The following is a 57,671-nucleotide window of genomic DNA, read 5'->3' as shown; positions in this document are numbered from 1 at the left end:
TGTGGATGTGAAGGGCGAAATTTTAGAGTTGAAAAATACCATCAATACTATGGTGGATCAACTCAGTTCCTTTGCATCGGAAGTAACCAGGGTAGCGCGGGAGGTGGGAACGGAAGGGAAGTTAGGCGTACAAGCGGAAGTACGCGGTGTAGCGGGAACCTGGAAAGATTTAACAGGTGCGGTGAACATGATGGCGGGTAACCTCACCGACCAAGTAAGGAATATAGCAGAAGTTGCGACGGCGATCGCAAATGGTGACTTATCGAAGAAAATTACTGTCCAAGTTAAAGGCGAAATTTTGGAGTTGAAGAACACCATCAATATCATGGTGGATCAATTAAATTCCTTCGCCTCTGAGGTAACTAGGGTAGCGCGAGAGGTGGGAAGCGAAGGTAAATTGGGTGTACAAGCTGATGTACGCGGTGTTGCGGGAACCTGGAAAGACTTAACCGACAGCGTGAATTTTATGGCGGGTAGTTTAACAGCCCAAGTGCGGAACATCGCCGCAGTTACCACAGCTGTAGCTAATGGCGACTTATCGAAGAAGATTTCTGTGGATGTCAAAGGGGAAATTTTGGAGTTGAAAAACACCGTTAATACAATGGTGGATCAATTAAACTCCTTCGCCTCTGAGGTAACCAGGGTAGCGCGAGAGGTGGGAACGGAAGGAAAATTAGGTGTACAAGCAGAGGTGAAAGGAGTTGCGGGAACCTGGAAAGACCTCACCGACAGCGTGAATTTCATGGCGGGAAGCTTGACAGCCCAAGTGCGGAACATTGCAGAAGTTACTACAGCAGTGGCGAATGGTGATTTATCCAAGAAAATCACTGTGGATGTGAAGGGCGAAATTTTGGAGTTGAAAAACACCATCAATACAATGGTGGATCAATTAAATTCCTTCGCCTCTGAGGTAACCAGGGTAGCGCGAGAGGTGGGAACGGAAGGAAAACTCGGCGTACAAGCTTACGTTAGAGGTGTGGCGGGGACGTGGAAAGACCTCACCGACAATGTGAACTCGATGGCGGGGAACTTAACAGCCCAGGTGCGGAACATTGCAGAAGTTACCAAAGCGGTGGCGAATGGCGACTTATCCAAGAAAATTACTGTAGATGTGCGCGGGGAAATTTTGGAGTTGAAAGACACCATCAATACAATGGTGGATCAACTGAGTTCCTTTGCTTCGGAAGTAACGCGGGTAGCAAGGGAGGTGGGAACGGAAGGAAAATTAGGCGGACAGGCCCAAGTTAAAGGTGTGGCGGGAACTTGGAAGGATTTAACAGATAATGTCAACTCGATGGCGGGTAATTTAACAGCCCAGGTGCGGGGTATCGCCAGAGTTGTCACAGCGGTGGCGAATGGGGACTTGAAACGTAAATTAATGCTGGATGCGAAGGGAGAAATTGAAACCCTCGCGGAAACAATCAACGAAATGATTGATACCCTAGCAACTTTTGCCAATCAGGTAACCACAGTAGCGCGGGAAGTAGGAATTGAAGGAAAATTAGGCGGACAAGCCAGAGTACCTGGTGCGGCGGGTACTTGGAAAGATTTGACAGATAATGTGAACGAACTAGCTGCAACTTTAACTACACAACTAAGGGCGATCGCAGAAGTAGCAACAGCGGTTACTAAGGGCGATTTAACTCGGTCGATTGCGGTGGAAGCTTTAGGGGAAGTGGCTATCCTCAAAGACAACATCAACCAAATGATCGCTAACCTGCGAGAGACTACCCAGAAAAATACTGAGCAAGATTGGTTGAAAACAAACCTCGCTAAGTTTACGCGCATGTTGCAAGGTCAGCGTGATTTGGAAACAGTTTCTAAACTCATCCTCTCGGAACTAGCACCATTAGTAGGCGCGCAACATGGCGTATTCTACATGATGGAAGCCACCGATCATCAGGCTTTCCTCAAATTACTCAGTAGCTATGCTTATCGCGAACGGAGACATTTAGCGAACCGTTTCTACCTGGGTGAAGGTTTGGTAGGACAATGTGCTTTGGAAAAAGAAAGAATTCTGTTAACAGATGTGCCGAGTGATTATGTGAAAATTAGCTCAGGTTTAGGCGAAGCTTCACCCCTGAATGCGGTTGTATTACCTGTGTTGTTTGAAGGACAAGTCACAGCCGTTATAGAATTAGCTTCCTTCCGTCGCTTCAGCGAAATACATTTAACCTTCTTTGACCAGCTTACCGAAAGTATTGCGATCGTCTTAAATACCATCGCAGCTTCCATGCGCACCGAAGAATTACTCAAACAATCCCAATCTTTAGCGGAAGAACTGCAAACCCAGCAAAACGAACTGAGGGAAACCAACAAGCGGCTAGAACAGCAAGCCCAATCACTCAAAGCTTCCGAAGATTTACTCAAAGGACAGCAAGAAGAACTCCAACAAACCAACGCTGAATTAGAAGAAAAAGCCGAATTGTTGGCGTTGCAAAAGAAGGAAGTTGAGCGGAAGAATTTAGAGATAGAACAAGCTAGGCGTTCTTTGGAAGAGAAAGCCGAACAACTCGCCCTTTCATCTAAATATAAATCCGAATTCCTGGCGAATATGTCCCACGAATTGCGGACACCACTAAATAGCTTGTTGATTTTGGCGCGACTGTTAGCCGATAACACCGAAGGTAACCTGACAGGTAAGCAAATTGAATATAGTCAAACAATTTACTCTGCGGGTACTGACTTATTGACTTTAATTAATGACATTTTGGATCTGGCGAAAATCGAATCTGGAACCATGTCAATTGATATGCACCAGATGCTATTTTCGGAGTTAGGCGATCAATTAGAACGCACCTTTGGGCAAATTGCTCAGAACAAAGGACTGGGCTTTACAATTGAACTTGCGCCGGACTTACCCAAAACCCTATACACAGATAGCAAACGCTTACAACAAGTCCTGAAAAATTTACTTTCCAACGCTTTTAAATTCACCGAACGTGGCGAAGTCTGCTTGCGGGTGGAGGTAGTTAAAGAAGGTTGGAGTCTTACCCAAGAAGCCTTAAATCGCGCCCACAATGTTATTGCTTTCTCTGTTAGGGATACAGGTATAGGAATTGCGCCAGATAAACAGAAAGTAATTTTTGAAGCCTTCCAACAAGCTGATGGTAGTACTAGTAGGAAATACGGTGGTACAGGATTAGGTTTATCAATTAGCCGCGAAATCGCCCGCTTATTTGGTGGAGAAATTAAACTTGTCAGCGAACCGAATCAAGGTAGTACCTTTACTTTCTACCTCCCCCAAACCAGCCCGGATTTGCGTGGGTTAACTGTTGCTGAACCTTTAACACCCAGACCAATTATCGGCCCCCAATTGCTCGCCCCTAGCAACAATTCTTCAGTGCTGAACGACGATCGCGCTATCCTGGCAGAAGACGATCGCGTTTTATTAATCGTAGAAGATGACATTAACTTTGCCCGTATCCTTTTAGATATGGCGCGCCAGCAGGGATTTAAGGTGATTACCGCCCAAAATGGCAATATTGGACTCTCCCTAGCCCAGCAATATCATCCTTCCGCCATTTTATTAGATATTCGCTTACCAGAAATGGACGGTTGGACGGTGCTAGACAGGTTAAAACATAACCCCAAAACCCGCCACATCCCCGTTCATATCATCACTGTGGAAGAAGGAAGACAACGGGGTTTACAACTCGGCGCGATCGCATATTTACAAAAACCCTTAACCAGCGAAGTGATTTCCGAAGCCTTAAATAAAATTAAAGGCTTTATCGAACGGCGAGTGAAAAACTTGCTAGTAGTAGAAGACGACGAAACCCAACGCCACAGCATTGTCGAACTAATTGGTAATAGCGACGTAACCACCACAGCCGTAGGTACAGGAAAAGCCGCCCTCGAAGCCATTCAAAATCAGTACTATGATTGTCTAGTGCTGGATTTAGGCTTACCAGACATGACAGGTTTTGAGTTAATCGAGCAGATTAAACTCTTACCCAATGGGAAAACATTACCAATCATTGTTTATACAGGTCAAGAACTCAATCGCACCCAGGAAACAGAACTGCGACGCTTAGCAGATACAATCATTGTCAAAGATGTGCGATCGCCAGAACGCCTCTTAGATGAAACCGCATTATTTTTACACCGAGTCCAAGCAAACTTACCAGCCCCCAAACGAGAAATATTAGAACAGCTACATGCTAGAGACTATTTGCTCACCCACAAAAAAGTATTAATTGTCGATGACGATGTGCGTAACATCTTCGCCTTAACAAGTATGCTAGAGCGATATCAAATGCACGTAGTCTATGCGGAGAATGGTAGAGAAGGAATTGCCCTGTTAGACAATACACCAGACATTGATATTGTCTTAATGGACGTAATGATGCCAGAAATGGACGGTTACGAAACAACCAAGCTCATCCGTCAAAACCCCAAATTACGCAGTTTACCAATTATTGCCCTCACCGCCAAAGCCATGCAAGGCGATCGCGAAAAATGCATCGCCGCCGGCGCATCAGATTACATTACTAAGCCTGTAGATACCGAACAGTTGCTTTCTTTATTGCGCGTTTGGCTGTATAGGTAGGGGCATGGGGCATTGGGCATGGGGCTAGAGGTTTTGAGGTTGGAAGTTAGAGTTTTGATTGCGGAGGTTGGGGCTTTTATCTTGGAAATTGTAGTTTTAAGCATGAATGTTGCGGCTTTGATGCTGGAAGTTGCACCTTTAAACCTCAACATTGCGGCTTTTATCTCGGAAGTTGCACCTTTAAACTTCAACGTTGCGGCTTTTATCTCGGAAGTTGCATCTTTAAACCTCAACATTGCGGCTTTTATCTCGGAAGTTGCACCTTTAAACCTCAACATTGCGGCTTTGATGCTGGAAGTTGCACCTTTAAACCTCAACATTGCGGCTTTGATGCTGGAAGTTGCACCTTTAAGTCTAACTTTTGATTAATAATACCCAATGCCCAATGCCCAATGCCCAATGCCCAATGCCCAATGCCCAATATCCCATGTCCACTTTAGAAGAAATCGAAATTCACCTTTTACTAGAGGGCATATACCGTTACTATGGTTTAGATTTTCGCAATTATGCCCTAGCTTCTCTTAAACGTCGGATTTGGAATACCATTCATGCAGAAAATTTAACTACCATCTCCGCTTTACAAGAAAAAGTCCTGCACGATCGCGAATGCATGGAACGATTTTTATTAAATCTTTCCGTTCATGTAACTTCAATGTTTCGTGATGCTAGTTTTTATTTGGCTTTTAGAACAAAAGTTATACCGCTATTAAAAACTTATCCTTTTATTCGCATTTGGCACGCAGGTTGCTCTACTGGCGAAGAAGTTTATTCTATGGCAATCTTGCTGCAAGAAGAAGGGCTTTATCAACGTTCCCGTCTTTATGCCACAGATATGAATGAAACAGTATTACGCAAAGCAAAAGATGGGATTTTTCCTATAGAATTAATGCAGCAGTATACCCATAATTATTTGCAAGCAGGTGGTAAAACTTATTTTTCCGAATATTACACAGCCGCCTACGACAGCGCTATTTTTCGCTCATCTCTAAAGGAAAATATTGTCTTTTCACCGCATAATTTAGTTACAGATGGTTCTTTTAATGAATTTAATGTCATATTGTGTCGCAATGTCTTAATCTACTTTGATAAAACCCTACAAAATCGGGTACATCATCTACTTTACGACAGCTTAATTAGGTTTGGAATTTTAGGTTTAGGACGACAAGAATCACTGAAATTTACACCTTATGAAACCCAGTATGAAGCCTTAGATGCCCGCGAGAAGCTTTACAGGAGAATTAGTTAGAATTAAAGATAAAAAACTCACTCCATGCCTGCAAAAGATATTTACCATGATGCGCCAGCAAACCTGAATATAATTTATATCTAGCAATTGACGACATTGTTTATTTCAACTTTTTTCAACGTCCATCAATTCAGCTCATTATCCGCCAAAATAACCTGCAATTAATTATTGTCGATACTCAACAAGAGGAAATTGTGCAATGGATACCTTAATCCAATATCGCAATATTGTGCAAAAAAATATTAAAAAATACGATGAATTGAGCAATTCGCAATCGGCTAACACCACAGAAGCCACAATTAGCGATCGCCTGATTTTAGACGAACAACGCGATCAATACCTGTGGTTGCGTTGTGGTTGGGATGGCAAAAGACGAGTTCAACACATTATTTTATACTTGCAGATTCAAAACGGTAAAATCTGGGTGGAAGAAGACAGCACCAACTTGGCGATTGTGGATGATCTGTTAGCAGCAGGTATTCCCAAAACGGATATTATTTTAGGCTTCCATCATCCCAGTAAACGAGCCATGACTGAATTTGCGATCGCCTAGAGTGAGTCAACAGTCAACAGTCAGTAGGGGCGGGTTTATGGGAGATGTTCATGAATCAGTGAGGATATCTGTGAACCCGCCCGTACAACCATCAACCGTCAACCAAGCCTTTGACAGCCAACTACGATCTTTCTACAATTAGGCTTTGGAAACGAAAATCAAGTCTTTGAGCAAAAATCTAGTATATCTTTATTCCTTTTCCTCAAAGCTGTAACCTGAGATAGTTGTAAAACTCCTTCAGAAAGTCGAAAGTCTATAAAAAAGCATAGAAACTAATTTTTTAGTCTAGCTAGGAGTCTATACCCATAATGCCGTCCGAACTACCAGTAAATATTCTCCTGGTTGATGACCACGCAGAAAACTTGTTGGCTTTAGAAGCCATATTACACAGCTTGGGTCAGAATCTGGTAAGGGCGACATCGGGGGCCCAAGCTTTGAGATGTTTGCTCAATCAAGATTTTGCGGTGATATTGCTGGATGTGCAAATGCCAGAGATGGATGGATTTGATACAGCAACTCTGATTCGCCAAAGAGAGCGATCGCGTCATACCCCGATTATTTTCTTAACGGCATTTAGTACCAACGAATCAATGGTATTTAAAGGCTATTCTCTAGGCGCAGTAGACTATCTATTTAAGCCAATTGAGCCGGAAATTTTGAAATCAAAGGTAGCAGCGTTTGTTGATTTATTTCAAAAAACCGCAGAGGTAGAACGCCAAGCCGCCCAATTAGCAGCCTTAAATGCCAGTTTGCAAAAGAGTGAAGAACAATTTCGTTCTTTATGTGTTAACTCACCAATAGGCATTTTTCTGACGGATGCTAGCGGTAATTGTACTTACACAAATCCCCGCTACCAAACAATTTTAGGGATTTCTGGTGAAGAATGTTTAAACAAAGGTTGGTTGCGATCGCTAGCACCCCAAGATAGAGAAAATATCTTTGCAGACTGGGCAAGTTGCGCCCAACAAGGCAAAGAATACTATAACGAGTTTACTATTCTCACACCAGAGGGGGATGTGAGATGGTTAACTTTGCGCTCCTCACCCATGCTTGCCGATCGCAAAGAAGTCATCGGTTATGTAGGTACAGTAGAAGATATTAGCGATCGCAAACGAGCCGAAGAAGAACGCGCCAAATTAATCCGCGAACAAGCCGCACTCAAAGAAGCGGAAGCCGCCAACCGGATGAAAGATGAGTTTTTAGCCACCTTATCTCACGAACTGCGTACCCCTTTAAATTCAATTCTCGGTTGGTCGAAACTCCTCCGCAATCGCAAACTCGATGAAAAAGCTACGGCGCGAGCTTTGGAAACCATTGAACGCAACGCCCTGTTACAAGAACAACTCATCGAAGATATTTTGGATGTTTCACGGATCATTCGTGGCAAACTATTTTTAAATATCTGCCCCGTGAATTTAGTCACAGTGATTGACGCCGCCGTAGATACAGTACGTCTCCAAGCCGAAGCCAAAAATCTTGCCTTTGAGTTTGTGATTGCACCCAATGAAGCGGGTAGCATCGATGAAGTGAGGAAAAAAGCCAAAAAGACCAGGGAGAATAACGGCTACGTTTCTGTAGCTAGCCATCTAGCTTCACCCTTTATGGTTTCTGGCGATCCTGATAGATTACAACAAGTTGTCTGGAACCTGCTCAGCAATGCAATCAAGTTCACACCCCAAAACGGGCGAGTGGAAATTAGATTATCAACGATTAAAGGTAAAGAAATCAAAGACAGCTACGCGCAAATTCAGGTAAGTGATACAGGTATAGGTATCCAATCCGACTTTTTACAATATGTATTCGATCGCTTTCGTCAAGCTGACGGCAGTACAACTCGCAGTCATACTGGCTTAGGATTAGGATTAGCGATCGCTCGTCACTTGGTAGAACTACATGGTGGAACTATCCATGCTGAAAGTCCAGGGGAGGGAAAAGGCGCAACGTTTACAGTAAAATTACCATTTTTAGAAGCTAAAACCCAGGAAAGTGCCGAAACCGCAGAAGAAACCGCGGCTGTCACCATCCCAAAATTACCCCTACAAGATTTGCGGCTGCTAGTAGTTGATGATGACACTGATACCCGCCATTTTCTCACCGTCGCCTTACAGCAAGCTGGTGCGGAAGTCACATCTGTAAATTCCGTAAAAGAAGCCCTGGCTGCAATTCAACAATATCCCCTAGATATTTTAATTAGCGACATTGGAATGCCGGAAGAAGACGGCTATACATTAATCCGCAAAGTCAGACTGCTACCACCAGAACAAGGTGGAAGAATTCCCGCGATCGCTCTGACAGCCTATGCTAGAGAAGAAGACGCCAAAGAGGCTCTAGAAGCTGGTTTTCACATGTATGCTTCTAAACCAGTTGAACCAATTAAATTGATTGATGCGATCGTCAAATTAGCCGAACTCAATTACCCAAATTAAAATATTTCGTAATTATATCAACTTAAAAAAATGTGACACATTCTAGAGATAAGGCACTGCTTTGCCCTCTAGAATATATTGATGTGTCGCCAACATTATTTAAATTGGTATTAAATTAGTTGGGGTGTAGCACCTCACAAATAAATACAAGCAATTTAACAATTTGCTGCGGTGCTTCCCCAAAATTACGAATTAGTAATTATTTAGTAATTATTTTGTCGCCTTGCAGACAACCAATTAGTTAAATCAGTCACCGAAGTAAAATCAAGTAAATCTTCAGCTAATGCTTCCAATTCGTTAATATTTAAAGAGCGCACCTGCTCAAGTAATGACTCATCAACAGTACCTAGACGACGATTAAGTAACCGTGTCACTAATGATAATGCTTCTTCCAGCTTGGCAATACGTTCAAAAGAAGTTACATATTTCATCCGTCGTCTAGCCTCCAGTTGTTGTATTTCTAGTTTAAACTCTGCTTCTAAATTAGGTGGCAAAGTTAACATCCAATCCACAAACGCAATTAAATTAATTACATCCTGCTCTTCAAACCCTTTTTCATATAAACTTTGTACCAAAGCCAATTTTTGCTGTTTACGGTTGTTACGGTCATTACGGGTATTCAGCGCCGCTAAGTGTGCCATTACTACTGTTGCGAATGGGTTATTGTCGTTGTCTAATTCCGATAATCGTGGTTGATAATCTATCAACTTAATAATCGGAAATTGAAAATTTAACCGACACCCAAATAGACTATAACCAAATTGTTCCGGTCGCCAATTTGCTCTGTCATCTCCGAGAATTGCTAAAGAAGCTACAGATTTTTTGTATCTATCGTAAATGCGATAATTATAGGTATACATCCTCGCGGCAAAATCTGCTTCTTCTTGAGACTGCACCTCAACATGAATTAACACCCAAGTTTCTTGACCATTTTGCAGATAAACTTTGACCAATTTGTCCGCAAAACGGCGACCAATTTCTGCATCGACAACTACTTCTTGCAGTTCTTTATCTAAAAACTCTGGCTGTTGTCTCCAATCAATTTCGTTATATGCATTGGGAAAAAAGAACTGCATAAATTCGGAAAAATATGTTTGTAAAATATCTTTCCAAGGTGAATCATATTCGGTTGCTGGAATTTGATTTTTGTTGTCATTATTATCAGTCATTACCGTCAATTATGTATTGCTTCAAAGGAATATATTCTGCTGTGGGCGATCGCTTTACTTTTTTATTGAGCCTGTATATCACCAAAAAACTGCAATAAGCTGTGAAAAAGCTTGATTTACACCAAAAAACCGATTAACAGAAGTTATAGCAAGAAATTATACCTGCTATCTGACTCAGAATATGTAAAAATGAGCGCTTGAATCGGCTGCTGGAAGTACAAATATTTACACGCTCTCCTATTAACAAAATTCTTAATATTGCCAGAATTTGTTAACGAGATGGACTAAGGAATTTTAAAAAATCAATTCTCAATCGAGATTGTGGGATATTGTTAAATAGGTTAGAGATTAAGCGAATAAATAATTAAGAATGAAGCTGGCAGCAAGAGTAAGTCAGGTAACACCCTCTTTAACCTTAGCGATCGCAGCTAAAGCTAAGGCAATGAAGGCAGAGGGTATAGATGTTTGTAGTTTTAGCGCTGGAGAACCAGATTTTGATACCCCAGCCCATATCAAAGCAGCAGCCGAAAAAGCTTTGGATGAAGGGAAAACCAAATATGGCCCAGCAGCCGGAGAACCAAAGTTAAGGGAAGCGATCGCCCACAAGCTAAAAACAGATAACGGACTCGATTACAAAGCCGAAAATGTCATCGTCACCAATGGCGGGAAACATTCTCTCTACAACTTGATCGTCGCCCTCATCGATCCAGGTGATGAAGTTATTATCCCCGCTCCCTATTGGCTCAGTTATCCGGAGATGGTTACCTTAGTCGGCGGAGTATCCGTAATTGTACATACAGATGCTTCCACAGGCTATAAAATTACTCCCGAACAACTGCGCCAAGCAATTACCCCAAAAACCAAGCTATTTATCCTCAATTCACCATCTAACCCCACGGGAATGGTGTACACCCCAGAGGAAATTAAAGCCTTGGCAGAGGTAGTAGTTGATGCAGATATCTTTGTTGTCTCTGACGAAATTTACGAGAAAATTCTCTACGATGGTGCAGAGCATATCAGCATTGGTTCCTTGGGAAAAGAAATTTTCGCCCGCACTTTAATTAGTAATGGTTTTGCGAAAGCTTATTCCATGACAGGTTGGCGACTTGGCTATTTAGCCGGGCCAGTAGAAATTATTAAAGCTACCAGTACCATCCAAGGGCATAGTACATCTAACGTCTGTACCTTTGCTCAATATGGCGCGATCGCGGCTTTAGAAAGTTCTCAAGACTGCGTGGAAGAAATGCGCCAAGCCTTTGCCAAACGCCGACAGGTAATGTTAGACAGACTCAACGCCATCCCCGGCTTGAGTTGTCCCAAACCTGATGGTGCTTTTTATCTGTTCCCCGACATCAGCAAAACAGGCTTAAAATCCTTAGAATTCTGCGATGCGCTGATCGAAGAACATCAAGTAGCCGTAATTCCCGGTATTGCTTTTGGTGCCGATAAAAACATCCGCCTTTCCTACGCCACAGACATGGCAACTATTGAAAAAGGAATGGATAGATTAGAGAAATTTGTGCGATCGCGAATTTAGTCAATAGTCAGTTGTCAGTTGTTAACAGTCAACAGTCAACAGTCAACCGTCAACCGTTAACCGTTAACCGTCTTCTCACAACAACCCCATCTCCTGCAAACCCTGACGCAGCCTTTGGGCTTCTTCGGGGTTTTGTTCTTGGTGGAGAGCGATCGCATTTTTAAAGGCAATTAAACTAGCTTGATGATTGCCTACTTTTAGCTGGACTACTCCTAAATTTTGATAAGCTTCTGCATATCTGGGGTTTAACTTGATGGCTTTTTGATAACAGGCGATCGCATCAGTAAATAAACCTAAAGCCTTAAATGTCATCCCTAAATTGTAATGTCCAGCGGCAAAATTCGGGTCAATTTTCAAAGTTGCTTCATAAGCTTTTTTAGCAATTTTCAAGTCTCCCGCTGCTTTGAGTAAGTTACCGAGATTGTTATATGCTCCCAATTTTAAAATTGGGTAAATAGGTAACTTAATAGCTGCTTGATAATGAACGCTAGCTTGTTTCGGATTTTGTAACCGACTGTAAGCAATCCCTAAATGATAATGCAGTTCATATAAAATCTCGTAGTTTTCCTCACTTGTTCTCACGCCTCTTTTAAGGAGTTCTATACCTGCTTCTATTTTGCCAGTGGTGATATACAAAGCTCCTAACTTACTGCAAACATAAGGATCAAAAGGATGTGTCGCTAAAAATTGTTCCATTGCGGCTTGCGCTTTAGCGTATTTATTACCTTGAGCGATCGCATTTTTTTGATATCCTTTGTGCAAAATTGCTACCCCTTGTAAATAGCCAATTTGCCACTTAGGTTCCTTCGCTAAAATTGCCGCCACACTATCATCAACCAAAGCATGATAAGGGCGAGAAAATTGAATTTCTGGGTGGCGGCGAAATAGTCGAGAAACCAAAGAATAAGGAGATTGTTCTGCACCTATTTCCTGACGCAGCAGGTTAATTAACAGATATTCTTCACTTTGAATTACAGAGTGAATCTCTGACACAATTTCTGGTTTTAGCGTCTCATCTGCATCTAACACTAAAATCCAATCACCAGTGACATATTTCAGAGCTTCATTGCGAGCCGTACTAAAGTTATTGTTCCATTTGAAATGATGTACTTTTGCACCGTAAGATTGAGCGATTTCTGGAGTGCGATCGCTAGAACCTGTATCTAAAATCACCATTTCATCTACAACATTTTTCACACTGTTGAGACATTTAGGTAGTGTAGCTGCTTCATTTTTTACGATCGTGCACAAGCTGAGTTTCATATTGTAATGATGTGTAGTAATGCAATTTTTTATTGAATCAATCTCATACCGTTTCTGGATGAAGATGCGCTTAATTAGCACACCTCCGTGGGCTTTGTTTGTGTAGCCCCAGCCTTCTAGGGTGAGGACGAATATAGCGCAACTTCACATAGAATTGGTATCAGTAAATTTAGGCAATGCACAGCAAAACCCTGAGATAGTGGGTAATATCCACCATATATATTTCAAAAATTAAGTATGAATCCTATATTAATTCAAAAATCAAATCAATTGTATTTAATAAATAATGTGCCAAAATAGACAGATTAAACCCAGTGATTAATTTTTAAATATCAGGTAAGTTGCATGTTGGGTAAAAAAATAGGTGGACGTTACCAAATTACCGCATTCCTAGGACAAGGAAGTTTTGGTACTACTTTTTTAGCTAAGGATACCCATCTACCGGGGACTCCTAACTGTGTTGTTAAGCAGTTTACACCACAAAATCCCGATCCAGATACTGTAAAATCGGCAGAACGTTTGTTCTATCAGGAAGCTAAAATTCTGCAACAATTAGGAAACAAGCACGACCAAATTCCCCAACTGTTTGCTTACATAGAAGAAAACCAAGAATTTTATTTAATTCAAGAATATATAGAAGGACACGATTTAAGTGAAGAATTAATCTTAAATCAGCACATGAGCGAAACAGAGGTGATGCAAATTTTAGTGGGAATATTAGAAATTTTAGCCTTTGTCCATCAACATAATGTGATTCACCGAGATATTAAACCATCGAATATCCGCCGCAGAAAATCAGATGGAAAAATTGTACTTATTGATTTTGGTGCAGTCAAACAAATCAGTACTCAGATTGCTAATTCACAAATCAAAAATCAGGGTACTCTCATTGTAGGAACTCCTGGTTATATGCCATTTGAACAACAAAGAGGTTATCCCAAACATAGCAGTGATGTCTATGCAGTGGGTATGATTGCTATTCAAGCTCTCACAGGTTTATATCCCCATCAATTAGAAGATCCTTATACAGGAAAAATTATTTGGCAGCAACAAGTAAAAATCAATCCTAAACTAGCCAATATTTTAGACAAAATGGTATTACATGAATTTCACCAACGATACCAAACAGCAGGTTTAGCATTGCAAGCGCTACAAGAGCTATCATTATCTAGTGCAGCCACAATGACAGCTAAAACTCTTCAAGTTAGCCCTGGTAATGTCCCAACCAAATTAGTAACTACAATACCTAGCAAATTTATATTTAAGCTGACGACATTAGTAATGTTTGCTATCAGCGGTTTAATTATCGGTAAACTTATCTTACAAAAAGCAGATTTATCAATTTATGCAAATTCTCAATATAGAATTAAAATCCAATATCCTCAAAATTGGGAAAGACAAGAAATAGATAATCAAATTACTGCGGAAATTGTTACTTTTTTATCAAATAAACAAAGTGAAAAGGACAATTTTATTGAAAAAGTAACTATCAGCGTTGAAAATTTTTCTGGAACATTAGAAGAGTCTAGCAAATTATTCCGTAATGATATCAAATCTAATTTATCAGCTAGTCAAATTATTGAAGAAAGTTCTACAACTCTCCTCAATAAGCCTGCTATGAAACTAGTTTATACAGGAAAAGATGGTAACAAGGTATTGAAAAATTTGCAAATTTGGACTTTAAAAAATGAACAAGCATATATAATTACTTATACAGCCAAAATAGATGATTATGATAAATTTAAGCCAATAGTAGACAGAATGATTAAATCTTTTGAAATTAATTCTAGTGTTAAGTAAAAAAAGCAGAATTTAATTCTAAATATTAAAAATAATTTAACTATAGCAATCCACTTTTGGATTTGTGAAATATTACAAACAGGGTTGTTGACTGTTAACCGTTGACAGTCAACAGTCAAAACCAATATTTTTCACAACTAAAATGGGATTGCTATAGAATTGGTATCAATCCAAAATCTAAAATTCGCTAATAATCAATCTTCAACTGTGGCATTATTTAAGTAAGCATCAAAATCAATATTCATAGAGTCATCAGCACTTTCACTCAGCACATTTCCAGCAGCTAAACCCCGGCGATCGAAAAGTTTGCGTACAGTCAGACTAGAATTAGCTCCGCGTTTGAGAGTGAATAACAAAGTGCTATCTGTACAAGCAGAGTTTTGGCTCTTAGCAGCACAGATTACAAGTTCTCCTCTGAGAGTTCCAGTCTTGATATTTCTCAATGTACCGTTGTCATAATTCTTTTGAAATCTTCGAGATACTTCCTGACAACGCCGTTGAGCAGTCCAAGGTGGGGGAAAATAATTGTTAGAACTCCAACGCACCATGGGGACTTTTCTACCATCTTGGGTGCGAGCAAATGTTACAGGTACACCTTTACTTTTACCGCAGTAAAATGTCGTCTCTCCTGCATAGGTTGGTTGTTTGAGGGATAGGGCTATAGTGACACAAAATACTAGTAAACTCAGCAATAATGCTTGAATAAAGAACCTGAATTTCATGGGTTAGTAGGATGTCCCTAGGACGAGATATATTAATCAACTAATCAGCAAACAAACAAGAAAATTAGATCTTTTTGTCTTGTTGAGGCTAATTAGCTTAATTAAATTATTCCCAAGGATTTCATCAAACTAACTGCTAGAGGCTGTATAGACGACCAAAACCTGTAAAAACCAGGCTAGAGAGGCATTGAAGCCATAAATACCTGAAAATATCTACCTTAACTTGTGTAATTGTTTGTATTGTTGATAGTGGAGAGTGCGATCGCTAAAAGTTTAAATTACCCCTATCGAAAATTATTGATGGATCAAGCCATCAGGCATAATTGTGCCAGTCATGAATGTTTCACTCATATCTGTAGCGTTGAGATTTGCTCCTGTCAAGTTAGCCTCACTCAAATTGGCTTCGCTTAAGTCAGCGCCACTTAAATCAGCCCACTGCAAATCCGCTTTCCACATCCTAACTCCGCCCATTTTCGCCCCACTCAAATTAGCACCCTGTAAATTGGCGGCGCTGAGAGAAGCCATATGCAAATCAGCATCACACAAATCTGCATCATGCAGACAGGCTCCACTGAGATCTGATTCATTTAAATTCGCAGTTGTTAGCGCCGCTTGGCGTAAGTCAGCCCCACTCAAAATTACTTCCGATAAATTTGCTCTATGTAATTTCGCACCTCTGAGATTTGCTTGACTTAAATTAGCCCCACTTAAAGACGCACCAGTAAGGTTAGCACCTTGGAGGTTGACTCTACCAAAATCTACACCACCTAAGTTAGCCCCCCGCAGGTCTGCTTCTGGCAATTCTATGCCGTTAAAGCTTCTTTCTCCTGCTGCATACCTAGTTAGAAGTTCTTTCACATCCATGATTGTTTAGTTCGCAGTAACCTAGTGTTAATACTGGCTTTATTTGTGACTAAAATTTTAGTCTCAGCAACATAGCAAAGCTAAAAAATGCATCAAAATAAACTTGACTATCAATGTTGAAACTAATTACAAAATTTTTGCACAGGAAAATATCGGGGCTGATTTAGATAGTTAATTCAGCTAAATCAATTAGACGTGATAATACTTACAATTGAAGTTTGTTGCTACGAAGCAAGCTTAACATTGATTAATTGTATTGACTTATACTAAGGTTCTGAGATTCCCCAGCACAGAAACTTGAGTAACTAGTAAGCAAATTCCCCGGAACCAATACTTTTCAGTTTTGGTCAAGATTGAGCTAATTACAGGGGATATGTTGTTAATGAATAATAGCATTCTGTAGCTATCATACAATAAATATATAAAATATAATAACTAAGAAGAGCAACTCTGTGATTTAATGCAATATTCTGTAAAAAACAGTAATTTTAATCAAAAATATTATATATATAGCAATCCGATTTGATTTCTGAGAAAATCTCCGTATTTGTCGAACCGACATTGCCCACCCTACACTCAGATTTTAATTGTACGGAATTTTTTAATAATCAAACAGGATTACCATACATGATATTCCTAGGAAAATTAGGAATTTAATATTATAGCCAAAAGGCTGTAGGTAATTAGTTATTACATAATTATTTAGCAGTTGATCGTGACAGGAATCCATGAATTCTGGTCATAAAAATGCCACCAAAATCACACATTATATTCATACTCTAGAAATACAAATTTAAGAATCATGAAATATTGCGGCATGTATACTATTAATATCCTTATCCTAATTCTTTATGAGGCTGCATAGAATTCGCTCCCCCCTAACCCCTCTTTAAAAAAGGGGGAGAACCAGAAAAAATTTAGCAAATTCCACGCCACTTGCTACCCTGCGGGAAGCCACTCCGCGTCTACAAGTCGGCAAAGCCACCCAAGGCAGTGGTTCCCCTTTTGAAGGGAGATTTAAGGGTATCAAGATATATGCAAATTTACATTAAATTGCTATTACTAGGTAAATTGAACTTAGAAGATATAGTAATAAATGCGAAGTGGAGTATATATCATAACTCCAATGATTTAACAATAAATATAAGCTACGATAAATTAAATATATGAATTTAACAAATACACCATGAAAGATTCATTTTTTCAGAAAATTCAAGACCGAATTAGCAAAGTAAAGCAATGGTTTACCAATACACCAGAAAGGGCAATATTAGAAGCTTATAAGGCAGCACAGGTAATTAGAAATATCGAGATTGAACATTTTGGGAATCAAAGGATTTCTGCTGCTAATGGAAATTATACCGAAAATGTCATGTCTTATTGGCAAGGTTACCTGAATAAAAATTTAATTTTTATTAAAGTTAAACTTGCTGAATTTCGCTTGAGTCGCTCAATATTAAATATATCTGATAATAGTATTTTAGAACAGCTACAGTTTATTGATGATGTCATATCTCAATATGATACCAACTATGAACGAATTAATAACATTCAAAATATCTCTGATGTCACACCTATACCAATTAATAATAATTCAATTAATAAAAAACTAAATACCTCTGATAAAAATATCGCTAATGTTCCTCCTGTAACTCAAAAAACTGGATTTTTGCCTCGTTCATTAGGGAGAACAATTAATAGAATTCAATCAGATTTATCTCCCCAAGCTGAAGCAGATTTCATTAAAAATTATCAAACTACCCAAAGGCGGACGAGAGTAGCATTGAGATTTTTTTTAATTTTAATTCTCGTACCCCTATTAACTCAGCATCTTTCTAAACAAATCTTGTTTACGCCTCTAGTCACCAAAGTTAGAGCAGAAACAAATGGGCAAATTTTTCTCAATGTCAATATGGAAACCAAAGCTTTGCAAGAATTAAAGAATTTTGAACATAAGCTGAAGTTTCAAAGTCTATTATATAAATCACCAGTCCTGACTACAGAGGAAGTTCAAGAAAAAATTCGTGATAAAGCTATTGAGATAGCTGAAGAAGTTAGTCAGGAAAGTAATAGTGCTATCAGTAATATATTAGCTGATTTACTATCCCTAGGTGCTTTTGGCATTGTAATTGCCATGAGTAAAAAAGAAATTGTTATTGTCAAGTCTTTTATCGATCATATTGTCTATGGACTGAGCGATAGCGCTAAAGCTTTTTTAATTATTTTATTCACAGATGTATTTGTGGGATTTCATTCACCGCATGGATGGGAAGTATTACTAGAAGGCTTAGCAGAACATTTAGGGTTACCAGCCAGTAGAAATGCGATATTTCTCTTTATTGCTACATTTCCTGTAATTTTGGATACTATATTTAAATATTGGATATTCCGCTATCTTAGTCGGTTATCTCCTTCAGCGTTAGCTACCTTGAAAGAGATGGATGAGTAATTAGGGACTTCCAACTAAAAAAATATACTATCACTGTGTAGGCAGAGGGGTAGGGAGCAGGGGGAAAAATAAAAATATCTTCTCTCGAAAATTGGATAATTTATTTTCTAGAAGTCCCTTAACAATATAAGAAAATAATACAGGGTGTATATCAATGCAGTTTCTCGATAAAGTTGTTTGGATTACTGGAGCATCTTCTGGTATAGGTGAAGCCTTAGCTTACCTATTTGCAAATCAAGGAGCAAAGTTAATTATTTCCGCCAGAAGAGAAGAAGAGTTGCAGAGAGTAAAACAAAATATCCGCAGCGAATGTTTAATTATTACACTGGATATTACAGACTCTAATTCACTAGAATTAGCAGTAAAAACCGCGATAAATCATTACAATAAAATTGATATTTTAATCAATAATGCAGGTACTAGCCAACGTTCTTTAGTTGTTGAGACTCAAGAGATAGTTGACAGAAAAATTATGGAAATTAATTATTTTGGGACTATCAATATAACTAAAAGAATTCTACCTTATATGATTGCTAGTGGTGGCGGACAAATTGCAGTTGTTTCCAGTATTGTTGGCAAAATGGGCTTTCCATTACGTTCTGCTTATGCAGCATCAAAACATGCTTTACATGGTTTTTTTGAAACTTTGCAGTTAGAATTAAAGCCGGAAAATAAGATTTTTATTACCATTGTATGTCCTGGTAGGATTAAAACCAACATTTCCTATAATGCTTTAAATTATGATGGCAGTGCATATGGAAAAATGGATGAAGGGCAAGAAAAAGGCATGAAAGCTGATATTTGCGCTCAAAAAATTCTCAACGCTATTTATCACAAACGACGAGAAGTATATATTGGTGGTCTTGATACTTTATTAGTTTACTTTAAAAGATATGTACCCAGCTTATTTTATTGGATAGCTCGCCGAGTTAAACCAACATGATTTATAATTCGTAATTCGTAATTCGTAATTAAACTCTATGATGAGAAGCTAAAGCACAGGTTTGGCTGGAATCGCCAACTTCTATTTGTAAGGTAGAATGTTCGATACCAAAATTATCGTGCAGTTCTTTACAAGTCTGGACAAGAAAATCATCACCAGGATGACCAGAAGGAAGTACTAAATGTGCAGTTAGGGCGGTTTCAGTTGTACTCATGGCCCAAATGTGTAAATCGTGAACTTGGGTAACACCAGGGCGTTCGGATAAATAAGTTTGCACTGCTAGTGGTTCAATACTTTCTGGTACAGCATCTAATGCTAAGTTGACTGAATCTTTTAATAATTGCCAAGTTCCCACTACTACAACTGCCACAATTATCAAGCTAACGACTGGATCAAACCACAGCCAGCCAGTCAAAATAATCGTAATTCCAGCTAGTACTACTCCTAAAGAAACTCCAGCATCAGCAGCCATGTGTAAGAATGCACCGCGAATGTTTAAGTCGTGTTTGCGTCCCGATACAAACATTAAAGCAGTGATAGTGTTGATGATAATTCCGACTATCGCCACAATGATAACTGTACTTCCCCCTACGGATGCAGGTTGACTAAAGCGTTGAAGTGCTTCCCAGCCAATCCCGCCCATGACTAATAAAAGAGCGATCGCATTAATTAAAGCTGCTAAAATCGAAGAACGTCGCAGTCCATAAGTATAGCGTTGACTGGGGGGGCGGCTACCCAAAAAACTCGCTCCCCAAGCCAGTAATAGTCCTAAAACATCACTCATATTGTGCCCTGCATCAGCCAGCAAAGCCAAAGAGTTAGCTAAGTATCCATAAGTTGCTTCAATAATGACAAATCCAACATTGAGAATAGTACCAACCATGAAAGCGCGGCTGTAGTTATTAGTACCATGTTCATGCTCATGACTATGATGATGATGACTATGATGACCATGATGATGATTATGTCCCATCTTTGATACCTAAATAACAGCCAACTTCTGAATACTAGTTTGCAGAAATTTTGTGCTAATTGCCACTAATTTAACTTAATATTAATCTTCTGATTGAAATAGAAAGAAATAAAAAATTTGCCATCCGTATAGCAGAAGTTAAAGCAATTCATCGCCATTATTTTCTTAGATAAGAGTATTGATTATGGCAACCGCAAATGCTCTTCAACCAAGAAATATGATGAAATGATGAGGATAAATCATGAGTAACTTGGGATATGCCACCCTGTTTATCGTTATGTTGGCAGCATTGCTAGCAGCCCTGGCGCAAATGGGTATGGCATTAGATGAAGCAGACATTGGACGCTTTTCTATTTGGACAGGTATTGCTTCTGTAATTGCAGGTTTACCAATGATGTTGTGGTGAATAGCTGTCAACAGTCAACAGTCTGTAGGGGCGGGTTTATGGGAGATCTTCATGAATCAGTAAGGATATCTGTGAACCCGCCCGTACAACAGTCAACAGATAATGGACTATTAACTATTAACTCTTGATGTAAAAATTTAACTGATTCCTCGAAGTTTGCGAGTATTATCCACTAAACTTTGAGCAAATTGGTCAAAGCGTTGGGAGAGTTTTTCATCGGTGAGTTTACCTTCAGGACTGAAAGCACCCCAAGCTTGTCCAATGGCAATTTGTTCAGGAATTACCCAACCATGTACCCAACGAACAATTAACCGCAGTTCATTGAGAGCGTTACTATTTGACTGTCCCCCTAAGACGCTAATTAGTCCAGTTACCTTACCAGACAATTCTTCAAAGCTCAATAAATCTAGTGCATTTTTCAGTACTCCACTGACGCCCCCATGATACTCTGGGGTGGCTAAAATTATCCCATCAGCATTTGTAACTACATCCTGCAATCGCTTAACGTCTGGAAAATCTGGATATTCTTTACCACCATTGCAAAATGGTAGTTGCATCTGCCGCAAATCAAGAATTTCTACCTCTGCACCCAATGCTTCTACCCTTTGTGCTGCGAGTTGTAAAGCAATTTGGGTATAGGAGTTGGATCTTAAGCTACCACCAATACCAACAATTTTCACCATAATTTCACCCACCAACTCAATAACAACATTTACTAAATCACTAAAATATCTGCTAGCACTCAGATTTTTGAAAAGCGGAATCATTACGACTATGGTTATTTTAGCAATTTTGTTGCAAAATATGTCAAGAGTCCGGAATCAATAGTCAAAAGTCAACACTTTGACAAGCTCAGTGACCGCAGTTAATAGTCATTCAACACGAGCAATGCCCAATGCCCAATGCCCAATGCCCAATGCCCAATGCCCAATACCCATTGCCGATAATTTTGTCACAATAGATACTATGTATGTAGCCTCATGAGATATGTAGCCACAGAACAATTAACAAGGCTCAAAGTCAGTTTTTATTTTTATTCCCCTGAGTCCAGGGAGTCTATTTCTAAAAGCTGATGGGGAACATTGGGAAATGGTTTTGTGTGGAAGCTAAACTAGATGAGAAAACATTTATTTCCCGTTATTTCAATTTTGGCTAGAAGAATAGGCATAAAAACAGCGCTCAGCTTTTGCCAGCAGGAGAAGGGTAATTATTATGACAGTTTTAGGTAAAAAAGCATTGAATAAACAGCCATCGGCAAAGCGTGTTCCTTGGGCTGGTGCATTAGCAGCCAGCTTGATGTTATTGCCAGGGATTGTAGCTGGCAATCCAGCCTTAGCGCAAAAAGCAGAGCGCAATTCCTTAACTTATGGTGAGTTGATTAAGAGAACAGAAAAAGGGGAAGTGGCAAAAGTCGAGCTGGATGAAGCCGAAAATATTGCCAAAGTATATTTGGTGGGGCAAAAAGATACACCAATCCAAGTAAAACTTTTAGATCAAAACACAGAGTTAATTAATAAACTCAAACAGAAAAATGTGGAATTTGGTGAGGTTTCTTCCGCTAACAGTAGAGCTGCTGTGGGGTTATTGATTAACTTGATGTGGATTTTACCACTTGTGGCTTTAATGCTCTTGTTCTTGAGACGCTCTACGAATGCTTCTAGCCAAGCGATGAATTTTGGCAAATCGCGAGCGCGCTTTCAAATGGAAGCGAAAACCGGAGTAAAATTTGAAGATGTCGCCGGGGTAGAAGAAGCCAAAGAAGAACTGCAAGAAGTCGTCACATTTTTGAAACAGCCAGAAAGATTTACGGCTGTCGGTGCAAAAATCCCCAAAGGCGTGCTGTTAATTGGCCCTCCGGGTACTGGTAAAACTTTACTCGCAAAAGCGATCGCAGGGGAAGCTGGCGTTCCCTTCTTTAGCATTTCTGGCTCAGAATTCGTAGAAATGTTTGTTGGTGTGGGTGCATCCCGCGTCCGCGATTTATTTAAAAAAGCTAAAGAAAATGCTCCCTGTTTGATATTTATCGATGAAATTGACGCTGTCGGTAGACAACGGGGTGCAGGTATCGGTGGCGGTAACGATGAAAGAGAGCAAACCCTAAATCAATTGCTCACGGAGATGGATGGTTTTGAAGGGAACACTGGCATCATTATAATTGCTGCCACTAACCGTCCTGATGTCCTTGATGCCGCCTTATTACGTCCCGGACGCTTTGATAGACAGGTGATTGTTGATGCACCGGATTTAAAAGGGCGTTTGGACATTTTGAAAGTTCATGCCCGAAATAAGAAAATCGATCCTAGTGTATCCTTAGATGCGATCGCTCGCCGCACCCCAGGATTTACAGGCGCAGATTTAGCTAACTTACTCAACGAAGCCGCAATTCTCACCGCTAGACGCAGAAAAGAAGCCATTACCATCCTGGAAATTGATGATGCTGTGGATAGGGTAGTTGCAGGGATGGAAAGAACTGCCTTAGTAGATAGTAAGGCTAAACGGTTAATTGCTTACCACGAAGTAGGACACGCCTTAGTCGGAACCTTAATTAAAGACCACGACCCTGTACAAAAAGTTACCCTGATTCCTCGTGGACAAGCACTAGGTTTAACTTGGTTTACACCCAACGAAGAACAGGGTTTAATTTCCCGTTCCCAACTCAAAGCCAGAATTACCTCAATTTTAGGCGGTCGCGCAGCCGAGGAAGTTGTGTTTGGTAAGCCAGAAGTAACGACCGGTGCAGGTGATGACTTGCAGAAAGTCACAAATTTAGCCCGTCAAATGGTTACCCGATTTGGGATGTCTACCTTAGGCCCCTTATCTTTAGAAAATCAAAGCGGTGAAGTCTTCCTAGGGCGTGATTGGATGAATAAATCCGATTACTCGGAAGAAATTGCGGCTAAAATTGATGCCCAAGTCAGGGAAATTATCAGTAGTTCCTACCAAACTGCAAAATCCATCTTGGAAGAAAATCGTGTAGCCTTAGAACGCTTGGTAGATTTGTTATCAGATCAAGAGACAATTGAAGGCGAACTCTTCCGCCAGATTGTTGGTGAATATACACAGGTAGCTGATGAAAAAGTAGCTGTGTCTCATCAGTAATTTAGCGACATACAGCAGATTGCAAGTTGCTGAGGTAGAGATAATTGTAAGGGCGGGGTTTCCCCGCCCTTGACTATACACATTTTTTAACTGATGATGCGCCCTACCCTGCGGGAACGACTTCGCTCAGGGCGCATATTTAATAAGCAGTTATTGCTTAACCACTAAGTTGGGATTCAGCAATTCCTACGGGACAGGAAACATTTGTTCCGCCTAAACCGCAATAGCCATTTGGATTTTTAGCTAGATACTGTTGATGGTAGCTTTCAGCGTAGTAAAACTCAGGTGCAGTTAAGATTTCTGTGGTAATTTTTCCATAGCCTGCATCTGTGAGGGCTTGTTGATAAGCTGCTTTTGATGCTTCTGCTTGCTGAAGTTGGGTTTCAGAATAGACGTAAATTCCAGAACGGTATTGAGTACCGACATCATTACCTTGACGCATTCCTTGGGTGGGGTTGTGGCTTTCCCAAAAAACCTTCAACAATTGGGAATAACTAACCACTGCGGGATCAAACACGACTAATACCACCTCATTATGACCGGTTAATCCAGTACATACCTCTTCATAGGTGGGATTGGGTGTGTAGCCAGCTGCATAACCAACTGCGGTAGTGTAGACACCTTTAAGTTGCCAAAATTTGCGTTCTGCACCCCAAAAACAGCCTAAACCAAATATAGCTGTTTCTAATCCATCGGGAAAAGGTGGTTTGAGCGGATTACTGTTGACATAGTGCGCCGCAGGTACGCGCATTTGTTCTGTTCTTCCTGGTAATGCTTGTTCAGGAGTGGGTATTAGTGTTTTCTTGCCAAATCCAAATAATGCCATTGATTTTTCATAAATATCTTTACATTAATTAATATTTTAACGATTCTAGTGAGCGATCGCTCTCCATAGCCGCAGAATTTGGGTGATTGATGTCACCCGCAATTCTGCGAGCATGTAGCTCAAATTTCGAGAATTTGGCAAAATTTTCCTTCAAGACTAGTTTTTTGGTTTGATATAAGCGATCGCGTGCTTCCAAATTGTAGTTTGCTGGCTATTTTCATCTAAAATACATACACAATTGGGGTCTTGCCAGATGATCCTGCCTGTGACGAGATCACCCGTAATGAGTTTCAAATCTACAGTTGCTGTATTTTTAATCAGAGTTTGGATTTGGCGAATACTAGGTAGAGAAGTATCGAAATCCGTAGGCATTTTGGCTGGTGATGGATGCATAAGAAAAAATGTTGTAATAGGTTAGGGGTTAGGCTTCGGCTACGCTCAGCCTAAAGGGCTAGGGACTAGGAGAGATGAGACAATAAATTACAACTGACAACTGACAATCAACAGTAACTAATCTTTGATAATTCATCCTTGGATAAATGGCAATCGAATTTACTAAGTATCACGGTTTGGGGAATGACTTTATTCTCATTGACAATCGCTCTTCGTCAGTTCCTGTAATCACTCCAGAGCAAGCCATTAAGTTGTGCGATCGCCACTTTGGTATCGGTGCTGATGGTGTAATTTTTGCTTTGCCAGGAGAAAACGGTACTGACTATACCATGCGGATTTTTAATTCTGATGGTTCGGAACCGGAAATGTGCGGTAATGGTATTCGCTGTTTAGGTGTATTTTTAGCCGATTTGGAAGGGGAATCGAGAACTAAAGATTTATATCGCATTCATACTTTAGCTGGTGTGATGTCACCCCAACTGATGGCTGATGGCCAAGTTAAGGTGGATATGGGTTTACCTAAATTACTAGCTTCAGAAATTCCTACAACTTTGGGTGCTGCGGATATCAAGGTAATTAATCAACCGCTAGAGGTAGGCGGAAAAACTTGGGAAGTTACCTGTGTCAGTATGGGTAATCCTCACTGTATTACCTTTGTGGAAGATGTCGCCGCTATTCCTTTAGAAAGTATCGGGCCGCAGTTTGAGCATCACCCAGTTTTCCCCCAACGAACAAATACAGAATTTATTCAAGTTGTTAGTCGGGATTATTTGAAAATGCGAGTTTGGGAACGGGGTGCAGGTATTACCTTAGCTTGTGGTACTGGTGCTTGTGCTTCCTTAGTTGCTGGGGTTTTGACAGGAAAATGCGATCGCACTGCAACTGTAGAACTCCCTGGTGGCCCTTTGCAAATTGAATGGTCAGAAATTGACCAACGGGTTTACATGACTGGCCCAGCAGAGCGCGTATTTACAGGTAGGTTATGAGTGTTGACGGTTGACTGTTGACTGTTGACTGTTGACTGTTGGGGACTTACAAAAAATAAATTACCCAATAAATTTGTAGTGCGAGCATCTTGCTCGCACTACAAATTTATTGGGTATTTAAAAAATTGGATGTCCCTTGACGGTTGACGATTTGCTGTAAACGAGAACCCGTTGGTTATGAATGAGAACTCCTTGGTTATGAATGAGAACTCCTTGGTTATGAACGAGAACTCCTTGGTTATGAACGAGAACTCCTTGGTTATGAACGAGAACCCGTTGGTTATGAACGAGAACCCGTTGGTTATAAACAAGAACCCGTTGGTTATGAATGGGAACCCGTTGGTTATAAACCAGAACCCATTTGCTGTAAAGTCGTAGGGGCAGGGCAGCAGTAAAATTATTGTATGTACCAAAACATTGTCGGTGCCCGTGCCCCTACAGCGTGGTCTATTACCCAATGCCCAATACTTCTCTGCGAGACGCTACGCGAACGACTTCGCTCAGTACAAGTGCCCAATACCCAATGCCCCATGCCCAATGCCCATTAAATAGGTAACGTAAACCAAAATGTCGCCCCGGCTGACAATGCACTAGTGACACCAATTTCACCACCATGCGCTTGGATGATTTGCTTACACAGATATAATCCTAATCCCAGACTGACAGAATTGCGGGCGTTTGTACCGCGATAGTAAAGGTCAAACAGCTTTTCGCTTTGTTGTTGACTGATTCCTATACCGTTATCGCTGACAGTGCAATAAATCTTGTTGCTTTCGACAGTAGCATTAACGGTCAACTGTAATCCAGGGGGATTATGTTTAATTGCATTGGCAATCAGGTTAGAAAAGACTCGCCATAGTTGGGTGGGATCGGCGTTAATTAAGGGTAAGTCTGCGCTGACTAAATTGGTGAGGGCGGCTTGATTTTCTTCCAGCATCGGTTCTAAATCTGCGATCGCTGCTTCAACCACTGTATGTAATTGTACGGTTTTTAATTGTAATATTACTCCTTGAACTGCACTGATATGCGCTTCAAGTAAGGAGTTAATTAAATTCAATTGGCGATCGCTACTTTTCACCATCCGTTCTAAAATTGACCGGGAAATGATGATTTTACTATCTGGATTTGCTAGGAGATTCTTCAACACCATTAAAGTTCCCAATACTGGGTTACGTAAGTCGTGGGAAACTGCATGAAAAAATACTCGTAGTGCTTCCTCAGCTTGTTTGCGCTTGGTAATGTCTTCTGTCAATCCTTCGTAGTAAAGTAGCTTTCCTTGTTTGTCACGCACTGCGTAGGCTTTTTCCGAAATCCAAACAATACTTCCGTCTTGACGGTAAATTTGGGATTCAAATTCAGAAATACTGCCATACTCTTCAATTAAGCGGACAAACTCGTCTCGCCGTTTGGGGTCAACATATAATTGATGTGCAATATCTATAAAGTTGGCTGTTACTTCTTCCGCAGATGCGTAACCGTAGATTTTGGCTAAAGCTGGATTAGCTGTAATGTACTTACCATCGAGACTACTTTGAAAAATTCCTTCGACAGCGTTTTCAAAGATATTACGATATTTAGCTTCTGCAACCTGAAGTTTTTGATAAGCTAATTCTAGTTCCTGATGGGTATAAAAATCGGAGTGTTGTAGGCGATCGTAAAGGTAAACGCCTATGTCACAGATAGCACATAACCAAAACACATATAAGATAAACGTTACATTATAAATTTCTGGATTTCCAGCTATGGTTGTTTTCAGTCCTAAGGCTGTATTCACGCCAAAATAGTAAGTTAACAAACCCACCTGAGAAATTAAATGCAAACGCCAACAAACAGGAATAAATGTAGCTTGACTGACAAATAGCAACGACCAAGCTATTGTATCCGGTAAAGCAACACCCTTGATGGTAGCGAATAACTGCGTGCCTAAACTAATTGACCAAGAAGATCCTAAAAATAACAATCCTGGATAACGTTTACCAAACTGAGTTTTGTGCACAATAAAACAAACTAGTAGCATCAGCAGCATGGCTATATTAATGAATAGCGCATGTGTTCTGAGGAAATCTGGTATTTTGTCTAACTCTTTTAAGGGAAAGAATATGTCATAAATATTGCGTAAGGTAAAAGTTAATAAGCAGATTAAAGCTAATAGTAACCACAATTGTAATCTTTGCCACAAAAAGCGTCGTCTAGCACTTAGCCAATGTTCATTGCGAACAAAACTTTCAGTAATAACAGCCGTTTTATCTGATGTTGAAGCTTTAAAGGCTTTTCTCCCCCATCTTTGCAGTGCGTTCCACAAGGTAGCCATCAGCTGATTACCAACTTTTCCTATCTGTTATTTTGCACTATAGCAATGCTATTACAGCGGCAAAAAATATCTGTTGTGACGGTTGACTGTTGTACGGGCGGGTTCACAGATATCCTCACTGATTCATGAAGATCTTCCATAAATCCCGCCCCTACTGACGGTTGACTGTTCACAAGCGAGTTGTGGAAGATGGCGTAGCTAAGGGTAATGTAAACCAAAAACTTAACCCGCGTTTGCGGTGGCTAATCACACCAATTTCGCCACCATGCGCTTGGATAACTTGGCGACTTAAATACATTTTTAAAGCAATACTTGTAGAACAACAAGCTTGTGGTTCGGGGATGTACAAATCGAAGAGGCGATCGCACTCTAATTTGCTCATGGTGATACCATTATCTTCAATGACAGTGCGAATGCGGTTACCTTCAACTTTAGTTTTGAGGGTAAAAGTTAGTCCTGGTGGATTGTTCTGCAAACTATATGTCAATAAATTAGCTAAGACTTTCTGCAACTGCATGGGATCAGCCATGACTAAAGGTAAATCCTCAAGTACTAAATTATTTAATATTGCTTGATTTTGGTTGAGGATAGGCTGCAAGTCTTTAGTAATCGAGTTTAGCAGCGTGTTAAAATGTACTAGCTCTCGCCGCAGATTAATTCCTTGACCTTCGCAGCTATGAATTTCTAGCAAAGAGTCAATCATTCCTAGTTGGCGATCGTTACCTTGAATCATGCGTTCAATTACCGAACGCGAGACGGAAATGAAAGATTGGGAATTAGGAACGCGATATGCTGTAGGTTCTTTCCCTAGTTCCCATTCACCAGTTCCCAAACTTTGAGTTTTGAGTAAATTTTTCAGCACCATTAAGTTACCCATTACCGCTGTACGCAGATCGTGGGCTATAGTATGTAACACAACATCTTTTACACGTTGCATTCCTTCAATTTCCTGCATTTTCTGCTGGAGTTGGGCGGTGCGTTCTTCTACTTGACGTTCTAAACTACAATTAAGCGTGGCTAGTTCTTGATAAAGTTGCGCTTGTTGAATCGCGATCGCTAATTGCTCTGATATCTGCTGAAGCAAATCAATTTCTATGTTTTGCCATTGACGAGGCCCGGAACACTGATTAGCTACTAATGCTCCAAATAATTCATTATTGAGCATAATCGGTACAGCTAAGGTAGCCCGTGTCTGGAATTGTTGATAATGGGTTCTAATTTTGGCAGAAACAACAGTTTTGTTGACATCTTCTACTAACCGCACGCTATTAGTGATCAGCAGATTTTTCAATTCTTGAAGATAACTTTGATCGTCAGTAGTCCAACCCAAAACGGCGGGATATTGGGGATTAACTGATTCAGCTACAGTGTTTGCTCCTCCTTGGCGATCGTTCAAACCAATAAACACCCTGTCTGCTTGCAAAAATTGTCGGACTTCGGTGACTGTAGTTTGGAGAATTTGGTCTAAATTGAGGGAAGAGCGAATACGGGCGAGAGTTTCGGTTAATAAGCGATCGCGCTGGGCTGTGAGGCGTAATTGCGCTTCTGCTTGCTTGCGTTCGGTAATATCGTGAATCACGGCGATGATGCAGGGAATATTCTCTAAATCTATGATTTCTGCCGACACCTGCGCTGTAATAATTTTTCCATATTTAGCGCGAAATTCTATTTCTAAGTTGCGCACAAAGCCTGTCATTTGCAACTGTTGTAATAATGTCAGGCGATCGCGCTGATTCACCCACATATTTAATTCAAAACTTGTGTGTCCAATAACTTCATTGCGCTCAAAATCGGAAAGTCTGATAAAACTATCGTTAACTTCTATATAGCGTCCTTCTTCCAAGGTGCTGAGGCTAATGGGATCGGGACTGCAACGAAAAGCTTTAGCATATTTTTGGGCGAGACTTTGCAACTGAGCTTCTCCTTGTTTGCGTTCTGTAATATCTCGAACAATTGCTAAAACTTCATCTGTACCGCTGACTACTAACCGCGCTTCATAATCTCGCACACCCAACGGTGTAGCTAATTGATATTCACAAGTTTGCAAACTCTGAGAATCCAATGTTCTAGCGATCGCTTCTTGGCTAATCACAGCTACATCAGGCGGTAATAAATCTTCTACCTTTTTTCCTAAAATTTCTTCTTTAGGTAGCAGCAGACTGGGTTCATCTGCTTTTAAATCTAAATATTCGCCATCACGGCTGAGCCGAAACATCAAATCGGGAATCGCATTGACAATAGCTTTATAGCGCATCTCACTATGACGCAGCTGTTCTTCTACTTGTTTGCGGTCTGTAATATCCATTACCAAACCTTCCCACAGCCAATCACCATTAGCTTGTTGTTCTAATTGGGAAACACCTTGAATCCACTTGATTTTGCCACTAGGTGTAATGATGCGACCTTCCCAACGCCAAGGTGATAAAGTTGCTTTCGCAACATCTACAGATTCTGTAAAGGCTTGCGCATCCTGTGGATGAACCAATTGATGTAATACCTGCAAATCTGCTTGAATATGTTCTGGTTCTAACTCATATAGTTGACGACAACCAGAACTAACATACATCACAAATTCCGAACCATCCCGCCGTTGCAGGACTTGGAAAATCATTCCCGGTAAATTAGCAGCAATTTTTTCCAACAAAGTTCGATTCCCCTGTGGAAAATCTGGTTTATGCAGTAATTTTACAATTTCATCCACTTTTTGTGCCTTTGCAAAGCCAGCAACTAATGTAATTCTGGCAATGATTGCCATTTTGACAGTTGTGGTGCTGCTTAAACCATCACTGTCAGCCGCAAACATGCCTCTTATTTCAGAGTAATTGTGGATGTGGCGATCGCATTCACCCAATCGGGTTATTTGTTATTTGTCAGTTGTCAGTTGTCAGTTGTCAGTAGGGGCGGGTTATGGGCATTGGTGTCAACTTAACGCGAAACCCGCTTTGTAGCAAGGTTTTTGCCCTCACCCCCAACCCCTCTCCCACCGGGAGAGGGGAGCAAGAGATTTAATTCCCCTTCTCCTGGGGGAGAAGGGGTTAGGGGATGAGGGCGAAAGTTTTTGTACAACACGCGCCAGGGCGCGTATGGTTTATGGGAGATCGTTATGGATATTTGAAGATATCTGTGAACCCGCCCGTACAACCGTCAACCGTCAACCGCTAATTGGTAAACTAATATTTACAGTTGTTTCCTGTTTATAAACGCTGGAAATTGAGAACTCTCCGCCACAACCTTCAACGATTTTTTTCACTAAGTTTAAGCCCATGCCTAAACCTTGCTGTTCGTAGGTTTTACGTTCAAACTGGATGAAAGCACCGATTTGTGATGTTTGTTCTGCTGTCATTCCCCGCCCCCAATCATGAACGTAGATATTGAGCATCCCTGGGGCTACCTCACTAGTAATTTTGATTTCTGTTCCTGGTTGGGAGAATTTGAGGGCATTATCGACTAGTTCGTAGAGAATCGTTGCTAAATATTCAGCCGATATTGATACATTAGCTTCTGCGATCGCAAATATGAGATTGTGGCTACGATTCAAACTGCGAGCCAGGGATTGCAAAGGCGGCGCGATCGCGACTATGGAAAATTTTGTAGACTGGGGTTTGCTGATGGGCTTTTGCTGTGTTGCTAGCTCTACCTCTAAATAAATTAACAATTTTTGCGTTAATTTCTCTAAGCGTCGGGCAGATTCATCCGCCCAGCTGACTAGTTCGCGAATTTCCCCCATGTCCATGTTTTCTAAATCGGCCATGAGGAGGTTGAGACTACCAATTATGCCATGTAGCGGTGTATTCAGTTCATGGGGTAAAGTTGCAGCCAAATTACCGCGTAATTGATTGAGGGTTTTTTCCAAGACTTGAATGCTATTAGCTTGGATATGCGCTAAATTTTGAATTTTATCGTACTGTTGCTTAATTCTCAGCATAGAATGAACTCTTGCCCGTAATTCCACTGCATTTACAGGTTTACTGATGAAGTCTTCGGCACCTGTATTTAAGCAACGAGCTAAATCTTCTTTGGCAGTGAGAGCAGTTACCATGATAATTGGCACTGGTTGCCATTGGGGCATGGCTTTGATTTGCCGGCAGACTTCAATACCATCCATTCCCGGCATCATCACATCGAGCAGGATTACATCGGGCTGAAATAAATTCAGGGAAGCGATCGCTTGTTGACCGCTAGCAGCATAATGTAACAAATAATTTTGCTCGCTTAACAGTGTTTCAATAACATCAAAGTTATCAGGGTCATCATCAATAACTAAAATAGAGGGCATAGGAATATAATTTAAAACTCAAAATTCAAAATTCAAAATTCATGATTCATGCTCGCTTAACAGCTGTTGAATCGTGGTAGCTAATTGCTTGAGCTTTACTGGTTTACTGAGGTAATCGTTGGCTCCGGCTGCTAGACAGCGATCGCGATCGCCTGCCATTGTTAAGGCTGTGAGTGCCACAATGGGAATATCCAGTAATTGAGGATTTTGGCGGATTTTTTTAATAGCTTCTATTCCATCTATTCCTGGCATTTGGATATCCATCAAAATCAAGTCTGGTTGGTGGATTGTCGCTTGCTCGATAGCGTCTTGTCCGTTATCTGCCAACAAAATACAATAACCTTTAGCTTTCAGGTAGCTAGAAATTGTCATGATATTAGCTTCGTTATCTTCTACCAGTAAGATTGTCGGGCACAGGTTGACGGCTAGGTCACAAGTTGGGGAATCTGGTTCAAGAATATCGGCTGAATGATCGGGTACCAGGAGCGCAGCAGGATTATAAGGTAGCTCGATAATGAAGCAACTACCTACACCCAGTTCGCTGGTTAGCCCGACTCTACCACCGTGGAGTTCCACAATTCGCTTGACTAATGCTAGCCCCAAACCTGTACCTGCATATTGGCGATTTAAGGCGCTGTCGATTTGGATAAAGGGTGTAAATAGTTTTGGCAGATCTTCTGGAGAGATGCCAATACCTGTGTCGCACACGGCAATTTGCAGGAAGTTTGGCTCTGGAATCTGGCTAATAGTTATGTCTGAGGTAATTTTGTTAACCTGTAGGGTAATCTGTCCTCCTTCTGGGGTGAATTTGACGGCATTGTTCAGAAGGTTAATTAATACCTGACGAATACGTCGTTCATCTACAACTAAGTCTGGTAGTTTGGGCGGAAGTTTAATTTCCAGCTGAATCCGTTTTTGCAATGCTTGCTGTTTAATAAATGCCAAACTGGATTGGCAGAGATTGCTTATAGAAATTTGCGTGCAATTTAATTCGATTTGTCCGGCTTCGATTTTGGCGAGATCCAGGATATCGTTGATTAACTCCAGCAAATGGGAGCCGCTGCGCTCGACTGTTTCCAAGGCTTTGCGTTGTTGCTCGTTGATCGTGCCAAAAACTTCATCTTGTAGCCCTTCGGTCATGCCCAGAATGGCGTTTAGGGGGGTGCGGAGTTCGTGGCTCATGTTCGCTAAAAATTCATCTTTGAGGCGGGTGGCGCGGGCGAGTTCTTGATTAGAAAATGCTAGCTTTTGATTAGCTGCGGTCAGGTTGGCTTCGGCTTGCTGACGTTCCGCGAGTTCTTGCTGTAATTGCTCAAATAGTCCCGCCTGTTGAATAGCGATCGCTAATTGGTTGGCAATTTGTTGTAAGAGTTGGGCTTCTGAGTCTTTCCAAATGCGTTTTTCTTGGCAAGCATGAATAACTAAAATTCCCCACAGCTTGTTGGTAGCCGCAGGAGAAACCCAACGGTGATTTTGTCCGCCCACTTCTTGGAGGATGGGGGCGACAATTTTTGACTTAATTTGACCTATGCGGGAATATTCTACTAGGCAATCTGTCCACATATCTGCCATGACATCAGGGACAATGCGGGGTTTGCCTTGCCAGTAATAATCTAAGATTTCTTGCGACCAAACTTCGTTGTCCCAGTGGCGATGTTTCAGGCTGGGAAACTCAGGAGATAGGGCTTCTTCAGCAATCAGACTTCTGCCATCTGCATATAGTTGAAACACAATGACGCGATCGCAGTGGAATAAATCTTTTACCTGCTGAGTCACTGTGGCGAGGATTTCTTTGATATCTAGTGACTGGCGAATTTGTTCAACCATCGCCCCTAAGGTTTTCTGGCGTCGCAGTTGCAGGGCAATTCTGGCTTGGGCTTTTTCCCGCTCTCGAAGTGCGGCTTTTTGTTCGCTAATATCTACTACTACACAAATAGTTTGCTGTTCTGAATCTGGGAGCATTGCAGCGCCAATCAATACGGGAATCCGACTGCCATTTTTACGGTAATATTCTTTTTCCCAAGGATTGATCTCGCCATGTTCCATCAGATGCTTCATCGCGGCATAATCAGTGGAGAAATGTTCCGCTGGCGTCATTGCTTGCCAATTCACCGCCCCGGCATTGAGTTCTTCTCTGGTGTAGCCTACCATCTGTAAAAAGCGATCGTTGGCATCGATTACTTCTCCTTGAAAATTGGTAAATATCATCCCCACTACATTGGAATCAAACATCCGCCGGAAGCGGATTTCGCTAGTTTTTAAGGAGATTTCTGCTCGTTTGCGAGCGCTAATGTCAAAGTGAACTCCAATCATTTTTTGGGGATGACCTTGGGCATCTCGCACCACTACCCCGTAGGCTTTAATATAGTGGATGCTGCCATCAAGATGTACTACACGAAACTCAGTATCGTATTCTGCTTGTCCTAAAAGGGTTTGCTGAAGCAGATTTTCCGTAGGCTTGAGGTCATCATGATGTAGTCTATTTGCCCAAGTATCATAGGTTAAATGGAAATCAGGTTGTTGAGCGACACCATACATTTTGTACATCTGCGCATCCCAGAGGATGTTGTTTTGGGCAATATCCCACTCCCAACAGCCAATTGCCCCTGATTTTAGCGCCAAACTAAGGCGATCTGATATTTTCTGAAGTTCTACTTTTTTGGCTTTAATTTCTTGCGTCCGCTGTTCTACCCTAACTTCCAAGTCCTGGTTTAAGCGATGTAAAGCATCAATTGCCCCTTGGCGTTGCAATTCTGCGCTGGCTCGTGCGGCAAATACTTGCAGAATGGCGATCGCTTGGGTGCGTTTAGCTGGAGTTAAGGGTTGGCAATCGATAATACAAAGGTTACCAATAGCATTACCGACATCATTTGTTAAAGCAATTCCCAGATAGCTATCTGCCTGCATTCTCGCCAAGTCTACATCGTGAGGAAAGTGTTTTTGTACTTGCTGTTCGCAGTAAAATTCTCCGTATTTCAGGCTATATTCACAAGGAGTGCAATCAGGATGGTGGGAAATTTCTGTCTGTAAGGCTCCATTCTCCCATAACGCTAAGGTATGGAGTTTGCCATCTACTAGTTCGTTGACGAGAGCATAAGGAACATTTAATGCTTCGGCAATATGACGCACTAAAACGGGAAAAAAGTCTTCTCCCGTGACTGTGGCTGTACCTTTTACTAATTTTTGCAGTGTTAATTCAGCTTGCTTGCGATCGCGCAGTTCTTCCTGTAATTTTTGGTGAGTAATGGCTTGGTGCAGGGCAATTTCTATATGTATCGATAAAGCTTGCAGCAGTTCTATTTCTGATTGTTGCCACTGCCGGGGTTGCTGGCTTTCGGTAACATTGAGTAAACCCCAAAGTTGATCGTCACATAGCAAGGGTATTAAAATTTTGGCACGAATTTGCAGATTAATCAGCATTTCCCGGTGGCAATCAGCCATTTCCACCTTGTAGATATCCGATACTACCCTAATCCGTCTCTGCTGATAAAGCTGTTGATAGTCTTGCTGAAAGCAGCTATCGTCAACTCGTTTACCCAAGGTAGAAACAGAAGAGTTGCTAGATTCTGCCACAACGATAACTTGTCCATCTGCTTCCAAGCGCAAAATCGTGACGCGATCGCAACTTAATAATTGCCGCAGCTGTTCTACAGTGGTATCGAGAATAGTTTGCAAACTCAAAGAAGAGCGAATTTGCATGGCTATATCGGATACTAGTTGCGCCTGTTCTGCTTTTGTCTTGAGGGCTGTTGTCCGAACTTCAACTTGCTGCTCTAATTCCAGGTTACGCGCTTCTAGTAGTTGTACCTTTTCTATCTCTAGCTGCACTACTTTCTGTTGTAAAACATCTGCTAGTTTATAGAGTTCTAAGGGGTTGAGGACTTGCAGCAAACTGCTTTGAGTCACAATCCCTAATAGTTCCCCTTGCTCGCCTGTGACTGCCAACCGCCGAATTAAGCGCTGCTCTAGAATCTGCTGTATAGTCCACAGGGAATCATCCGGTTTGACGGTAAAAATTGGCGTACTCATCACCGTCTGAGCTAAACAGGTTTCCAGATTCAAGCCTAATGCTTGAAATTGCACCATATCTCGCTCGGTGACAATCCCTACAGGTATCTTGAGGGGTGTGTCTGCACTACCACCGAGTTGTACAATCACCACAGAACTGACACGATGGGCTGTCATCAGTTGCGCGATCGCTAGCATAGAACTATTTGGTGCAGCACAAATCACTTCCCGGCTCATCACCTCAAACGCCAAACGCAATCGCAAGAGATTCACCGAACTTGCGGTATGACGCAGACTTTCATGGGTGATTAACCCCACAATTTGCTCTTGGTCGTCTAGAATCGGGAGGTGACGAATGTGATATTGCTGGAGCAAATTGATAGCAAAAAAGAAATCGGTAAGTTCAGACTCTTTGAGGATGATGACTGGATGTATCATCACATCCCCCATCGTCAAATTTTCCAGATAACGCTGCTGGGCACATAAACGCACCACATCCCGTTCTGTGAAGATGCCTACCAATTGCCCGTTGTCAACTACCAATACACAACTGGATCTAGCATCTAGATGGAGTTCATCAAGCTTTGTCGCATCACAAGCAGCCCGAACACCGCTCATTTGGGCGATCGCATCCCTAACTAGGGTATCTAATTTAACTATCAATGGCTCGCGGACAATAGCCGATTTTAGTTTTGATGCAGTGATAGAGGTTGTGCTGTTAAACATTCATACTCAAGGGGTTTATGCTTGATGATACCCGTACATAATATACAGGTCTCATCAACTAGAAAGGTATTAACTTTTGAGTTTTCTGCCTTTATCTAGCAATCCTAAATGATTTGTAAAATATTACATGTAGGGTTATTGACTGTTCACCGTTGACAGTTAACAGTCAACAGCCAAAACCGATATTTTTCACAAATGAAATAGGATCGCTATAAGTCAGTCTGAATATTTCTACAGCTAGGCTCTCATCATCTGCTAATTGTCCATTATTTGTCAACTAGATGAATTTAGAGATGACTTATTGTTGATAAATTGCCATCCAGACAACTTGGATATGTCAAATATGATAACTCGAAAAAAGAAATTTTTAATTTTAACTCTACCAAATGTGGGGTTGACGGTTGACGGTTGACTGTTAACAGCCTTGAGGATGGATTGTGTAACTTAAAAGCAGAATATAACTTTTCTAGTGAGGGCGATCGCTTCAGGAGCAGCAACGTGACTCAAATACCAGAAATACAATCATTAACGCCAGAAACTCTTACCCATGCTTTAACGGTTTTGGCTGATATTGATAGTGATTTGGCGCAAATTTTAGCAAAATTTGGCCCGCCACCTCTTTGGCAAAGACAAGCAGGTTTTGCGACATTATTGCAAATTATTCTTGAACAACAAGTTTCCTTAGCCGCAGCCAAGGCTGTATTTAACCGTTTATGCGACATTGTTCAGCCACTCATACCAGAAAATTTTTTGTTCCTGGACGATCTGCAATTAAGAGGAATTGGATTTAGTCGCCAAAAAATCCTTTATTGTCGGGAATTAGCACAAGCAATTACCAACGGACAGTTGGATTTAACCAAGCTAGAAACGATGACAGAAATAACAATTAGAAGCGAATTAAAGCGCATCAAAGGTATTGGCGACTGGACAGTAGATATTTATTTATTGATGGCGCTACAACGTCCCGATGTATTTCCCAAAGGCGATTTAGGAATTGCGATCGCTTTACAAAAGCTCAAAGGTTTCACCACCCGCCCCACACCCACTCAAATCGAAGCGATCGCTCAACAATGGCGACCTTGGCGGGCGGTAGCTACTAGACTACTTTGGCACTATTATCTCAGTACTATTACGGCAAAACCAAAAGTTAATCAATTTTAGTGTTGACGGTTGACTGTTGACGGTTGACTGTTGACAGCCAGCATTGCCCTCTAGAATATCTTGATGTGTTGCAAACATTATTTGAATTAGTATTACCTGTTTGCAGAAGATTCTGGGCGATCGCCTTCAGCGGGGGGACGGGGAGGAACACCTAAGGCATCTTTTAATTGCTGTTCAGTCACGCCTAGCTTGGCTAAAAAGTCGGCTGGGATGAACCACCAATGCCCAATGCCCAATGCCCAATGCCCTTAAATAGGTAATCTAATTGCAAATTCTGTACCTTGACCGAGAATAGAATTTACCTCAATTGTGCCACCATGCTTTTCTGTAATAATTTGCCGCGCGATCGCTAATCCTAAACCCGTACCTTTACCGACTCCTTTGGTAGTAAATAAATGGTCAAAAATTCGTTCTTTGACTACTTCATCCATCCCGATACCATTATCAATAATGCTAATTTTTACTTGTAAATCTTCTAGGGAAGTTTTAATTCTAATCCTGTTGGGATTGGTTTGAATTTCCAGATAATTGCGCCCGTGATTTGCTTCTTCTAAAGCATCAATCGCATTAGCCAAGATATTCATAAATACTTGATTTAATTGTCCGGGAAAACATTCAATAGCAGGTAAATCGCCGTAGTTTGTCACAACTTCAATCGCTGGACGTTGTTCGTTAGCTTTGAGGCGATGTTTGAGAATTAAAATTGTGCTATCGATACCTTGATGAATATTAAACGGTACTTTGTAATCTTTATCGGCTCGCGAGAAGGTACGCAGACTGGTACTAATATTTTTCAGGCGATCGCAAGCCATTGTCATCGAATCAATCATTTTCGGTAAGTCTTCTAAGGTATAATCCAAGTCGATGGCGTCTGCATGTGCGAGAATTTCCTCACCGAGATTGGGACAGTTTTGTTGATAGAGTTTTAGGTGTGCGGTAATATCAGCAATCGTGGGTTTAGCTTGTTTGAGAGTCGCAGCAATAAAGCCCAAAGGATTATTCATTTCATGGGCTACCCCAGCCACTAAATTACCCAGTGCAGACATTTTCTCACTTTGAACGATTTTTAATTGCGCCTGTTGTAAATCTTGTAGGGCTTGTTGCGCTTGTTTATATAGTCTGGCATTTTCTAAAGCTATAGCCGCTTGAGACGATAGCAGTTTAATCACGCCGAGGCGATCGCTCGTAAATACCCCTTGAGTCAGTTGATTTTCTAAGTAAATAATTCCTACCAAATTTCCTTGATTAATAATTGGCGTACACAAAATACTTTGGGGTTTGGTTCGCTGCATATATTCCCCAAGTATCCCCGGAATATTTGTTTGGCAATTGTTAATCAACAATGTCTGCTGAGTATTTTTGACATAATTAATCGTTTTGATGGGAATATCTGGACAATTATTTAATGCTTGATTGTTGAGAATAGTTTGGATGCGATCGCCCTCCATCAAAGTCATGGCGCGGACTTGCCAAATACCATCTTCAGGAAGTAACAGTACAGCTTTTTTCGCCCCCGATGTTTGGAGAATAATCTGGGTAAGACTGGTAATTAGTTGCTCTAATTCCAAAGAACTGGAAATAGCTTGAGCCGCTTTTAAAGCAGAGGAAAAATCGAGAATATCAGAAATACTTGTACTCGCAGTACTAGAAGTTCTCGTTAATGAAGAAGTTCCCCGCAAAGCAATGGTTTCTGAATAATTAAGGTGAATGCGTTGCTGTTGCAGAATCGGTTGCAGTAATTGGGAATAGCGTATTTCCATATCCTCGACTTTGGCTTTAGCTCCCCAGTGGGCATAGCTGTAGTATGCTTGCTGCATATATGCTTGAGCGACAATCTCTTTGCCCCAGTTAAGGTAAAATTTAGCTGTCAGTTCATAACTCAGGGCTTCTTCTTGCAGGTATTGGTTTTCTTTGGCAAGTTGAATTGCGCGATCGTAATGTTCAATGGCTGCGGCTTTGTTACCTAATAAATTTTGGATTTCTGCTTCTACTAAATGCCATTTATGTAGATAATTTATCGGCGCAGATTGTGCCCATGTATAAAGATGATTTTGATGGGTTTGTACCTGCTTAATAACTTCTTCTAACTCAATTTCTGGATGACTAGAACATATTGCTAAATGGGTTAAGGCTGCATAGAAATGGAAAATGGGGATAAAAATTAACCCAGATACAGCTAATAAATATTGCTGACATTGGTCAATATAATTTAGGGCAGCTTGGTAATTACCAAAAGCATAAGCTAGTAACAGTTTATAGATATAAACCTCAGCAATCACCGTTAATTCATTAGCTTGGCGATGCTTGGTTAGCTTTATTTCATCGTAGAAATTGCCACTCAAACAATCAGGTTGGGTTTGGGTTTCGCGGAAATTCTCTGCTGCTTGCCGCATAATATTTACATAAGTTTGAGCAGAATATTGCTTCACTTGACCTAAAGCAGCGTTATAACTAGCAATATCTGATTCCAAGCTGTTGAGTTCAGTTCCACTCCAAAAGCCTGCATAACTGTAACAGCAAACGTTATAACCAGCATGTAAAAAGTCTCCTGTTTCCATCCCCGAAGCAAACCCAGCTTTGAGCAATGGTATGGTTGCTTTCAGCGCTTCTTGGCGATGTTGAATAAAGCCGCCAAACAAAATCAGAATTGTCGATTTGAATTGTTGGACATTAAACCGCTCTAGCAATGACAGTGCCAATTGTCCAAAATCATAGCCTGCTTTGACTTCTCCCAAAAAGGCACACAACACCATTCCATGCAGCACATACCCTACTGTAGAAGCAGGTGGATTGCCAAATTGCAGCGATAAACTCACCATTGTGGAACTAACTAAAGGCAATAAACCCGGCATTCCTTGAAAAATCGGTGCAAATAACATGCCTAACACTTGCATAGCTGCTTGTGCTGTTGCATCAGTCATAACTGGTAAATCAGCTAATTCCTGAATCTGTTTACCGGCGAGTTGCTGGGTTAGATTTTGTAAAGCTTTACCAATCTCCGCTTCGTTTGGCTCAATGGGTAGCACCACACCCAATTGAGAGAGTGCATTTCTGCCCACAGCAATGGCTTCTAACATTCTTGTCTGGGATGTGTGGGCAGCAATTTGAATTTCGTAAATTTTAACTTTGTCTAAAATTGTTCGGGCTGATTGTAATACTTGCAGGGCTATATGTTCCATTCCTTCCAAGTCAGCATTTAAGTAAGCCGCTTCTGTCGCCGCTACATAAAGATTGAGAGCTAATTCATATTGCTCTTGCCAACAATTTACTGTGAGTAATTCAATCCCAGTTTGTAAATAGACTCTTGCTCCTGCATAGGCGGTAGAATTTTTGGCTTTATACCCGGCGGCTAAATTCAATTCGGCTAAGGCTTGGCGTTCTGGAAGAGGGATTAAATTTTGTCCGAGATTCAAATGCCCGACAATATCAAATAGTCTTTCTTCTTGCTGGCTCTTTGAGGTATTTTGGAGAAGTAATTCGCCAATTTTGAGATGAGTTGCTTGTTTTTGGTAATCGGGAATCAGAGAATAAGCTGCTTGCTGGACTCTGTCATGTAAAAATCGATATTTGGCTAATTCTTTACTAGAATCGGGGTTTAAAATTGCTAAGTTATCCTGTTCTTCCCCTTGATAAAATTTGTAAACATCACTAATCGGTAAAATTAATCCTTCTTGTAAAGCTTTCCATAAACTAGCAGCGGTTTCAATTTCTGATTCTAGAGAGACAATCGCCAATGTTGCTAAATCAAAAGAATTGCCAATACAAGCCGCTAATTGCAATACATCTTGAGTAGATTGGGGCAGTTTTTGTAATTGTAATACCATGAAAGTAACAACATCATCTGTCACTACTTGCTGACTCAACCGAGCAATATCACATTGCCAACAACTCAAATCAAAGTTAAATTCAATTAGTCCATCTTGATACAAAGATTTAAGTAACTGTGTGGCAAAAAACGGATTGCCTTTAGTATTTTGAAATACCAATTGTGAAAGCGGCCAAGCCAAGTCTTCTGCACATCTCAAGGTATCAGCAACTAAATAATTTATTTGTAAATGGCTGAGGGCTGCCAAAGTAATTGTATTAATTGTTGCAGATGTTGCGGCAATTTCACTCAAAGTTAACATTAATGAATGTCCGGGAGTGACTTCGTTATCGCGATAAGCACCAATTAATAAAAGATGTCCGGTATCAGCCATTAATAACTGCATTAAATTGAGCGATGCTGAATCTGCCCATTGCAAATCATCTAAGAATATGACCAATGGATGCTCGACAGTTGTAAAGATTTTGGTGAATTTTTGAAATAATAAATTAAACCGATTTTGTGCCGCTATTCCTGTTAATTCGGGTGCAGGTGGTTGCTGTCCGATGATTTTTTCTAATTGGGGAATGACTTCAATAATTACTTGTCCGTTATCCCCAAGAACGTTTAATATCTTGCTGCGCCATTTTTGGATTTGCGGATCGCTTTCTGTGAGTAATTGCCCAATTAAATCTTGAAATGCTTGGACAAAAGCGCTAAAGGGAATATTGCGTTGAAATTGATCGAATTTGCCTTTAATAAAATAACCCCGTTGTTTGACAATGGGTTTGTGAACTTCGTTGACAACTGCGGTTTTACCAATACCAGAAAACCCAGCGACTAACATCATTTCTGTTGCGCCCAAACTTACTCTTTCAAAGGCTTTTAGGAGTATTGCGACTTCCCTTTCTCTACCATAGAGTTTATCAGGAATGATGAAGCGATCGCACACATCTTTTTGGGCAATGGCAAATTGTGCAATTTCACCGGTGGCTTTTAATTGTTCTAAACATTTTTCCAAATCAAATTTGATTCCAAATGCACTTTGATATCTATCTTCGGCATTTTTCGCCATCAATTTCATGACGATATCAGAAATGACTTGAGGAATAATTGCACTGTTGAATGGTTCAGGAGTTTTGGCAATATGACAATGCACCAACTCCATTGGATCGTGAGATTTAAAAGGTAACTTTCCTGTCAGTAATTCATAAAAGGTGACACCCAAGGAATAGAAATCACTGCGATAGTCAATTCCTCGGTTCATTCTCCCGGTTTGTTCTGGGGAAATATAAGCTAGGGTTCCTTCTAAAACATTGGGACTAATTAAGGTTTGTGTTTCTCTAGGCAGTAAAGATGCAATACTAAAATCAATTAATTTAACTTCCTTGGTTTGGGGATTAATTAAAATATTGCTAGGTTTAATATCTTTATGAATAATTCGAGCGCGGTAGAGTATATCTAAGGTGTTGCACAAAGCGATCGCAATTTCTAAAAACTCTTCTAAAGACTGGCAATGTGCAGCTTTTAAGGATATAAAATAATCTTTTAAGGAAATTCCACCAAAATCTTCCATCACTAATGCATAGCCATTGCGATAGTTTTCCAGACTATAGGTTTGGATGATTTCCGGTGAGTTGAGGTTTTTGGCTATAGTATATTGATTGCGAAACTGCAACAATTCGCTGAAGCTAGGATAAGCATTTTTCAGTAGCTTAATAACTACAGGTTTTCGATCTATTTCTCGGACTCCGCGATATACCTCGGTTCTGGAACCATTGTAAAGTTCCTCACCAATTTGATATCCGGGAATACAGATTTCTGTACTCATCATGCTACTGAATCCTCATTGTTGCTGGATTCAGTTATTGTTCCCAGATGTACTCATTTTTTCATAAAGCTGTCAACTTATTTGCTGTGTCAGTTTAAATACTTAGCTGCTGCTTTCCTTAATCAAGTGCTAAGGGACTTCCAGAAAATAAATTATCCAATTTTCCAGAGAAGATATTGTTATTTTTCCCCCTGCTGCCTGCTTCCTGCCCCTCTGCCTACACAGTGATAGTATATTTTTTTAGTTGGAAGTCCCTAATTACAGCGTTCGCAGACTAACACTGTTCCCTTCTCCCCACGAGTAATGCGCAATTCTTCATCAAGATAGAGAATTTCTAGACGACCTTTAGGCGATCGCTGCATACTAAAAGAAACTTCCCCTGTTTCTAAATTCATCCCTTGGGGAGGAACTAAACCAAACATCAATCGCGCAATAGCTGATTTAAGTTTTGCCTGTAAACCTACTTTGGTAGCTGGTTGTTGATTGCCAAACACTGCTTGCCATTCCGCCATGTTGGTTGACTCTTGGGGTGCTAAGCTACCGCCAGTAAATTGGACTTGCAATACAGTATCATCTAGAGGCGAACAAACTCCGATGGTGCGAATGATACCAGATAAATGAGGAAACCCCTGGTCAATTATGGTAAATTCCACAATGATATCGTGACTGCGTTGTTCTCCATTACCTAATAAAAATACAGGTTGTAGCACTCGCTGGATAGATAACTTGAGTGCCCTTGGTTGAAACATATTAAACGCCACACGCCCCAGGGTGTAAGCAAAGCTACCATCTTCTAGTCGCTCACCACCGGGAAAATTTGGCTCACTAATCAATAACCAATTACCATCTAAAAGATTACCGCTATAAGTTGGTGCTTTTGTTGGGTTGAGGACTAAAAGATTCTCAATCGCATCAATTACCTGTTTTTCTTTGGTATTTCCAGCACAAACAGCCAGCGCTTGACGCAAATCTTGTTTTGCAGTTTCACATTGTTTTGTATTCACTGCCATAGCTTTGCAATAAGTCTAATGATGTTAATGTAGCATGGGGCATGGGGCAAATGCGATCGCATTTATAACAAACGGACTTGCAAAAGTAACAAACGGACTTGCAAAAGTAACAAACGGACTTGCGAAAGTAACAAACGGACTTACAAAAGTAACAAACGGACTTGCGAAAGTAACAAACGGACTTACAAAAGTAACAAACGGACTTGCGAAAGTAACAAATGGACTTGCATTTATAACAAATGGACTTGCGAAAGTAACAAATGGACTTGCATTTATAACAAATGCGATCGCTTTACTCAAAAAGCTACAATCCGTAGGGTGTGTTGTTGAGCAACGCGAAACCCAACAAAGATAAGGGTGTTGGGTCTCATGCTTTCTCCCTCTCTACAAAATTTTATTGCATCATTTTAGGCTTGTCAGTCTACTACCAAATCAAAGCCTAAGTTATCAGTCAACCGTCAACCGTCAACCACCCTCCTATTATTCTCTTGCCCATCAGCCTAAAAAAATTGTTACATTTTGTATAGATAGACGATTAAATCTTGGTTAAAAACTCCCACCATGTCTAATACTGTTTTACAGTCAGAGGAACAATCTCTGAACGTAACATCTGAAAATCAAGCATTACAAGAGCTTCCTGCGGGTGGACGCGATCCAGAGCGGTTTGAGTTGCAAGAGGTTTGGTATCCTGTACATTACATTGAAGATTTAGATAAAACACAACTAACTCGCTTCACTTTACTAGAGCGCGATATTGTATTGTGGTGGGACAAAAACGCACAGACTTGGCGCGCATTTTTAGACCAATGTCCGCACCGATTAGCGCCACTATCCGAAGGTAGAATTAATGAAAGCGGCGCTTTAGAATGTCCTTATCATGGCTGGGCTTTTTCGGGGACGGGTAAGTGTGAAGTAATTCCCCAACAAAAAGAAGGGGGAAAAGCTGAAGTTTCCCAACGTGCATGTGCGACTTCTCTACCTACCACAGTGCGTCAAGGGCTGTTGTTTGTCTATCCTGGTAATCCCGAAAATGCTGCCCAAACTCAAGTTCCCATTGTTGATGTATTAGAAGAAAATACTGAAGGCTGGGTATGTCTAAATACATTTCGCGACATTCCCTATGATGCCCTGACGTTGATGGAAAATGTCTTAGATTCCAGCCACATCCCTTACACTCACCACCGCACTGTCGGTAACCGCGCTAATGTGTCTGCGGTAGAATTAGAAGTTGTCGAATCTGGGAAATGGGGATTTAAAGGAATTTGGGAAGAAGGCCCCCGCAAAGGAACTTTAGGCAAACAAGATACTACCTTTATTGCTCCCGGATTGATGTGGCATGATTTAACTTCTAAGCAATTTGGTAGAACACTTACCGTAGTCTATGCAACTCCAATCCGCAAAGGCGAATGTCGGTTATTTGCCCGCTTTCCCTTTAAGTTTTCCTCTAAATTACCGGGACTATTTATCAAGTTGACTCCACGCTGGTACTCACACCTAAATCAAAACGGCGTTTTGGAAGACGATCAAATTTTCCTGCATTACCAAGAACGATATTTAGAACAACTCGGTGGTAGTGCTAATTTTAACAAAGCCTTTTATTTGCCCACCAAAGCCGATGCCTTTGTCTTTCAGTTACGTTCCTGGGTGAATCAATATAAAGTTGATGCCTTCCCCGGCAAAACTTTGTCACAACCGTTATCTAAGGAAGCATTACTAGATAGGTATCATTCCCACACAGAAAAATGCGCCAGTTGTCGCACCGCTCTACGCAACTTAAAACGCCTGCGCTGGGGATTAGCTGTGGTGACAGCAATTATTTGGGCATTGCTACCTTTATTGGTAGCGATTCAAAGTCAAGTATCTGTATTAACTGTGGCGATTTGCAGCTTAGCTGTTTTGCTCAGTGGGGGAGTTTGGTTAGGCTTGGGGAAATTGGAAAGACGATTTTACCAAGGAAAAGAAACGCCGCCGCGAAATTTACCGGAGAAAGGGAAAAAGTAGTCTGAATATTCTAGAGGGTAAGGCAATGCCCATACGTGTCAACTTAAGCTAAAAGCTATATAGGGCAGGCGTTGTGCAAAACCTTCTCGCCCTCATCCCCTAACCCCTTCTCCCAAGGGAGAAGGGGAATTTAATAAAAGGCTCCCCTCTCCCTCTGGGAGAGGGGCTGGGGGTGAGGGCAAAACCTTGCCACCAAGCGGGTTTCACGTTAAGTTGACACCAATGGGCAATGCCTTACCCCTACAGTCTGTCGCGTTCTTTTTTCAAATTGGTGTTAACCAATTTATCTGCTTCAGGATTGCTGCTACATTACAAGCAATGTAACCAATTGCCAAAGTCGATCGATCCTTTAACAGTAAGAGAATTTGCTCTAGGGTTTGGGGTAAAGTCGCACCATACAAACGCCACAAATTTTCCCGCAGTTGATGCAAAATGCGATCGCCTGCAATATCATCAGTACCAGGACGCAATAACCAATGAGTCCGTAGAATTTTCAAATGGCGTAAATCTTGAGTTTCTATGACTTGTTGAATCTCTTTTGCTGCATGTTCCACTAATTCGTCGGTAACTACTTTCATTACCAAGGGTTGCAAACTAAAGGAGATTTCCGCTGTACTAATCCATTTTTCTAACAGCGATCGCCTTTCTAATGCCATAATCGCTTCTAATACCATAGCCGGATCGATAGATATTAATAGATGAGTCTGCAATCGTGCAAAAGTCACCGGTTCTTGCCAAATTGCTAACCAATAGAGAATATCTTGCTCTAAATCGCTCAGTTGGGCGAACTGTTGTTTTAAAATATCTCGCAAGCGATCGCCAATCACTAAAGTATTTTGAGTCAAAAATCCGGCGATATTTCCGCCAAAGACTAACTGAATTAAGGGTGTTACCAGTTTCAACGCCAAGGGGTTTCCGCGATACAGCTGAATTAAGGCAGATAGTCCGAGTTCTTTACCGCTAAATCCGCGCGATCGCATTAATTCGACCGCGGCTGTTGTCGCCAAACCCTTAAGATTTAAACAGCAGACTGTGTTGTGATTAATTTCTATCGCCTTGGGGAGTTCGCGACTGGTGATGATGATGCAACTTTGATGGCGATCGCGGCTGAGTTTTTGGATAAATTGATTGTATATGCTTAAATCCGCTGCTAAACCATCCAGTACGATCAGACAGCGCTGTTTTTGTAAGTGAGAGATGATATCGCTACTGGGTTCAAAATTAGCCAGCAAACTATCTACTAAAGCCTCAACAGATGGTGTAGAATTCAGCGATTTCCAAATCAAGTAATTAAATTGTGATTGCATCCGCTCGATTAAAGCCAGTGTCAAAGCGGTTTTGCCAATCCCCGCCATCCCGACAATCGTTACTAATTTACAACCGCCAACAATCCATTGTTCTAGCTGGGTTAATTCGCGATCGCGCCCATAAAAACTTTCGACATTCGGCGCTTCCTGCCAATCTAAGTAAGGAGCAGAAATATCTGCAATTATTGCCGATTCTCCCACAGAACCATCAGCGATCGCTTCCCAGTTAGCAATCCCTACAGCTGCACAAATAGCAATAAAAATTTCCCGTTGAATGCGATCGCCTTGCCAAAATCGCCTTAATGTAGCTCTAGAAGTATGGGCATCTTGCCACCACCGCGCCGTGCTGGTTTTCGTCCAACCCTGACGCAACCGCGCTTTATCTACAATTACCAATCCGGCTGTTGATGCCCTAAGGGAGTTTGACATAAACCTGTGACTAAGCAGATTATTCCCATTTTGGCTTAGTACTGAAAATCAAACAGAAATTTGTCGAGATATCGATCTCGCAACACCGCAAACTTTAACTTTTGCTGCTAAATCAACCTTGAGATCGTTCTTATGTCAAGGAATCAAAATAAAAATAGCATCTGGTTTATAAAAATTGTCGTTACTATTGATAGGTTCTACAGAATACTCGTAAAACCTGATGTGCAATCCCGCAATTCTTTATCTGGCTTGCCTTCTAGCTGATATTTTTATTTAGCTACAACACATAAATTTTGCTATTTTTAGAGTTATTTAATGCTTAGGATTAAAATCTCAGAAAGTACACCAATTTATTTATTACCATAAATCACAAAAAAAATAGTTGAAGAAATTATTAACTTTTTTAGAAAATGTCAATCGGGATAATACTATAAAGCGTGGTTAGAAAAAACTAATTTGAATTTATTACAACTTTGTTTGCAAATTGTGAAGTTAATTTACTGAGGTATTGATATAGTGTAAAAAGTCTGATTGGGTTTTTTTCGGTCATCAGTGGTGGATTAATAATCAAATATAGCTAAAATGACAGCACAATTACTCCCAATAAATCAGCGGTTAAATTCGCAACAATTAAGGCGAATATTACTAGTTGAGGATAATGATGTAAATCGAATGTTGATGAGCGACTATCTAAGTTATTGTGGATATCATGTCCACAGTTTATCTTTAGGTTCTGCTTTATTCTCAACTATCGAAAAATTTCAACCGGAGTTAATATTACTAGATTTGAAGTTACCGGATATTGATGGTTATTCATTGCTAGAAAAATTTCAGCATAAACCATTCTTTTCCAGAATACCCGTTATTGTAGTTTCCGCATTTGCGTTTAAAGACGACCAAGAAAAAGCAATGAAATTGGGGGCTTGTCGCTACTTTGTTAAACCTGTGAATCTACAAGAGTTAATTATGACAATTTCCGAAAAATTAGCTTGTAAAAAGAATATTAGTTTTTAGTCCTTTGTCATGGATCATCGGTTTATTTTAGCGTTGACGGTTGACACTTCGACAGGCTCAGTGCGGCGCGGTTGACGGTTGACTGGGAAGCTAAGGCAAAAAAATCCGATTTTCCCTAAAATAGAAATAGGTGGATTTGTCAATTTACCTATTTGCGAATCGTGACACAAATTGCCCAAACACTAGTTAAAGATACCGAACGCCTGGAAAACCGTCTAGCCGAGATACCGCCGGAACCAGGTGTTTATTTAATGCGGGATGGAGGCGATCGCATTATCTATATAGGTAAATCGCGGAAATTGCGATCGCGGGTGCGTTCCTATTTTCGTGATGGCTACAATAAAAGCGATCGCATTGCCACAATGGTAAAACAAGTGGCAGAAATTGAATTTATTGTGACCGATACCGAAGCGGAAGCTTTGGCGTTGGAAGCGAATTTAATTAAGCAGCATCAGCCATATTTTAATGTACTGCTGAAAGATGATAAAAAATATCCCTATGTCTGCATCACATGGTCGGAACAATATCCGCGGATTTTTATTACCCGCAAACGTCAATTAGGCAAAGAAAAAGATAAGTTTTACGGCCCTTATACAGATGCAGGTTTATTAAGGGAAATATTACGCATATCCAAGCGAATTTTTGCCCTACGACAACGACCCCAACCATTATTTAAAGACCGTCCTTGTTTAAATTATGATTTAGGGCGCTGTCCTGGGGTGTGTCAAAAATTAATTACACCGGAAGAATACCGCAAAACTGTGCAAAAAGTAGCGATGGTATTTCAAGGTCGGACTCAAGAATTAATTGAGATTTTGACACAACAAATGGAGAAAGCCGCTGAAGCGTTGAATTTTGAAGCAGCAGCGCGGATTCGCGATCAAATCTCTGGGTTAAAATCCCTGACTGCACAGCAAAAAGTATCCTTACCAGATGATACAGTGTCGCGAGATGCGATTGCCTTAGCCGCAGATGAACAACTAGCTTATATTCAATTATTCCAAATTCGGGCTGGGCAATTAGTCGGACGTTTAGCATTTGTGGCGGATGCTCATGCTGAACCTGGGGCGATTTTACAACGAGTTTTAGAAGAACATTACCAAACTGCTGATGCTGTGGAAATTCCCATAGAAATATTGGTACAGCATGAGTTACCACAAGGGGAAATTTTGGCGGATGTTTTAACTGGGCGTAAAGGGCGGAAAGTGACAATTTTAGCGCCCCAACGCCAAACTAAGGCAGAATTAATTGAGATGGTAGAGCGTAATGCTCAATATGAATTGCAAAGAATGCAAAAATTGGGCGATCGCAATCAGCAAGCAATGGAAGATTTAGCTGCAATTGTCGATTTACCAGATTTACCCCACCGCATTGAAGGTTACGACATTTCTCACATTCAAGGGTCAAATGCAGTTGCTTCTCAAGTAGTATTTATCGATGGCTTACCCGCCAAACAGCACTATCGTCACTACAAAATCAAAAATCCCAACGTTACCGCCGGACATTCCGATGATTTCGCCAGTTTAGCCGAAGTCATCCAGCGCCGCTTTCGCAAATATATTGAAGATCCACAATTACAACGTGGGGGTAACCCTGACTGGCCGGATTTAGTCATGATTGATGGCGGTAAAGGACAATTATCATCGGTTGTCGCTATCTTGCAAGATATGAACTTATTAGAAGACTTGCGCGTTGTTAGTTTAGCAAAGCGACGGGAAGAGATTTTTGTACCTGGAGAATCTCAACCTTTAGAAACCAACGCAGAACAACCAGGAGTCCAACTATTACGTCGATTGCGGGATGAAGCTCATCGTTTTGCAGTGAGTTTCCATCGTCAACAACGCAGTGATAAATTAAAGCGATCGCGTTTAGATGAAATTCCTGGTTTAGGACACTATCGCCAAAAGCAGCTGCTAGGACATTTCCGTTCCGTCGATTATATTCGCCAAGCCACACCCGCCCAACTCGCAGAAGTTCCCAACATCGGCCCGCGTTTAGCTCAAGAAATCTACGATTATTTTCATCCTGCTTAAGGATAATCCAGAGTCTATCCAAGCGATAGATTATTTCCAAATTATTTTAATTTCGTCATCAGGACTTCAATCCTGATGCGAATTTTTTTGTAAAAGTTTCTTAAGAAAGATTTTTATATTTTGTTACTAATGACAACTGTACGGGCGGGTTTACAGATATCCTCAAATATCTATAAAAATCTCTCATAAACCCGCCCCTACTGACAACTGACCAAGAAAAAAGTTATGGGTAATTGATAGCTGGGATAACCCATTACCTATTACCCATTCCCCATTACCCATTACCAACAACTAGCCTAACAGACATCACCCAAGCTCTGAGTCATGAAGATTGGAAGTTTTAATTAAATTGTTTCGCGATAAATCATCTCCATCAGGAAAAATATTAAGTAAAGCTTAAAAAAGATTTTTTGTGCCTAAAGTTACAGTATTTTTCTGGGTTTAACTTTTTGCTATTAATATACAGACTAATGCGCGAGATCACTGCAAATGAGATTATCTCCAAGCATTATTAGTAGGGATCAGTAAATTTCTAAATAGGAGCCTTCCCAAAAATTAATTTATATATCCAAAGTGAGATGTTAAACTAGTAGATCCGTTAGGATAATAGAAAGATAATAAAGTCTTGTTTTAAAAAATTGAAGTTTGTTTAAAGAAGTTAGGCAAATTATAGAGGATTTTATTAATTTGCATTAAACCAGCGATTGGCTGGGATGATTAGCTGTTTTTACTTACCATAATTCATTTACAACCAGGGAATTAACAATGCAAATAGTACAAGAAATTTGCTGCCCCAACTGTGGCAGTAAGGCTGAACGTCACTATATTTCTGATAGCCAAATAACTCGTACCCAATGCCCAACTTGTGATTACTTGATGATTACTTGTACACGCACTGCTAGAGTCATTGAGGCTTATGCCCCTGGTATTCATGCCAAAATGTAAAATCTAATTTTTTATCTGATAGCTTCAACTATTAGTTTTAATAATAAAGAGCGCTGTGTTATTTACACAACGCTCTTAATATTAATTAGAGAAAGACAAAAAGCTTTTCCTGGATTTCTCACCAAATTTTTCAATACCTAGATTTCTCTTTGTCCAGAGGTCGTAGGGGCGGGTTAAGCAAGATAGTCGTGAATAATGGAATCATATCTGTGAACCCGCCCCTACTGCTTGTGAGAAATGCGGGTTTTGCCTTGTTCACTGTTTACGCGATCGCAATTGTCCACAAGCAGCATCAGCTTCTAAACCGCGAGAATAACGGACGCTGACAGCAATAAATTGCTGTTTTAGGACATTAACAAAGGCTTGAATGCGATCGCTAGTAGGGCGTTTATAATCTACTTCTTCAATGGGATTGTAAGGAATCAGATTCACATGGCTTTGAAAACCCCGCAAGCGTTTGGCTAGTTCCAAGGCTTGTTCGGGTAAATCGTTTACTCCCGCTAAGAGTATGTATTCAAAACTCACGCGACGGCCAGTAATTTCCACATATTCCCGACATTCCGCCAATAAATCTTCGATGGGATAAAAGCGGGCGCTAGGAATTAGCTGTTCTCGGAGTTCTTGATTAGGGGCGTGGAGGCTAACAGCAAGAGTAATTTGTAAATGATGCTGGGCTAACTGACGAATGCGATCGCGAATTCCCACAGTAGAAACAGTCAGTAATCGCTGTCCAATACCGACATCTTGATTTAAGGATCTTAAAGCTGCAAGCACATTCTCAGTATTTAACAACGGTTCCCCCATGCCCATAAATACCACATGGCTGACTCGTTGCTGAAAATCTTCTTGTACCGTCAACACCTGATCGACAATTTCATGGCGGGCTAAATTGCGCTTGTAACCACCTTTACCCGTAGCACAGAAATCACAAGCCATCGGACAACCCACCTGGGTAGAAACACAGACAGTTAACCGCTTATCGCTAGGAATCCCCACAGCTTCCACAATTTGCCCATCTGCAAGTTGCAACAGATACTTAATTGTGCCATCAGCTGCAACAGCGCGGTGGTGTATGCTGGAACGTCCAATGGGGATATCTGCGACTTCAGCACGCCATTGTTTAGGAAAGACAGAAATATCAGCTAGCGATCGCACTCCCTTGTGATATATCCAATCATGTAGCTGCTTACCTCGATAAGCTGGTTGTCCTTGCTGCTGTACCCAAGCAGTTAATTCAGCTACAGAAGCGCCTAATAATGGAGAAGTCAAGTCAACAGAAGAAATTAGCGGTATAACAGACATAAGCGATCGCGATTTGATGCTAGGATCTCTATCCTATATCTTCTGGTTCAATACCGGAGTAGACTCAGTAGTTTTCTGGGTAATAGGAATTTCGATGACAAACTCTGTTCCTTCATCGGGTAGGGAAATACAGTCTATTTGTCCACCATGCTTATCAACTACAATTTGATAACTGATAGATAATCCTAAGCCAGTACCTTCACCTACAGGCTTAGTAGTAAAAAATGGATCAAAAATGCGCGGTTGAATATTCTTCGGGATACCAAGACCATTGTCTTTAATAGAGATGCGCACCCAATCGCTATTAATAACTTGAGTGTAAATAGTAATTGTACTAGTATAATTTTGCATTTTTGAGAGCGATCGCTGTTGATGACTTCCATGCAAAGCATCAATTGCATTAGTAATAATATTGAGAAATACCTGATTTAACTGCGCAGTGTAGCAGGTAATTAAAGGCAATTGACCGTAATTTTTTACTATAGTAATTGCTGGATATTTTGGGTTAGCAACTAAGCGTGTCTGCAACAGCATTAATGTATTATCTATCCCTTCATGAATATCTACAGACTTAACATCTGCTTCATCCAACCGCGAAAAGTTACGCAACCCTAAAACAATATTCCGAATTCGGTTAGCTCCCATCTTCATCGAATCGAGAATTTTTTGCAAATCATCTATTAAAAATTCCAAATCTATATTTTCTTGAGTTTGCTCAACTAAAGGTGTCAACTGCGGATATTCTTGTTGATAAACTTCAATCAAGTGCAGCAAAGATAAAATATATTCTTTAGCAGGTTCAATATTAGCGTAAATAAAGTTAATCGGATTATTAATTTCATGAGCCACACCAGCCACTAATTGTCCCAAACCAGACATTTTTTCCGATTGGATAAGTTTGCTTTGCATAATTTTCAGTTCGCTTAGTGTTTCTTGCAAACGCAGATTTTTTGTATTTAATTCCTGGGTTCTAGCCGCAACTTTATTTTCTAGATTTGCATATAGCTGAGCATTTTCTAAAGATATAGCTGCTTGAGAAGCCAGAAGTTTGAGAATTTGTAATCTATCTTGAGTAAACGCATCAACTATCAAACTATTTTCTAAATAAAGAATACCAATCAGCTTACCTTGGTTGATTATAGGAGTACATAATATAGATTTTGGTTGATATTCAACTATATAAGAATCTGCGGCAAAGTTGTGATTTCTAGTAGCATCATGAAATAAGATATATTCCTGAGTATGGGACACATAATTAATTAAACTTACGGGAATTTTTTGAGTTTTATCAACAGGTATATTGCATATTTCGCAAGGCTGATGATTTTGATATAGTGCAACCAAATTTAATTGTTCGTCAGCTTGCAAAATTAGCGCAGATTTATTCCCTCCCACATTTTCTAACATTACCTGCATCAGAATTTCAATTAAATTATTTAACTGAATTTCTGAGCCAATTGCTAAAGAAGCTTTAGTCACAGTTTCTAAATCTAAAAGTGCTGTCACACTCGTACTATTAGAGTCAAGAGATAGATGGTTTGTAAGAGTATTGTTGTCACCTTGATTAACTAGCAACTGTCTTTGATTAAGTATGGGTACCAATAACTGTGCAAAGGATTTTTCTAAATCTTCAACCTTAGCTTTAGCGCCCCAACGGCTATAACAATAGTAAGCATCACTTAAATATATTTGGGCAATTTTTTCTTTACCAGCAGCTAAATAAAATTCTGCCGCCAGTTCATTTGCAAGTGCTTCTTCATGTATATATTGATTTTCTTTTGCACCCTTAATCGCTTGATCGTACAATTCCATAGCCTGCCAATTTTCGCCTAAAACTCGTGCCTTTTCTGCTGCTACCAAATCGTACTTATGCTGATAATTCATCGGTGCATGAAATGCCCAATTTGCCATTTGCTGCTGATTCGCTAAAACTTGTTGCATATATTGCTCTTGTTCAAGATTAGACTGGTTATTATATTCAGCTAACAAAGCTAGAGAATAGTAAAAATTATGTTGACTAACTGTTACTTGTCCAGCAACAGATTCTAGATATTGTTTGCTGATAATTGCACTATCAACAGCATCTTTGCTGCGTTTAAATAAATAAGATAGGATAGTTTTTGCTAAATACAGACAAAACAGAGAATTATAATTATTTGATTCTAAAAATAATGGCAATATCTCCGCTTCCTTACAAAAGCTGCCATTCAATTCAAATTTATTCACTGTTGCTTCTACAATATTAGAAATAAATTGCAACCAAACTTTTTGTGTATCAACAGTCCACTGTTGTTTAAGTTTGTGCATTAAAGTCTGATATTGTTCTAATTGTTGAAATACAGATTCTAAATTTTCTCCGACGAATAACATGTGTAGGTAATGATTTATCGAAGAATAACCTACATATTCTATATCTCCATTTTCTAACCCAAATTGTACAGCTTCAACTAAAGGTTCTATTGTTGTTCTTAAATGCTGCTTCCAAAATTTAATATTAGCATTCCACACTAGGAATATTCTACATTTAAGTTCTTTAGCATTAAATCTATCTAATAAATTTAAAGCAACTTCACCATAACGATATCCAGCATCAATTTCCGATAACATTCCGCAGAGTAGCAAGCCATATAAAACATATCCATAAGTAGAAGCAGCAGAATTTCCATAGCTTACAGACAGATGTATCATTGTAAATACAATCGACGGTAATAATGCTGGATTAGCAAAATAAGCCGCAGAAATCATGTTAATTAATATCCGCATGGCTGCGAGTTTATTTGGATCGGTCATTTTTGGTAAATGAATTAAATCCTCTACATCCAAATTTTGCGGTGGTGCTGACTCCAAACTAACTGTCAACATCTCCAATAATTGCAATCCAGTATCAATAGCTAATTGCATCTTTATTTCCGCCATATACATCTGCATTAAAGCTTCATAAGCTTTAACTTTATCTAGTAATGTATTGGCATTTTGCTTAATAACATCAGCATAGCTGGCTGCTTTTTCAAAGTTGATATTTAAATATTCAGCCTTCATTAATTCGATATAAAGATTTAATATCAAATGATACTCACTTTGCCAACTATCCGTTTCTAAAAGTTGTAAGCCAGTTTGCAAATATCTAATAGCATCTTCATGAGCAGTGGCTAATTTAGCTTTACTTCCTGCGATCAAATTAAGTTGAGCTAGTTCCAGTTTTTCGGTTCTTCAGTAGCTATTATGCCAAATTATTAGTTATAGCACTCATATAAACACAAAAAAAGCATCTTTATTTTGCCAAAAGCCTTATATGTATTGACATC

General features: G+C 40.4%; 38 protein-coding genes (1 of these 38 running past the window's edge). 20 read left to right on the top strand and 18 right to left on the bottom strand.

Going from position 1 to position 57,671, the window contains the following annotated elements; genetic code table 11:
- The 6 genes from H6G41_RS13590 to H6G41_RS13565 all read left to right on the top strand — a co-directional run.
- Positions 1–4,552, top strand: partial view of a HAMP domain-containing protein gene (locus H6G41_RS13590; protein ID WP_190746708.1) — the 3' portion only. It extends 2,051 nt beyond the left edge of the window; only the last 4,552 of its 6,603 coding nucleotides appear in the window; its start codon lies off the left edge, out of view; its stop codon occupies positions 4,550–4,552.
- Positions 4,553–4,570: 18 nt separating this feature from the next.
- Positions 4,571–4,921, top strand: coding sequence for a hypothetical protein (locus H6G41_RS13585; protein WP_190746707.1), 351 nt, complete (start codon positions 4,571–4,573; stop codon positions 4,919–4,921).
- Positions 4,922–4,958: 37 nt separating this feature from the next.
- Complete coding sequence (locus H6G41_RS13580) at positions 4,959–5,798, top strand: protein-glutamate O-methyltransferase CheR (protein WP_242037919.1); 840 nt, start codon at positions 4,959–4,961, stop codon at positions 5,796–5,798.
- Between the two features lie 86 nt (positions 5,799–5,884).
- Positions 5,885–6,010, top strand: a complete 126-nt coding sequence (locus H6G41_RS35090; protein WP_190746772.1) for an element excision factor XisH family protein — start codon at positions 5,885–5,887, stop codon at positions 6,008–6,010.
- Entirely contained in the window at positions 5,998–6,351 is a 354-nt protein-coding gene (locus H6G41_RS13570) for a XisI protein (RefSeq protein ID WP_190746706.1), read from the top strand. Before H6G41_RS35090 ends, H6G41_RS13570 begins: the two co-directional genes overlap by 13 nt.
- Positions 6,352–6,659: 308 nt before the next feature.
- Positions 6,660–8,777, top strand: coding sequence for a response regulator (locus tag H6G41_RS13565; protein WP_190746705.1), 2,118 nt, complete (start codon positions 6,660–6,662; stop codon positions 8,775–8,777).
- A 203-nt stretch (positions 8,778–8,980) separates the two neighbouring features.
- Here H6G41_RS13565 and H6G41_RS13560 read toward each other — a convergent pair whose 3' ends face one another.
- Positions 8,981–9,946 carry a DUF4351 domain-containing protein gene (locus H6G41_RS13560; protein WP_190746704.1) on the bottom strand — a complete coding sequence of 322 codons (966 nt, stop codon included), beginning with the start codon at positions 9,944–9,946 and terminating at the stop codon, positions 8,981–8,983.
- Between the two features lie 370 nt (positions 9,947–10,316).
- Here H6G41_RS13560 and H6G41_RS13555 point away from each other — a divergent pair, with 370 nt between their 5' ends.
- Complete coding sequence (locus H6G41_RS13555) at positions 10,317–11,483, top strand: pyridoxal phosphate-dependent aminotransferase (RefSeq protein WP_190746703.1); 1,167 nt, start codon at positions 10,317–10,319, stop codon at positions 11,481–11,483.
- A 75-nt stretch (positions 11,484–11,558) separates the two neighbouring features.
- On the opposite strand, the gene H6G41_RS13550 is transcribed toward H6G41_RS13555, so the two are convergent.
- Positions 11,559–12,746 (bottom strand): glycosyltransferase, encoded by a 1,188-nt coding sequence (locus tag H6G41_RS13550; RefSeq protein WP_190746702.1) that lies wholly within the window; start codon positions 12,744–12,746, stop codon positions 11,559–11,561.
- Between the two features lie 345 nt (positions 12,747–13,091).
- Here H6G41_RS13550 and H6G41_RS13545 point away from each other — a divergent pair, with 345 nt between their 5' ends.
- The gene (locus tag H6G41_RS13545; RefSeq protein WP_190746701.1) at positions 13,092–14,546 is read left to right on the top strand and encodes a serine/threonine-protein kinase; all 1,455 of its coding nucleotides are present in this window, start codon (positions 13,092–13,094) and stop codon (positions 14,544–14,546) included.
- 194 nt (positions 14,547–14,740) lie between these two features.
- Here the strand turns inward: H6G41_RS13545 and H6G41_RS13540 are convergent, their stop codons facing one another.
- Together H6G41_RS13540 and H6G41_RS13535 are read right to left on the bottom strand one after the other, a co-directional pair.
- On the bottom strand, positions 14,741–15,268 hold the full coding sequence (locus H6G41_RS13540) for a COP23 domain-containing protein (RefSeq protein WP_190746700.1): 528 nt from the start codon (positions 15,266–15,268) through the stop codon (positions 14,741–14,743).
- A 294-nt stretch (positions 15,269–15,562) separates the two neighbouring features.
- Positions 15,563–16,132 (bottom strand): pentapeptide repeat-containing protein, encoded by a 570-nt coding sequence (locus tag H6G41_RS13535; protein ID WP_190746699.1) that lies wholly within the window; start codon positions 16,130–16,132, stop codon positions 15,563–15,565.
- Between the two features lie 1,186 nt (positions 16,133–17,318).
- Here H6G41_RS13535 and H6G41_RS13530 point away from each other — a divergent pair.
- Complete coding sequence (locus tag H6G41_RS13530) at positions 17,319–18,581, top strand: proton extrusion protein PcxA (RefSeq protein WP_190746698.1); 1,263 nt, start codon at positions 17,319–17,321, stop codon at positions 18,579–18,581.
- A gap of 154 nt (positions 18,582–18,735) precedes the next feature.
- Positions 18,736–19,524: an SDR family oxidoreductase gene (locus tag H6G41_RS13525; protein ID WP_190746697.1), complete on the top strand. Its 789-nt coding sequence runs from the start codon at positions 18,736–18,738 to the stop codon at positions 19,522–19,524.
- Between the two features lie 28 nt (positions 19,525–19,552).
- On the opposite strand, the gene H6G41_RS13520 is transcribed toward H6G41_RS13525, so the two are convergent.
- Positions 19,553–20,497, bottom strand: a complete 945-nt coding sequence (locus tag H6G41_RS13520; RefSeq protein WP_190746696.1) for a cation diffusion facilitator family transporter — start codon at positions 20,495–20,497, stop codon at positions 19,553–19,555.
- 241 nt (positions 20,498–20,738) lie between these two features.
- Here H6G41_RS13520 and H6G41_RS13515 point away from each other — a divergent pair, with 241 nt between their 5' ends.
- A complete protein-coding gene (locus tag H6G41_RS13515; protein ID WP_190746695.1) occupies positions 20,739–20,903 on the top strand; it encodes a hypothetical protein in 165 nt (54 codons plus the stop codon).
- Between the two features lie 137 nt (positions 20,904–21,040).
- Here the strand turns inward: H6G41_RS13515 and H6G41_RS13510 are convergent, their stop codons facing one another.
- Positions 21,041–21,586 carry an NADPH-dependent FMN reductase gene (locus tag H6G41_RS13510; RefSeq protein ID WP_190746771.1) on the bottom strand — a complete coding sequence of 182 codons (546 nt, stop codon included), beginning with the start codon at positions 21,584–21,586 and terminating at the stop codon, positions 21,041–21,043.
- Positions 21,587–22,115: 529 nt separating this feature from the next.
- Here H6G41_RS13510 and ftsH point away from each other — a divergent pair.
- On the top strand, positions 22,116–24,002 hold the full coding sequence (gene ftsH / locus H6G41_RS13505) for an ATP-dependent zinc metalloprotease FtsH (RefSeq protein WP_190746694.1): 1,887 nt from the start codon (positions 22,116–22,118) through the stop codon (positions 24,000–24,002).
- Between the two features lie 157 nt (positions 24,003–24,159).
- Here ftsH and msrA read toward each other — a convergent pair whose 3' ends face one another.
- Both msrA and H6G41_RS13495 read right to left on the bottom strand, forming a co-directional pair.
- Positions 24,160–24,828: a peptide-methionine (S)-S-oxide reductase MsrA gene (msrA, locus tag H6G41_RS13500; protein WP_190746693.1), complete on the bottom strand. Its 669-nt coding sequence runs from the start codon at positions 24,826–24,828 to the stop codon at positions 24,160–24,162.
- Positions 24,829–24,984: 156 nt separating this feature from the next.
- Positions 24,985–25,221 (bottom strand): RNA chaperone Hfq, encoded by a 237-nt coding sequence (locus tag H6G41_RS13495; RefSeq protein WP_242037918.1) that lies wholly within the window; start codon positions 25,219–25,221, stop codon positions 24,985–24,987.
- Positions 25,222–25,367: 146 nt separating this feature from the next.
- Between H6G41_RS13495 and dapF the strand changes: the two genes are divergently transcribed.
- Both dapF and H6G41_RS13485 read left to right on the top strand, forming a co-directional pair.
- Positions 25,368–26,207 carry a diaminopimelate epimerase gene (dapF, locus tag H6G41_RS13490; protein ID WP_190746692.1) on the top strand — a complete coding sequence of 280 codons (840 nt, stop codon included), beginning with the start codon at positions 25,368–25,370 and terminating at the stop codon, positions 26,205–26,207.
- A 404-nt stretch (positions 26,208–26,611) separates the two neighbouring features.
- The gene (locus tag H6G41_RS13485; RefSeq protein ID WP_190746691.1) at positions 26,612–26,755 is read left to right on the top strand and encodes a hypothetical protein; all 144 of its coding nucleotides are present in this window, start codon (positions 26,612–26,614) and stop codon (positions 26,753–26,755) included.
- Here the strand turns inward: H6G41_RS13485 and H6G41_RS13480 are convergent.
- The 4 genes from H6G41_RS13480 to H6G41_RS13465 all read right to left on the bottom strand — a co-directional run bounded on the left by H6G41_RS13480 (position 26,752) and on the right by H6G41_RS13465 (position 37,528).
- Entirely contained in the window at positions 26,752–28,518 is a 1,767-nt protein-coding gene (locus H6G41_RS13480) for a PAS domain-containing sensor histidine kinase (RefSeq protein WP_190746690.1), read from the bottom strand. The genes H6G41_RS13485 and H6G41_RS13480 overlap by 4 nt on opposite strands.
- A 169-nt stretch (positions 28,519–28,687) precedes the next feature.
- The gene (locus H6G41_RS13475) at positions 28,688–31,219 is read right to left on the bottom strand and encodes a PAS domain S-box protein (RefSeq protein ID WP_374939429.1); all 2,532 of its coding nucleotides are present in this window, start codon (positions 31,217–31,219) and stop codon (positions 28,688–28,690) included.
- A gap of 450 nt (positions 31,220–31,669) precedes the next feature.
- Complete coding sequence (locus tag H6G41_RS13470) at positions 31,670–32,794, bottom strand: hybrid sensor histidine kinase/response regulator (RefSeq protein WP_190746689.1); 1,125 nt, start codon at positions 32,792–32,794, stop codon at positions 31,670–31,672.
- 39 nt (positions 32,795–32,833) lie between these two features.
- Complete coding sequence (locus tag H6G41_RS13465; protein WP_190746688.1) at positions 32,834–37,528, bottom strand: GAF domain-containing protein; 4,695 nt, start codon at positions 37,526–37,528, stop codon at positions 32,834–32,836.
- A 498-nt stretch (positions 37,529–38,026) separates the two neighbouring features.
- On the opposite strand from H6G41_RS13465, the gene H6G41_RS13460 reads away from it, so the two are divergent.
- The gene (locus H6G41_RS13460) at positions 38,027–38,689 is read left to right on the top strand and encodes a DNA-3-methyladenine glycosylase family protein (protein WP_374939428.1); all 663 of its coding nucleotides are present in this window, start codon (positions 38,027–38,029) and stop codon (positions 38,687–38,689) included.
- A gap of 92 nt (positions 38,690–38,781) precedes the next feature.
- On the opposite strand, the gene H6G41_RS13455 is transcribed toward H6G41_RS13460, so the two are convergent.
- From H6G41_RS13455 to H6G41_RS13445, 3 genes are all read right to left on the bottom strand, one after another.
- Complete coding sequence (locus H6G41_RS13455) at positions 38,782–38,925, bottom strand: hypothetical protein (protein ID WP_190746780.1); 144 nt, start codon at positions 38,923–38,925, stop codon at positions 38,782–38,784.
- A 12-nt stretch (positions 38,926–38,937) separates the two neighbouring features.
- Positions 38,938–44,328, bottom strand: coding sequence for an ATP-binding sensor histidine kinase (locus H6G41_RS13450; RefSeq protein ID WP_190746687.1), 5,391 nt, complete (start codon positions 44,326–44,328; stop codon positions 38,938–38,940).
- Positions 44,329–44,579: 251 nt separating this feature from the next.
- Positions 44,580–45,335 carry a PAP/fibrillin family protein gene (locus H6G41_RS13445; protein ID WP_190746686.1) on the bottom strand — a complete coding sequence of 252 codons (756 nt, stop codon included), beginning with the start codon at positions 45,333–45,335 and terminating at the stop codon, positions 44,580–44,582.
- Positions 45,336–45,369: 34 nt separating this feature from the next.
- On the opposite strand from H6G41_RS13445, the gene H6G41_RS13440 reads away from it, so the two are divergent.
- Positions 45,370–45,690 carry a hypothetical protein gene (locus tag H6G41_RS13440; protein WP_190746685.1) on the top strand — a complete coding sequence of 107 codons (321 nt, stop codon included), beginning with the start codon at positions 45,370–45,372 and terminating at the stop codon, positions 45,688–45,690.
- Positions 45,691–45,896: 206 nt separating this feature from the next.
- Positions 45,897–47,336: a Rieske 2Fe-2S domain-containing protein gene (locus H6G41_RS13435; protein ID WP_190746684.1), complete on the top strand. Its 1,440-nt coding sequence runs from the start codon at positions 45,897–45,899 to the stop codon at positions 47,334–47,336.
- Positions 47,337–47,599: 263 nt separating this feature from the next.
- Here the strand turns inward: H6G41_RS13435 and H6G41_RS13430 are convergent, their stop codons facing one another.
- Positions 47,600–49,072 (bottom strand): NB-ARC domain-containing protein, encoded by a 1,473-nt coding sequence (locus H6G41_RS13430; RefSeq protein WP_190746683.1) that lies wholly within the window; start codon positions 49,070–49,072, stop codon positions 47,600–47,602.
- Positions 49,073–49,654: 582 nt separating this feature from the next.
- On the opposite strand from H6G41_RS13430, the gene H6G41_RS13425 reads away from it, so the two are divergent.
- From H6G41_RS13425 to H6G41_RS13415, 3 genes are all read left to right on the top strand, one after another.
- Entirely contained in the window at positions 49,655–50,086 is a 432-nt protein-coding gene (locus H6G41_RS13425) for a response regulator (RefSeq protein WP_190746682.1), read from the top strand.
- A gap of 161 nt (positions 50,087–50,247) precedes the next feature.
- Positions 50,248–52,119 carry an excinuclease ABC subunit UvrC gene (gene uvrC, locus H6G41_RS13420; protein ID WP_190746681.1) on the top strand — a complete coding sequence of 624 codons (1,872 nt, stop codon included), beginning with the start codon at positions 50,248–50,250 and terminating at the stop codon, positions 52,117–52,119.
- Positions 52,120–52,884: 765 nt separating this feature from the next.
- Positions 52,885–53,064, top strand: a complete 180-nt coding sequence (locus tag H6G41_RS13415; RefSeq protein WP_190746680.1) for a replication restart DNA helicase PriA — start codon at positions 52,885–52,887, stop codon at positions 53,062–53,064.
- 255 nt (positions 53,065–53,319) lie between these two features.
- On the opposite strand, the gene rlmN is transcribed toward H6G41_RS13415, so the two are convergent.
- Together rlmN and H6G41_RS13405 are read right to left on the bottom strand one after the other, a co-directional pair.
- Entirely contained in the window at positions 53,320–54,366 is a 1,047-nt protein-coding gene (gene rlmN, locus H6G41_RS13410; RefSeq protein ID WP_190746679.1) for a 23S rRNA (adenine(2503)-C(2))-methyltransferase RlmN, read from the bottom strand.
- Between the two features lie 33 nt (positions 54,367–54,399).
- Complete coding sequence (locus H6G41_RS13405; protein ID WP_242037915.1) at positions 54,400–57,543, bottom strand: ATP-binding protein; 3,144 nt, start codon at positions 57,541–57,543, stop codon at positions 54,400–54,402.
- Positions 57,544–57,671 lie beyond the last annotated feature (128 nt).

It is taken from the genome of Tolypothrix sp. FACHB-123 (assembly GCF_014697075.1).
Taxonomy (GTDB): domain Bacteria; phylum Cyanobacteriota; class Cyanobacteriia; order Cyanobacteriales; family Nostocaceae; genus Aulosira.
This window is presented reverse-complemented; position numbering and strand designations above follow the sequence as displayed.

What these genes read in the sequence shown, in the direction of transcription:
- H6G41_RS13585 (WP_190746707.1), top strand. Translation starts at nt 4,571, where the DNA reads ATGGGGCTAGAGGTTTTGAGGTTGGAAGTTAGAGTTTTGATTGCGGAG.
- H6G41_RS13580 (WP_242037919.1), top strand. Translation starts at nt 4,959, where the DNA reads ATGCCCAATGCCCAATATCCCATGTCCACTTTAGAAGAAATCGAAATT.
- H6G41_RS13570 (WP_190746706.1), top strand. Translation starts at nt 5,998, where the DNA reads ATGGATACCTTAATCCAATATCGCAATATTGTGCAAAAAAATATTAAA.
- H6G41_RS13565 (WP_190746705.1), top strand. Translation starts at nt 6,660, where the DNA reads ATGCCGTCCGAACTACCAGTAAATATTCTCCTGGTTGATGACCACGCA.
- H6G41_RS13560 (WP_190746704.1), bottom strand. Translation starts at nt 9,946, where the DNA reads ATGACTGATAATAATGACAACAAAAATCAAATTCCAGCAACCGAATAT.
- H6G41_RS13555 (WP_190746703.1), top strand. Translation starts at nt 10,317, where the DNA reads ATGAAGCTGGCAGCAAGAGTAAGTCAGGTAACACCCTCTTTAACCTTA.
- H6G41_RS13550 (WP_190746702.1), bottom strand. Translation starts at nt 12,746, where the DNA reads ATGAAACTCAGCTTGTGCACGATCGTAAAAAATGAAGCAGCTACACTA.
- H6G41_RS13545 (WP_190746701.1), top strand. Translation starts at nt 13,092, where the DNA reads ATGTTGGGTAAAAAAATAGGTGGACGTTACCAAATTACCGCATTCCTA.
- H6G41_RS13540 (WP_190746700.1), bottom strand. Translation starts at nt 15,268, where the DNA reads ATGAAATTCAGGTTCTTTATTCAAGCATTATTGCTGAGTTTACTAGTA.
- H6G41_RS13535 (WP_190746699.1), bottom strand. Translation starts at nt 16,132, where the DNA reads ATGGATGTGAAAGAACTTCTAACTAGGTATGCAGCAGGAGAAAGAAGC.
- H6G41_RS13530 (WP_190746698.1), top strand. Translation starts at nt 17,319, where the DNA reads ATGAAAGATTCATTTTTTCAGAAAATTCAAGACCGAATTAGCAAAGTA.
- H6G41_RS13525 (WP_190746697.1), top strand. Translation starts at nt 18,736, where the DNA reads ATGCAGTTTCTCGATAAAGTTGTTTGGATTACTGGAGCATCTTCTGGT.
- H6G41_RS13520 (WP_190746696.1), bottom strand. Translation starts at nt 20,497, where the DNA reads ATGGGACATAATCATCATCATGGTCATCATAGTCATCATCATCATAGT.
- H6G41_RS13515 (WP_190746695.1), top strand. Translation starts at nt 20,739, where the DNA reads ATGAGTAACTTGGGATATGCCACCCTGTTTATCGTTATGTTGGCAGCA.
- H6G41_RS13510 (WP_190746771.1), bottom strand. Translation starts at nt 21,586, where the DNA reads ATGGTGAAAATTGTTGGTATTGGTGGTAGCTTAAGATCCAACTCCTAT.
- ftsH (WP_190746694.1), top strand. Translation starts at nt 22,116, where the DNA reads ATGACAGTTTTAGGTAAAAAAGCATTGAATAAACAGCCATCGGCAAAG.
- msrA (WP_190746693.1), bottom strand. Translation starts at nt 24,828, where the DNA reads ATGGCATTATTTGGATTTGGCAAGAAAACACTAATACCCACTCCTGAA.
- H6G41_RS13495 (WP_242037918.1), bottom strand. Translation starts at nt 25,221, where the DNA reads ATGCATCCATCACCAGCCAAAATGCCTACGGATTTCGATACTTCTCTA.
- dapF (WP_190746692.1), top strand. Translation starts at nt 25,368, where the DNA reads ATGGCAATCGAATTTACTAAGTATCACGGTTTGGGGAATGACTTTATT.
- H6G41_RS13485 (WP_190746691.1), top strand. Translation starts at nt 26,612, where the DNA reads ATGTACCAAAACATTGTCGGTGCCCGTGCCCCTACAGCGTGGTCTATT.
- H6G41_RS13480 (WP_190746690.1), bottom strand. Translation starts at nt 28,518, where the DNA reads ATGGCTACCTTGTGGAACGCACTGCAAAGATGGGGGAGAAAAGCCTTT.
- H6G41_RS13470 (WP_190746689.1), bottom strand. Translation starts at nt 32,794, where the DNA reads ATGCCCTCTATTTTAGTTATTGATGATGACCCTGATAACTTTGATGTT.
- H6G41_RS13465 (WP_190746688.1), bottom strand. Translation starts at nt 37,528, where the DNA reads ATGTTTAACAGCACAACCTCTATCACTGCATCAAAACTAAAATCGGCT.
- H6G41_RS13450 (WP_190746687.1), bottom strand. Translation starts at nt 44,328, where the DNA reads ATGATGAGTACAGAAATCTGTATTCCCGGATATCAAATTGGTGAGGAA.
- H6G41_RS13445 (WP_190746686.1), bottom strand. Translation starts at nt 45,335, where the DNA reads ATGGCAGTGAATACAAAACAATGTGAAACTGCAAAACAAGATTTGCGT.
- H6G41_RS13440 (WP_190746685.1), top strand. Translation starts at nt 45,370, where the DNA reads ATGGGGCATGGGGCAAATGCGATCGCATTTATAACAAACGGACTTGCA.
- H6G41_RS13435 (WP_190746684.1), top strand. Translation starts at nt 45,897, where the DNA reads ATGTCTAATACTGTTTTACAGTCAGAGGAACAATCTCTGAACGTAACA.
- H6G41_RS13430 (WP_190746683.1), bottom strand. Translation starts at nt 49,072, where the DNA reads ATGTCAAACTCCCTTAGGGCATCAACAGCCGGATTGGTAATTGTAGAT.
- H6G41_RS13425 (WP_190746682.1), top strand. Translation starts at nt 49,655, where the DNA reads ATGACAGCACAATTACTCCCAATAAATCAGCGGTTAAATTCGCAACAA.
- H6G41_RS13415 (WP_190746680.1), top strand. Translation starts at nt 52,885, where the DNA reads ATGCAAATAGTACAAGAAATTTGCTGCCCCAACTGTGGCAGTAAGGCT.
- rlmN (WP_190746679.1), bottom strand. Translation starts at nt 54,366, where the DNA reads ATGTCTGTTATACCGCTAATTTCTTCTGTTGACTTGACTTCTCCATTA.